Genomic DNA, 56942 nt, shown 5'->3' with positions numbered 1-56942 from the left:
TGGGCCGTCAGTTGGTGCCACATGGCCGCGTAGAAGGCGCTGTCGTGCAGGCCGGAGGCGAGCAGGCGCGGGGTTTGACCGAGGGCCTCGGCTTCGCTGTAGCCGGTGATCTCGCTGAAGGCGCGGTTCACAGCGCTGATATTTTGCCGGGTGTCGGTGATCAGTACGCCTTCAGCCGTGCTCTCGAACACGGTGGCGGCCTGTTGCAGCTTTTCCTGCATCAGTTGGCGTTCGGTGATGTCCCGGGCGATGGTGAGCATGCAGTCGTCGTCGCCGATGGGCAGCGGGCGGCTGGAGACCTCGCAGAGGCGAATCTCGCCGTCGTTGCGGCGGATGTGGCAGACAAAGTCGCGGACAAATCCGTCCCGTTGCAGTAGCTCCAGCATGTGTTTGCGTTCGTTCAGGTCGACCCAGATGCCCAGGTCCAGGGTTGACTGGTCGAGTGACATCACGCTGTTGAAGCCGGTTATGCGGCTGAATCCTTCGTTGACTTCAATCAGCAAACCGTCGCTTTGACGGCTCAATAGCAGGCCGTCAGGAGAAGCGTGGAAGGCCTTGGCGAATTTCTCTTCGGAGGTTTGCAGGCGTTGCTGGGTTTCTTTCAGCTGGGTGATGTCGCGCACCACGACCACCAAGGCTTCGGTGGTATCGAGTTGAAAGGGTTCGGCGGAGATCAGCCCGGTGAAGGCCTGGCCGTTATTGCGCCGGAAGGGCATTTCCAGGTTGCGGATGCTGGTGGTCTGTACCCGTTGCAGCAGGCCGGGGCCTACGCCCTGAATGCCCCAGATATTCAGTTCGGTGGCGGTTTTTCCCACGACGTCTTCGGCGCTCAGCCCGATCTGGTCTTCGAATGCCTTATTGACCTCCATCAGGCAGCCGTCGGACAGACGAGCGATCACCAGGATGTCGGGGCATTGCTGGAACACCGAGGCAAACTTCTGTTCCGAAAGCTGCAATGCTTCCTCGGTGCGCTTGGCTTCGCTGATGTCGATCATCAGGCCACGTAGCACTGGCTCGTGGCCGTGCTCGATCAGGCTGACGATGTCCCGCACCCACAGGCAGCGGCCATCAGCGGTGATCACGCGGTAGTCGACGCTGTGGTCACGGTTGGCTCGGGTTTCTGCGTAGCAATAGGATTCGGTGCGGGTCAGGTCGGCCGGGTGGATGATGTTGCGCCAGAAGCCCGGGATCAGCCAATGGGCGCGGGGGTAACCGAGCAGCTCCTCGGCATGGGGCGACACGTAGCTGTAGGTGAAATCGCTGATGCTGGCTTCCCAGGCAATCGCGGAAAGGCTCTCGACCAGGCCGCGATAGTGGTATTCGCTGCTGCGCAGTTCCTGTTCGAGGGCGACACGGCGGGAGATCTCCGAACTGAGCCGGCGATTGATCCGGATGACCACCGCCAGCACGATGCTCAATAACAATACGGCCGGCAGCCCGTAGAGCAGTACATCCGTCCAGAGGGTGCGGTGGTCGATGACATTGCCGACCCAGCGTTGCTGGATGGCCTCGGTTTCGGCCGGGCTGATATCCGCCAGGACCTTGTCGAGGATGCCCACTAGCATCTTGTCGGCGCTGGGTACGCCCATGGCCAATTGATAGCGATAGGGCGTTTCGCCACTGACGTACAGGCCTTCCAGCTTCAGTTGGCGCAGGCTCCACACGCTGGACGCCAGATCGCCGACCACGGCATCAACCTTGTCGGTGGCCAGGGCCTGCAGCGCCGAACTGACGTTGGGCATGGCCACGAGGTTGAGGTCGGGATGGTGAGTGCGTAGCAGTTCGTGGGGGGCATAGTTCTCTACCACGGCGATCTTCAGCCCATAGAGGTCCTTGAGGTTGCGCGGTTGCGGCCCGCCTTCATGGGCGAGGATGACGATGGGGAAGTCGAGATAGGGTCGGGTGAACGACAGGAAGCCTTGGCGTTCCGGGGTGGACATGATGCCCGGTAGCAGGTCGAGTTGGTTGTTGCGAGCCTGCTCCAGCACCGCATTCCAGTTTGCCGGCTCGATCAGCTTTAGCCGGACCCCAAGGCGATCCTGCATCAGCCGCACGTAATCGGCGGCCAGGCCCTGGTAGCGACCGTCTTCATCGCGGTATTCAAAGGGGGGCCAAGAGGCATCGACGCCCAGGCGCAACTCTTGGTGGTCCGCCAGCCAGCCACGCTCTTCATCGGTGAGAGTCAACGCGCCAGCCGTTGCGGTCCAGGTCAGCAGCGACAGCAGTAACACGGTCGGCAATCTGAGCATAACGGTCTCGTTATGGCACGGGGAATGTTTCGAGTGTAGACGGGCATTGCGGGGGAGGGGAGGCGGCGAGGATTTAATCTGTAGAAGCAAAAACCCCGGCCTGGGCCGGGGTTTTTGTGATCACTCGTCGAGGAAGGAGCGCAAATGCTCGCTTCTCGTCGGGTGGCGCAGCTTGCGCAACGCCTTGGCTTCGATCTGACGAATCCGCTCACGGGTAACGTCGAACTGCTTACCGACTTCCTCAAGGGTGTGGTCGGTATTCATGTCGATGCCGAAGCGCATACGCAGTACCTTGGCTTCACGGGCAGTGAGGCCGGACAGTACGTCGCGAGTCGCTTCTTTCAGGCTCTCAACGGTGGCAACATCGATTGGCGACTGCATGGTCGAGTCTTCGATGAAGTCACCCAGGTGGGAGTCTTCGTCATCACCGATCGGGGTTTCCATGGAGATCGGCTCTTTAGCGATCTTCAATACCTTGCGGATTTTATCCTCAGGCATTTCCATGCGTTCGCCCAGCTCTTCCGGGGTCGGTTCGCGACCCATTTCCTGCAACATCTGCCGGGAAATACGGTTGAGCTTGTTGATCGTCTCGATCATGTGCACCGGAATACGGATGGTGCGGGCCTGGTCGGCGATCGAGCGAGTGATCGCCTGACGGATCCACCAGGTGGCATAAGTCGAGAATTTGTAGCCGCGACGGTATTCGAACTTATCCACCGCTTTCATCAAGCCGATGTTGCCTTCCTGGATCAGATCGAGGAATTGCAGGCCACGGTTGGTGTACTTCTTGGCGATGGAGATCACCAGACGCAAGTTCGCTTCAACCATCTCTTTCTTCGCGCGGCGGGCCTTGGCCTCACCGATCGACATGCGACGGTTGATGTCCTTGATCTCGGCAATCGTCAGACCGGTTTCGGTCTGCAATGCAGTCAGCTTCTGCTGGCAACGAACGATGTCGGCCTGGAAGCGACCAATGGCTTCAGCGTATTTGCTTTTGCCTTTGGCCAGTGCGTCGGTCCAGCTTTCGTCGACTTCGTTGCCCGGGAACTGGCGCAGGAAATCGGCACGCGGCATGCGCGCATCACGGACACAGAGCTGCATGATCGCACGCTCTTGTGCACGCAGACGCTCAAGGGCGCTACGAACCCGCTCAACCAGGCCTTCGAATTGCTTCGGTACCAGTTTGATCGGCATGAAGAGTTCAGCCAGGGCCAACAATTCAGCAGTTGCCTGCTTGCTGCCGCGACCGTGCTTCTTCAGGGCCTTGCGAGCCAGTTCCATCTGATCGGAGACCGCGCCAAAGCGCTGGGCTGCGATGATCGGATCCGGACCGCTTTCGACTTCTTCTTCGTCATCGGTGCTGGCTTCAGCTTCTTCTTCGTCGGTGTCGTCGTCTGCTTTGGCAGCCTTGGCATCGATCGGCGGAGGAACTTCAGCCGCAGGTGGCGCAATGCCGTCGTCCGGGTCGATATAACCGCTCAGGACGTCGGACAGGCGGCCACCTTCGGTGGTGACGCGAGTGTACTCGGAGAGAATGTGGTCAACCGTGCCTGGGAAGTGCGCGATTGCGCCCATCACTTCACGAATGCCCTCTTCGATACGCTTGGCGATTTCGATTTCGCCTTCACGTGTCAGCAGCTCTACCGTTCCCATTTCGCGCATATACATGCGCACAGGGTCAGTCGTGCGACCGATGTCGGTCTCGACCGCTGCCAACGCGGCGGCTGCTTCTTCAGCGGCTGCCTCGTCGGTATCGGCGTCGGCCAACATAAGGGCGTCCGCATCCGGAGCACTCTCGTGTACGGGGATCCCCATGTCATTAATCATGCGGATGATGTCTTCCACCTGCTCTGGATCTGAAATATCCTCAGGCAGGTGGTCGTTGACCTCTGCGTAAGTCAGATACTTCTGCTCACGACCAAGGGTGATCAACTCTTTGATACGAGACTGCTGTTGCGCTTTTCCGGACATAACACCCTATCCACTGAAGGTCTTGGCGGGCAAAAAACAAGCCGAGGATTATACCCGAGCTATGACCTCACACGCCAGCTGAGGTCGGGTTTGATGCGGAAACATTGCGACTTAAAAGGTCGCGCAGTTGATTTTTCTCTTCGGCGGTCAATTCACTCTGACGCGCTTTTCGAAGAAGTTGTTCCAGGTTTCGCTCGCGTTGACGAGCTACCAAGCTAGTAATGGTGTCGAAAAACTGTTGTTCAAGGTTATCGCCATCAATCAGCCATTCCTTTTCTGCCAACGCCTTTAGCAAGCGGCCCTGTTCAGTGCCGTGCCAGCGTGCAATCAGCTGGAATGAGTTTAGCTTAGGATTCTTCTGTACGGCCTCGAGCAGGGCCACCAACAGTTGTGTATTGGTGTGGTCTTCGGCCGCAAAGTGCCCCGCGTCTTCGACTTTTTGTGCCAGCTGCGGGTGATGCAAAAGTGTGCGCAGGGCTGCCATGGTGGGCGGCTCTACTGCTGCTGGGACGCGCGGGCCGCGCGGTTCGTCACGGTCACCGCCACGTTTGCCGTTTTTGTCCCAGGGTTTCTTGTCCCATTTCTTGCCGCCGGCGCCGGGTTTCTTCGGTGTCCACTCCTGCTGGGGCGTGTAGGCCTCCTGCGGTTGGTGGAAGTCGGAATAGTCCGGCATGGCGTCGTAATCCATGCCCGGGTCGTAGGCCGGCGGTGCTTCTTGCGGCGCGCTGCGCGCCAGCTGGCTGACGGCCTCGCCACTCAATCCGGTAATTTCCAGCAGTCGCTGGCGCATCAGGGTCCGCAGGTTGGCGCCCGGAACTTTGTCGATCAGCGGTGCCGCGAGGGTGACCATATGGGCCTTGCCTTCGAGGGAGCGCGGGTCGGACTCTTCGGTCAGTTGCTGGAAAAAATAATCGGCCAGCGGTTGTGCGTGCTGGTTGATGCGTGCGCGGAACGCGTCGGTGCCTTCGGAGCGGACCAGGGTGTCCGGGTCTTCGCCTTCGGGCAGGAACAGGAAGCGTGCGCGACGTCCGTCCTGCAGGCTTGAAAGCGTTGACTCAAGGGCGCGCCAGGCGGCATTGCGGCCGGCCTGGTCGCCGTCGAAGCAGAACAGCACGTTGGGCACCACGCGGAACAGACGCTTCAAGTGCTCTTCGCTGGTCGCGGTGCCCAGGGTGGCCACGGCATTGCGCAAGCCTTGCTGGGCCAGGGCGATCACGTCCATATAGCCTTCAACCACGATGATTTCATCGAGGTTGCGATTGTTTTTGCGCGCTTCAAACAGGCCGTAGAGTTCCTGGCCTTTATGGAACACCGGGGTTTCCGGTGAGTTCAGGTATTTAGGCTTGTCGTCCCCCAGTACCCGGCCGCCGAACGCGATAATGCGGCCGCGACTGTCGCGGATCGGAAACATCACGCGATCGCGGAAACGGTCATAGCGCTTGCCCGTCTCAGCGTTTTCCACCAACAGGCCGGCGTCGATCATGGCTTTTTGCTGCAGGGTGTCGCTGCTCAGGTGCTTGTACAGATTGTCCCAGCCGGGCGGGGCGAAACCGAGGCCGAAGTCGCGGGCGATTTCACCGGTCAGGCCGCGGCCCTTGAGGTAATCGACGGCGGCTTTGCGCTGCGGGTGGCTTTTCAGTGCCTGGCGGTAAAAATCGGCAGCAGCGGTGAGCAGCGGGTACAGCGGCGAATCGGTGGGTTGCCGCGGTTTGTGCGGGCGGCCACTTTCTTCGCGGGGGATTTCCATGCCGGCGGCTTTCGCCAGTTCCTCGACGGCCTGGGGGAAGTCCAGGTTGTCGTGGTCCATGATGAAGCCGAGGGCGTTGCCGCCGGCGCCGCAGCCGAAGCAGTAATAGAACTGCTTGTCGGGGCTGACGCTGAACGACGGCGTCTTTTCTTTGTGGAACGGGCAGCAGGCGGTGTAGTTCTTGCCGGCCTTTTTCATTTGCAGGCGCGAGCTGACAACATCGACGATGTCGGTGCGGTTCAGAAGGTCGTCAATAAAGCTCTGGGGAATTAGCCCGGCCATGGCGTTCTCGTCATCACTGCGTGTAAAAGAGGGCCCGCAAAGTGCTCAAGGCGCGCGTATTGTGCGGCTCGATCAACTGTCGTCTGCTTGGTCTGTCAGGAAGTGTATCTGCCGAACATTCACTGACGTTAGTTCCGATCAGTGCCCGGCGTAGAAATGTTGCCCGGGAGTCCGGTCTTGGCCATGTGCGGGCCTCGGAAGCTCATCGGTGGGCGCAGTCGACCTGTTGATCGCCTGTTAAAAAATAAGTGTGCTCGTCAGTAGCCTTGTTAGGCTCGTCAGAAGAGACGTGCACCGCTGGCAAAAGAGCCAGTCCTGACGTGTGAAGCAGTTCGTTTCAGTCGCGTGTGCGGCCTCAACGGTGAAGCATCAAGCGATATCCGCAAATGCCAACAGCCCGGCTGAGGGCCGGGCTTGGCAGAAGCTTGCTACGAACGTCTGTGTATTAGTACAGACGAACGGCGCGGCGCTGCTCGCGCTGAACTTTCTTGGCGTGACGCTTAACAGCGGCTGCTGCTTTACGCTTACGCTCAGAAGTTGGCTTCTCGTAAAATTCGCGGCTACGAACTTCAGCCAGAACACCGGCTTTTTCGCAGGAGCGCTTGAAACGACGCAGAGCTACGTCGAAGGGTTCGTTCTCTTTTACTTTGACGGCTGGCATCCAGAGCTACCTTCTTTCATTACCGGGAATCAACGTTCTCGTCGCAAAAAATTCGCGGCTGAGGTCGTCGGTTTTTAAGGGTTGCGGATGTTAACCCCTCATTGCCCGGAATGCAAAGCCTCTGATCGAAAACCGCTAGTCGGGAGGGGGAGCGGCGACTATTATGCGCGCCTTCGAATTCAGCCTCTACAAGGCGTAAACCCATGCTAGTTCTGGGATTAGAAACCTCGTGCGACGAAACCGGTGTCGCACTTTACGACAGTGAACGCGGGCTTTTGGCCGACGCACTGTTCAGTCAGATCGACCTGCATCGCGCCTATGGTGGCGTGGTGCCGGAGCTGGCCAGCCGTGATCATGTGAAACGCATGCTGCCATTGATTCGCCAGGTATTGGACGAGGCCGGCTGCGTGCCGACCGAGATCGACGCCATTGCCTATACCGCAGGCCCGGGATTGGTCGGAGCCCTGCTGGTTGGGGCCTCTTGCGCCCAGGCGCTGGCATTTGCCTGGGGCATTCCGGCCCTCGGTGTGCACCACATGGAAGGCCATTTACTGGCACCGATGCTGGAAGAAAATCCGCCAGAGTTCCCGTTCGTCGCTTTGTTGGTTTCAGGTGGCCATACGCAGCTGGTTCAGGTCGACGGAATCGGTCAATACACGCTTCTGGGCGAAAGCCTGGACGACGCTGCCGGCGAAGCTTTCGACAAGACCGCGAAGATGATGGGGCTCAATTATCCCGGCGGTCCGGAAATTGCGCGGCTGGCGGAAAAAGGCGTGGCAGGGCGCTACACCTTCCCGCGTCCGATGTGCGATCGCCCTGGCCTGATGTTCAGCTTCAGCGGCTTGAAAACCTCTGCCCTGAATACCTGGCAGCAGAGCGTCAGCGCCGGAGACGACAGTGAACAAGCCCGTTGCGACATCTCGCTGGCGTTCCAGCAGGCCGTGGTGGAGACTTTGACCATCAAGTGCAAGCGGGCCCTGAAGCAGGCGGGTATGAAGCGCCTGGTGATCGCAGGCGGCGTCAGCGCGAACAAGGCTTTGCGCAGCTCCCTGGAGAAAATGCTCGGCGACATGAAGGGCGACGTGTTTTACGCCCGCCCCGAATTCTGTACCGATAACGGCGCGATGATCGCTTATGCCGGTTGCCAGCGTTTGCAGGCCGGGCAGCATGAAAGCCTGGCAATCAGCGTGCAGGCACGCTGGCCGATGGAGCAACTGCCACCGCTGTAACCGGCGAACGTGAACCCGGTTCACCGGGCGTATTTAAAAATGCCGTTCGCGCCCGGCAAACAGGTCGCGTAAATTGCCCCGGTGGCGCCAGACGATCAGCAGCGTGAGCACACTCATCGGCACCAGCGCCGCCGGTTCCTGCCAGGCAAGCAATGGCAACGTCAGCGGTGTGGCGATCAATGCGGCCAGCGAGCTGGTACGGGTCAGGTAGAACGTCAGCAGCCAGGCCAGGATGGCCAGCAGCGCCGCCGGTGGGTAGATGCCCAGCAGCATGCCGGCCGCCGTAGCGACGCCTTTGCCGCCGCGAAAGCGGAAGTACAGCGGGAACAGGTGGCCGAGCACCGCGCAGACGCCGATCCAGGCTTGCTGTTGCAGCGAAAGCCCGGCGAGATCGGCGATCAGCACCGGCAGCAGGCCCTTGCAGACGTCGCCGAACAACGTCAGTACGGCGAGTTTCTTGCCGGCCAGGCGCAACATATTGGTGGCGCCGGCATTGCCTGAGCCACTCATTCGCGGGTCGGGATTTCCCGTCAGGCGGCTGAGCAAAATGGCGAAGGACAGCGAGCCGAGCAGGTAGGCGAGAGTCGCCAGTAACCAAAACATGCTAACTATTCCGGGCGAGGACGCCCTGATTCTAACGGGGCATCGCGCCCTTGTCGTGCAGCGGAGAAGAGTGCTTGGACAGAGTGTTTATCGAAGGCCTGGAAGTCGACACCGTGATCGGGGCCTACGACTGGGAGCGCGGGATCCGGCAATGCCTGCGCCTGGACCTGAGCTTCGCCTGGGATAACCGCCCGGCCGCTGCCGGTGACGACCTGACCCTGGCGCTGGACTACGCCAGCGTGTCCGCGCGTATCCAGGCCTTTGCCGAACAGGCGCAGTTCCAACTGGTGGAAACCTTTGCCGAGCGCCTGGCCGAAGTTTTGATGAGTGAATTCCAGATTCCCTGGCTGCACCTCAAACTGACCAAGCCCGGCGCCGTTCCGGCAGCCAAGGGCGTGGGCGTGGAGATCGAGCGCGGATGTCGCTAACTCAGGTTTACCTTGGTCTTGGCAGCAATATCGAGCGTGAGGCCCATTTACGCGCTGGCCTCGATGCGCTGGCGGCTTTCCTGACGGACCTGCGCTGTTCGGCGGTGTTTGAAAGCCAGCCGGTGGGCATCAAGAGCGGGCCGTTCTTCAATCTGGTGGTGTCGGCGTATACCGACCTGCCGCTGATGGAACTGGACCGTCGACTGAAGTTTATCGAGGCCGACAATGGCCGCTATGCCCCGGATCGCAAAGGCTTGCCGCTGGATATCGACGTGCTGCTGTACGGCGACTTGGTCGGTAACTTCGATGGCCTGATTCTGCCCCGGGCCGAAATCCTGAAGAATGCGTTTGTGCTGTGGCCGCTGTCGCTGATGGCGCCGGAGCGTGTGCACCCTGAGGCGGCCAAGACATTTGCCGCGCTTTGGCAGGATGCACAAATCGATCAGGTACTGGCGCCGGTCGCTTTCGAGTGGCGGAATCAGCCGTTAACGCCGGATGTGCTCTTGTAGGCTTTCAGCGCCTTGAGCCGTTCGCGTTTCAGTGCTTCACCCAGCTCGGGACCTTTGAATCCTTGTTCCAGTAGCGGTGCGACCGCGACACCCCGAGCGGCGAGCGCCGCGCCGCGCAAATAATCCGCTTGTGGATAACTTCTCTGCTCGAGGCCTTTGCGGCCGCGGGCGTCCATCTCGCACGCCACCACAAACTCCTCAAAGCGCTGCGGGCGACGGTAAACGTCAAAGCTTTGCAGCAACTCCAGCAAAGTTGCAGGCCTCAGCTCCAGTGCGCGATGTCCGTGGGTGTGATATTCGCCCACCAGCAGCGCCAGTTCCTGGCAATCCCTTGGTACCTTGAAGCGCTCATTCACCGCCTTGATCAACTGCAGGCCGCGATGCTCATGAGCAATGTGCCGCGGCAACTTATCCACAGGCGTGAGGCCTTTGCCCAGGTCGTGCAGCAGGCAGGCCCAGCGCACGGTCAGCGGTTGGGCATGGATGGCCGCCTGCTCCAGCACGCTCAGCGTGTGGATGCCGGTATCGATCTCGGGGTGATGGGCTTCTGGTTGTGGCACGCCGAACAGCGCGTCGATTTCAGGCATCAGGGTTTTCAACGCGCCACAATCGCGTAGTACCTGGATAAATACCTGTGGCTGATTTTCCATCAGGGCGCGGGAAATTTCTTTCCAGCTGCGCTCAGGCGTCAGGGCTTCCAGCTCGCCTGAATCGCTGAGTTCGCGCATGAGCTCCAGGGTTTCTGGCGCGACGGTAAAACCCAGGCCTGCGTATCGCGCAGCAAAACGGGCAACGCGCAGGACTCGGAGAGGATCTTCGGCGAATGCGGGGGAAACGTGGCGAAGAATACGCTCTTTCAGATCGCGCTGGCCGTGGTACGGATCAGTCAGGTTGCCGTCGTCATCTTCTGCCATTGCATTGATGGTCAGGTCGCGGCGGATCAGGTCTTCTTCCAGGGTAACTTCGGGGCTCGCGTGAAACACAAAGCCACCATAACCCCGGCCGCTCTTGCGCTCTGTGCGGGCGAGGGCGTACTCGTCGCCGTTTTTCGGGTCAAGGAAGACGGGGAAATCCGCGCCCACGGGCTTGTAGCCCAGGGCGAGCATTTCTTCAGTGGTAGCGCCGACTACGACACGGTCGACATCGGTAACGGGGATGCCGAGCAGACGATCACGCACCGCACCGCCGACTTTGTAGATTTGCATGAAAAAGCCTCCATTAGCGGCACAGGATAACGCCTGCGACCCGCCAATGGAGGCTTTGCCGTTTCACAGATGCACGATGGCCAGGTCCAGGCGGCCGTAATCATTGTCGCTGTGTTCGTTGCGGGGCGGAACATGGTGGGTTTTCATAACCTGATCGCCTTGCAGCGTTTCCAGGTGAATATCGAACCCCCACAGCCGGTGCAGGTGCTTGAGGACCTCTTCAGTGGACTCTCCCAGCGGTTTGCGGTCGTGCTGCTGATGGCGCAGGGTCAGCGAGCGATCGCCGCGTACGTCGATGCTGTAGATCTGCACGTTGGGTTCGCGGTTGCCCAGGTTGTACTGCGCGGCCAGGGTTTCGCGGATGGTGCGGTAACCCGGCTCATCATGGATCGCCGGCACGAGCAGGTCGTCCTTGAGGTCGTCATCCATGATGCTGAACAGCTTGAGGTCACGAATCACCTGAGGTGACAGGTACTGCAGGATGAAGCTTTCATCCTTAAAGCTGCTCATGGCGAACTTGATGGTCGACAACCAATCGCTGCCGGCAATCTCCGGGAACCAGCGGCGGTCTTCTTCGGTGGGGTGTTCGCACATGCGCCGGATGTCGCGGTACATGGCAAAGCCCAGCGCATACGGGTTGATGCCGCTGTAATAAGGGCTGTCGAAGCCCGGTTGATAGACCACGCTGGTATGGGACGTCAGGAACTCCATCATGAAGCCGTCGGTCACCAGGCCTTCGTCGTACAGGTCGTTCATCAAGGTGTAGTGCCAGAACGTGGCCCAGCCTTCGTTCATCACCTGGGTCTGGCGTTGTGGGTAGAAGTACTGGGCAATCTTGCGCACGATCCGCACGATTTCCCGCTGCCAGGGCTCCAGCAACGGCGCGTGCTTTTCGATGAAGTACAGAATGTTTTCCTGAGGTTCGGCGGGGAAGCGCGCATTGTCCTTGTCGCTGTTCTTGCCGGCGCGTTTGGGTATGGTGCGCCACAGGTCGTTGATCTGCTTTTGCAGATGCTCTTCACGGTCCTTCTGGCGCAGCCGTTCTTCTTCGGCGGAAATCGGATAAGGGCGTTTGTAGCGATCGACACCGTAGTTCATCAGCGCATGGCAAGAATCGAGCAAGTCTTCCACTGCATCGATGCCGTGGCGCTCCTCGCACTGCATGATGTACTGCTTGGCGAACACCAGGTAATCGATGATCGAGCTGGCATCAGTCCAGGTGCGGAACAGGTAGTTGCCCTTGAAAAAGCTGTTATGCCCGTAGCACGCATGGGCTACCACCAGTGCCTGCATGCAGATGGTGTTTTCTTCCATCAGGTAGGCAATGCACGGGTCGGAGTTGATGACGATTTCGTAGGCCAGTCCCATCTGGCCGCGGGTGTAGGACTTTTCGGTGCTGAGGAAGTGTTTGCCGTAGGACCAGTGGTGATAACCCAGGGGCATGCCCACGGACGCGTAGGCGTCCATCATCTGTTCGGCGGTGATCACTTCGATCTGGTTGGGGTAGGTGTCCAGGGCATAACCCGCCGCGATGCGGCTGATTTCCTTGTCATAGGCCTGGATCAGCTCGAAGGTCCATTCGGACCCCGTGGATATGGGTTGGCGCTTATGCTCTTTGGCGGTCATGTCACTAACCTGCGCTGGAAGAGTTCACGGAAGACCGGATAGATATCGCCGGCCGAGACCAATTGTTGCTGGGCGAAGGTGTCAGCGAAGGCTTCGCTGATGCGCTCGTATTCGAACCACAGCGCCTGGTGTTCGCGCGGGGTGATTTCGACGTAGGTGTAGTACTGCACGAACGGCATGATCTGGTTGATCAGGATGTCGCGGCAAATGGGTGAGTCGTCGTTCCAGTTGTCGCCGTCGGAGGCCTGGGCGGCGTAGATGTTCCACTCGTTGGCCGGATAGCGTTCAGCCATGATTTCCTGCATCAGCTTCAAGGCGCTGGAAACAATGGTGCCGCCGGTTTCCCGCGAGTAGAAGAACTCCTCTTCGTCGACTTCCCGGGCGCTGGTATGATGGCGGATGAACACCACATCGATCTTGTCGTAGTTACGCTTGAGGAACAGGTACAGCAGGATGAAGAAGCGCTTGGCGATGTCCTTGGTCGCCTGGGTCATGGAGCCGGACACGTCCATCAGGCAGAACATCACCGCCTTGGAACTGGGATTGGGTTGCTTGACCAGGAGGTTGTACTTCAAGTCGAAAGTGTCGAGAAACGGCACGCGGTGAATTCGCGCACTGAGTTTGGCGATTTCGGCTTCAATGTCCTGGATATCGCCGAAGTTGTCCGGCTCTTCGCGTTTCAGGCGCTCCAGTTCCACCTTGGCATCCCGCAGTTTCGCGCGGCTGCTGCCAGACAAGGCGATACGTCGCGCATGAGCCGAGCGCAGGGTGCGGATAATGTTGATCCGCGACGGATTGCCTTCGTTGCTGATCCCGGCGCGCACAGTCTTGAAGGTGTCGGTACCGGTCAGGTTGCGTTTGACCAGGTTGGGCAGTTCCAGATCTTCGAACATGAACTCCAGGAATTCTTCCTGGGTGATCTGGAACACGAACTCATCCATGCCTTCGCCGGAGTTGCCGGCCTTGCCCGGCCCTTTGCCACCCGCGCCGCCTTGAGGCCGCTGGATATGTTCGCCGCTGGTGAATTCCTTGTTGCCGGGATGCACGACAGTCTGTTTGCCGCCCCGGCCGTGATGCAGCACCGGTTCATCGATATCCCGTCCGGGAATGCTGATCTGTTCGCCATGCTCCATGTCAGTGATGGAGCGGCGGCTGACGGCCTCTTCGACGGCCTTTTTGATGTGGTCACGGTAACGCCGCAGGAACCGCTGGCGGTTTACCGTGCTCTTGTTCTTGCCATTGAGACGTCGGTCGATCACATAGCTCATGTAGGAGCCCTCCGGGCAGCTTCAAGTTACAAGCTTCAAGCGGCAAGCTGGAAGCTTAAAGACAAGCGGTCGATTGCCAGGCTGTCCGGCGTACCGGGAGCCTGGCATTGCACGCTTGTCGCTGCCTTACTGCGATTTGCGGACCCGCAAGTACCACTCGGAGAGCAGTCGTACCTGTTTGTCGGTGTAGCCACGCTCGACCATGCGAGTGACGAAGTCGTTGTGTTTTTGCTGATCCTCCTTGCTGGCCTTGGCGTTGAAGCTGATGACCGGCAGCAGATCCTCGGTGTTGGAGAACATTTTCTTCTCGATGACCACCCGCAGCTTCTCGTAGCTGAGCCAGGTAGGGTTCTTGCCATTGTTGTTGGCCCGGGCGCGCAGCACGAAGTTGACGATTTCGTTGCGGAAATCCTTCGGATTGCTGATGCCGGCGGGTTTTTCGATCTTTTCCAGTTCCTCGTTGAGGGCTACGCGGTTGAGGATCTCGCCGGTTTCCGGGTCGCGGTATTCCTGGTCCTGAATCCAGAAGTCTGCGTACAGCACGTAGCGGTCGAAGATGTTCTGGCCGTATTCGCTGTAGGACTCCAGGTACGCGGTCTGGATTTCCTTGCCGATGAACTCGATGTAGCGCGGTGCCAGGTATTCCTTGAGGAAGCGCAGATAGCGCTCGCGGGTTTCAGCCTGGAACTGTTCCTGTTCGATCTGCTGTTCCAGCACGTAGAGCAGGTGTACCGGGTTGGCGGCGATTTCGTGCGGGTCGAAGTTGAAGACCTTGGACAGGATCTTGAACGCAAAGCGTGTCGACAGGCCGTTCATGCCCTCGTCCACACCCGCTGTGTCGCGGTATTCCTGGATCGACTTGGCCTTCGGATCGGTGTCCTTGAGGTTTTCGCCGTCATACACCCGCATCTTCGAGTAGATGTTTGAGTTCTCCGGCTCCTTGAGGCGCGACAGCACGGTGAACTGGGCGAGCATCTTCAGGGTGTCAGGCGCGCAATGGGCCTTGGCCAGGGAGCTGTTGAACAGCAGCTTGTCGTAAATCTTGATTTCATCGCTGACCCGCAGGCAGTACGGCACCTTGACGATGTAGATCCGGTCGATGAAGGCTTCGTTGTTCTTGTTGTTGCGGAAGGTATGCCATTCCGATTCGTTGGAGTGGGCCAGCAGGATGCCGGTAAACGGAATCGCCCCCAGGCCTTCGGTACTGTTGTAGTTACCTTCCTGTGTCGCGGTGAGCAGTGGGTGCAGCACCTTGATCGGTGCCTTGAACATCTCCACGAACTCCATCAGGCCCTGGTTGGCCCGGCACAGTGCGCCCGAGTAGCTATAAGCGTCGGCATCGTTCTGCGGGAATTCTTCGAGTTTGCGGATATCGACCTTACCCACCAGCGCCGAGATGTCTTGGTTGTTCTCGTCACCGGGTTCGGTCTTGGCCACGGCGATCTGGTTGAGGATCGATGGATAGAGCTTCACCACCCGGAACTGGCTGATGTCGCCGCCGAACTCGGCCAGGCGCTTGGTCGCCCAGGGCGACATGATGGTATTGAGGTAGCGCCGTGGAATACCGAAGTCTTCTTCGAGGATCGCGCCATCTTCCGTGGCGTTGAACAGCCCCAGGGGCGACTCGAACACCGGCGAGCCCTTGATGGCGTAGAACGGCACCTTCTCGATCAGTTGTTTGAGCTTCTCGGCCAGGGACGACTTACCGCCGCCGACGGGGCCGAGCAGGTAGAGGATCTGTTTCTTCTCTTCCAGGCCTTGGGCGGCATGGCGGAAATACGAGACGATCTGGTCAATGCATTCTTCCATGCCATGGAAGTCTTCAAAGGCCGGGTAGCGACGGATCACCTTGTTCGAGAAAATTCGCGACAGTCGCGAATTCGCTGCGGTGTCCACCAGCTCCGGCTCGCCAATCGCCAGCAGCAGGCGTTCAGCGGCAGACGCGTAGGCGCTGCGGTCCTTTTTGCACAGTTCGAGATACTCCTGAAGCGAGAGCTCTTCCTGGCGGGTGGACTCGAAGCGTTGTTGGAAGTGGCTAAAAATACTCATGACGTCGTCACCTCGCTCGATACGTGGAGCCGACGCCGGATCAATCAGTCGATGCTGGCAGTCATTGGTGGACACCAATGGCTGTTTCCCCCCAGAACACCCTGAAACGCTACCGATGACCCGTACGCCGGTGTACCGGCTCTCCCCTGATTCGGATGGCCTGCGCTTAAGGATAGTTCGGAATCAGGGAGGTCAAGGCGCGATACGAAATTAGTTTGGCCGCGCCGTTCGTCAGAAACGGCGCGAGGCCAAGCGTCACGCGGGGTAGCGGGGTTTGAAAAAAATTATTGCGCGTCGCCTGCGGCAATTTCTGCAGGATAGGTCGCACGCCATAGCTCAAAGCCACCGTCGAGGCTATACACGTCGGAGAAACCCTGGCTCACCAGATAGGCCGCCGCGCTTTGGCTGGAGTTGCCGTGGTAGCACGCCACAATCACTGGCGCGTCGAGGTCGGCGGCACGGATGAAGTCGGCGATGTTGTGGTTGTCCAGATGCTGGGCGCCACTGATGTGGCCGGCGATGTAGGTGGGCTGGTCGCGGATGTCGACAACCACCGCGCCTTGCTCGCGCAGGGCCTGGGCTTGCTCGGGAGGGATGCGTTTGAATTCAGTCATGGCGGGATCCTTTGGCCTGTATGAAAGCGCGGCTCAGCGCTTTGCCGTGGCCTGCTGTTGTTCGGGAATGGGGGCTTCGCACTGGCAGCTCACGCGCTCGCCGGTGTCGATGTTCATCAGGGTCATGGCGCCGCCCCACACACAGCCGGTGTCGAGGGCGAATACGCCTGGTTCATCACATTTGCCTTCCAGAGCTGCCCAGTGGCCGAAGATGATCTTCGTTTCACGGGTCTTGCGTTCCTTGTGGGCGAACCAGGGCTTGTAGCCGGGCAGCGCGGTGTCGGCGCCTTCCTTGCTCTTGAGGTCCAGTTTGCCTTCGGCGGTGCAGAAGCGCATGCGGGTGAAGTAGTTGGTGATCACCCGCAGGCGGGCGACGCCGGTGAGTTCGTTGTCCCACTTCACCGGATCGTTGCCGTACATGCCATCCAGGTAAGCCGTGTACAGGTTGTCATCGGCCAGGGCGGCTTCGACTTCGCCGGCACACTTGAGGGCTTTCTTCAGCGTCCACTGCGGTGGAATGCCGGCATGCACCAAGGCCATGTCACGGCTCTCGTCGTAGTGCATGATTTTTTGCCGGCGCAGCCAGTCAAGCAGCTCGACGCGATCCGGAGCCTCGAGGATTTCCCGCAGGGTATCGCCCTTTTTCAGGCGCTCGATGTTATTGCCGGCCGCCAGCAGGTGCAGGTCATGGTTGCCCAGCACACACACCAGGGAGTCGCGCATGCCATAAAGGAAGCGCAGGGTTTCCAGGGATTGCGGGCCACGATTGACCAAGTCGCCTACCAGCCACAGGCGATCCTTGGCTGGATCGAAGGCCACGCGGTCGAGCAGGCACTTGAGCGGTTCCAGGCAGCCTTGCAGGTCACCGACGGCATACGTCGCCATCAGTGCAGGGCTCCGGGGACCGCGAGGCGGAATGGGGCGATGACGGCGTCGAAGTGTTTGCCGTCCTCGGCGAGCATCTGGTAGCTGCCTTGCATGTTGCCGACGCGGGAGGTCATGACCGTGCCGCTGCTGTAGGTGTGGCTCTTGCCGGGGGCGATCAGCGGTTGTTGGCCGACCACGCCGGCGCCGCGGACTTCCTCGACCTGGCCGTCACCGTCGGTGATGACCCAATGGCGCGACAGCAGCTTGGCAGGCAGCTCGCCATTGTTTTGCACGGTAATGGTGTAGGCGAACGCAAAGCGGTTCTGCTCGGGTTGCGATTGTTCCGCCAGAAAGCGGGTGACGACGCTGACGTCGATCTGATAACGAGGATCGGACATGCAAGAGGCCTTAAAAGCAAAAGCGGGGGAACAGCGGATGCCGATCAGTCTAGGCCAAGTGGTGGGCACTAGGCCAGACATGCTGTCTGGCCGTGCCCGACTCTACTTTATTCGGCCGCTGGCGCAGGCTGAATGGCGAGTTGGTCAGCCAGGCGCACGAAGGCGGCCAGGTCCAGCTGCTCGGGGCGCAGGCTGCCGTCGACGCCGGCGGCTTCGATTTCAGCGTTGCTGAGCAAAGCCTTCAACGTATTGCGCAAGGTCTTGCGGCGTTGGTTGAACGCTTCGCGCACCACGCGTTCCAGCAATTTATGATCTTTGGCCGGGTGCGGCAGTACCGCGTGAGGCACCAGGCGCACGATGGCGGAGTCGACCTTCGGCGGTGGGTTGAACGCCCCCGGGCCGACGTTGAACAGGTGCTCTACGCGGCAATGGTACTGAACCATGATCGACAGGCGACCCCAATCACCACCGCCAGGACCCGCGGCCAGACGCTCAACCACTTCCTTTTGCAGCATGAAATGCATGTCGCGGATGATGCCGGCGTTGTTCAGCAGGTGAAAAATCAGCGGGGTGGATATGTTGTACGGCAGGTTGCCGACCACCCGCAGGCTGTTGGGCGCCGCATTGAGGCTGGTGAAGTCGAACTTCAGCGCATCGCCTTGGTGCAGGTTGAAATTGGGCATGCCGGCGAACTGCTGGTTGAGGATCGGGATCAGGTCCTTGTCCAACTCAACCACGTCCAACTGGCCGCCGCTCTTCAGCAGGCCTTGGGTCAGGGCGCCCTGGCCCGGGCCGATTTCCAGCAGGCGGTCTTCGGGCTTGGCATGGATGGAGCGCAGGATGCGATCAATCACGCCAGCGTCGTGCAGGAAGTTTTGCCCGAAACGCTTGCGCGCCCGGTGTTGGTAATGCTCAGTCATATACGGGTCTCGGCCATCTGATAGGCGGTTTCCAGGGCCACGTGCAGGCTGCCGGTATCGATCTTGCCGCTGCCGGCGAGGTCCAGGGCGGTGCCATGGTCGACGGAGGTGCGGATGATCGGCAGGCCCAGTGTCACGTTGACGGCGGCGCCGAAGCCTTTGTACTTCAGCACGGGCAGCCCCTGGTCATGGTACATCGCCAGCACTGCGTCGCAGTGCTCCAGATATTTGGGGGTAAACAGAGTGTCGGCAGGCAATGGGCCGCGCAGGTCCATGCCCTCAAGGCGCAGACGCTCCAGGGTTGGTTCGATGATGTCGATTTCTTCATGGCCCAAGTGACCACCTTCACCGGCGTGGGGGTTGAGCCCACAGACCAGGATGCGTGGTTGGGCGATGCCGAATTTCTGTTGCAGGTCGGCGTGCAGGATGCGTGTCACACGCTCCAGTCGCTCGGGGGTAATGGCGTCGGCAATCTCGCGCAGGGGCAGGTGAGTGGTCACCAGCGCCACCCGCAGGTCACCGGTTGCCAGCATCATCACCACTTGTTCGGTATGGGTCAGCTCAGCGAGGAATTCGGTATGGCCCGAAAAGGCGATCCCGGACTCGTTGATCACACCCTTGTGCACCGGGGCGGTGATCATTCCCGCGAAATCCCCGTTGATGCAGCCTTGGCCGGCCCGTGTCAGGGTTTCCAGGACAAAGGCAGCGTTGGCCTTGTTCAGTTGCCCGGCGACGACCTTGGCCTGCAGCGGGGTATCCCATACGTACAGGCTGTTGGCTGGCGCCGGCAGATCAGGCCAGTTGCCCGGGCCGACCGACAGCAGATCGACGGCCACGCCCAACTGCGCGGCCCGCTCAAGGAGCAGGTCGCGGCTGGTAATGGCAATCAGGGGATGTGGCTGGGTGTGCGAGGCGAGCAGCAGGCACAGGTCAGGACCAATGCCGGCCGGCTCGCCGGGTGTCAATGCGAAACGCTTGGGTTTCACTGGGCTGCCTGGTCGGTGCCTGTTTGGTCGGCGCCAGGAAGCTTGTTCTCTACGTAGGCTTCGTCACGGATCTGACGCAACCACGTTTGCAGCTCTTCGTCGTATTTGCGGTTACGCAGTACGGTCAGTGCTTGTTGCTCGCGGGCCTGGGCGGTGTTGTCAGTGGCGCGACGGCCAAGGACTTCCAGCACATGCCAGCCATATTGGGTCTTGAACGGCTTGGACAGTACGCCTTGCGGAGTCTTGGCCATGACGTCCTGGAACTCTGGAACCAGTGCTTTCGGGTCGATCCAGTTCAGGTCGCCGCCGTTAAGCGCCGAACCCGGGTCTTCGGAATAGCTCTTCGCCAGTTCGCCGAAGTCTTCGCCCGCTTCGATGCGGTCATACAGCTTCTGGGCCAGTTCCTTGGTTTGGGCTTCGGTACGGATCTCGCTTGGCTTGACCAGGATGTGACGAACGTGAACTTCGTCCTTCATCTGGGCTTCTTCGCCACCGCGCTTGCCGAGCAACTTGAGGATGATGAAACCGCCTGGCGTACGGGCAGGCTGGGTGAGGCCACCGACTTCCATGGCGCTCAGCTCGCGGTCGAACGGTGGTGGCAGTTGAGCGGCTTTACGCCAGCCCATGTCACCGCCTTCAAGGGCGTTGTCGCTGCCGGACTGGGCAATGGCCATCTGAGCAAAGTCAGCGCCTTGCTTGAGCCGGTCATAGATAGCCTGGGTTTTCGCTGCGGCAGCATTGAGCTGTTCAGCGTTGGCGCTGTCTGGGGTAGGAACCAGGATGTTGGCCAGGTGCAGTTCTTCGGAAAGCTGCATCTTGCCAAGGTCAGAGGCCAGGAAGTTCTTCACTTCCTGCTCGGACACCTGAACCCGCTCGGCCACACGGCGCTGACGCACACGGCTGATGATCATTTCACGGCGAATCTGGTCACGGGCGTCCTCATAGGACAGGCCATCGTGAGCCAGGGCGGCGCGGAACTGATCAACACTCATGTTGTTGCGCTGGGCGATGGTGCCGACAGCCTGGTTCAATTCTTCGTCGCTGATACGGATGCCGGAGCGATCGCCGATCTGCAATTGCAGGTTTTCAACGATCAGGCGCTCAAGCACCTGCTGGTCCAGCACGCTGGTCGGCGGTACGCCGCCGCCACGCTTGGCGATAGTTTGCTGAACTTCCTTGACCCGTTGGTCCAGTTGGCTCTGCATGATCACGTCGTTATCGACGATGGCCACTACCTTATCCAGCGGTTGAACCGCAGCGTGAGCTGCGGCAGTACCCAGGAACAGCGCGCCCAGCATCAGCGGGCGCAGACAATCAGAAAGCTTGGTCTTCACGTTCACGATAACCTTCAATGCCTTTGTCGAGGAAGCTCTCTACCTTGGCGCCGGTCAGGCCGCCGAGTCCTTTGAGGACAACTTGGAAGAAGAGCCCGTGGTCACCCTTTTCGTTCAGCGGGGCGATCTGGCTGTATTCGTCGTTGGAAACCCAGTAACGGTTGATGACGCGCAGTTTCCAGCAGCAGTTGTCGTACTCGAAACCACCGAAGGCTTCCAGGGTACGGTTGCGTGCGTAGTCATACTGCCAGCGGGTGATCAGGTTCCACTGAGGAATGATCGGCCACATCATCGAGAAGTCGTGTTGCTGGATTTTGTAGTAATCCTTCACGAAGTTTTCTGTGCCCGGAGTGCCGTAGTCACCACCAAACTGCCATTTGCCGGTCAACTGGTTGTAGACCACTTGGTCGTTGCGATAGCGATAACCAAGATTGACTACCTTATTTGGGTTGTCTTCCGGTTGGTAATGGAACATTGCACTGCCTGAGCGTGGGCTACGGCTTTCAGTGTCCCAGTTGTAGTTGGCAGTCGCGCGCCAATCACGGTTGAAACGGAACTCGTAGTCCAAAGCGATTGGAGAGACGTTTGAGTGAGCGTCGTCCCGCGTCGCTGGGTCGATGCCCGGCAACTGCACTTCACGGTCCTTGAAATACACAGCCTGGCCAACAGAGATACGCTGACGCTCAAAGCCGTTTTCTTCGATCCAGCGGTTGGTTACGCCGAGGGACAGCTTATTTTCGTCACCAATGCGATCAGACCCGGTGAAGCGGTTTTCACGGAACAGCGAGTCATAGTCAAATGTCGATTCGCTCGTATCGAATACCGGGATATCGGTCTGGTCTTTCTCCGGAACGTAGAGATAGAACAGGCGAGGTTCGAGCGTTTGGCGATAGGTCTTACCGAACCATTGCGTGTCGCGGTCGAAGTAGAGACCGCTGTCGATACTTGCAATCGGAATCGCGCGATCTTGCGAGCTTTTGAATTCTTCACCGAGAGACGATGCGCCAGCCCGGTTTGTCAGCAAGTCATTTTTGCCCGTGCTGTCCAAATCCAAGTCGTACTTGGTGTAGACATATTTAAGCTTTGGCTTGATATAGCCATACGTCCAGTCAAGAGGAAGCGAAACACTGGGTGCAAGGTTCAGACGATTGCCGTTGGCTCGGTTAAGGCCTAGTACATAGCTATCCAGCCGCAGAGACTGGGCGCCATTTTCATCGGTAAATATGCCCTTCTCAAGGTCTCGGTCAAATCTTACAGCTTCGGTATCGTAGGAGAAGTCCAGACCGGCCGGATGGTAAGGCAGCGTACCATTGAAGGTCACCTGTGGAAGGCGATTGTAAGGTGTGATCTGGGAAACTGTCGCCAGCTGGTAAGCCTGCAAATTCAGACGCGCCTGGTAGGTATCCCCACGATAGGTCACCGAACCCTGCTGGTTCACATAGTCTTGGGTCTTGATCCCTTCCTGATAGGACTTCAAATCCTGGAAGTAATAAGGATCGCTGATATTCGTGTAATCAACCTGGGTCAGTACACGCGAATCCAACCCGCCCTTATGCTGCCAGTTGAGCATATAACGAGTTTTTTCGTAGTCGGTCTGCAGCTTGCGCTCGTCGCTATCGTCGTTCAGGTACGCGCCGCCAAACTGCCCTTCGCTGGACTTGGTGAGGTAGCGGAATTCGCCTTCCATCAACATGCCGCGCTTGGTCATGTATTGCGGGTACAACGTGGCATCGTAGTTCGGCGCCAGGTTGAAGTAGTACGGCGTAACCAGCGTGAAGCCAGTCTCGCTGCCGGTGCTGAAGCTCGGCGGCAGGAAGCCGGATTGACGACGGTTGTCGATCGGGAAGTAGATGTACGGGGTGTAAAGGATCGGAATGTCCTTCACTCGCAACGTCACGTTGGTCGCCGTACCGAAACCGGTGGCCGGGTTGAGCGTGATGTTGTTGCCCTTGAGCTGCCAGGCGTTGCTGTTCGGCTCACAGGTGGTGTACGTACCGTCCTTGAGACGGATGATCGCGTTCTCGGCACGCTTGGCGTACAGGGCGTTGCCGCGGATGCGCGATTTGTGCATCACGTATTCGGCGTTGTCGACCTTGGCCGCGCCGGTGTCCAGTTGGACTTCAGCGTGGTCGCCCACCAGCAGGGCACCGTTGTCGCGCAGACGGACGTTGCCGTTCAGCTCGCCACGGTTCTCGGCCTGGTAGAGGTTGGCCTCGTCGGCCTCGACCTGCATGCTGCCCTGGCGCATGACGACGTCACCGGCCAGGGAGGCAACTTGCTGTTCCTGCTCGTAACGAGAGACCTTGGCGCCGATGAAAGTCGGTGCGTCGCTCTTGTTCGTCTTGTCGTTCATGCCAGGACGGATCGGTTCGATGTACGCGCCGGAGCAGTACGGGCCGGTTTCGGCCAGTTGCGCAGCGGTGAGCTTCTCGCGAGGGACCCAGTCCAGATGGCTGTAGTCGGCGCTGCGCGAACGCAGGCCGCGGCCCTTGGCTTCGGTGACCAATGTGGTCTGCGGCACGGCCTCGGCAGTGCCAGCAGACTCGCCTTGCGGCGTGCTGCTGGCAGAGCTGACGGCACTGCCGTCATGCACCGGGCGCGGTGGCAGCGGGGCTGCGGCCGTCTTCGGCGCGCAATCCCAGGCACCCGAAGCAGAGACTGAGCAGTCATACTGTTCTGCGGCGACCACGAATGAGGTGGCGAAAGGTTGCATGGCCAGCAGACTGCCGGTTACCAGCAACGGAAATTTTCTACGAAACGCGGGGGATTTCAATGCCATCTTATTAGTCCGGGCTTCCTGCGTGCCATCTGCCCGCGGTGTGGGCCGCACGCCTCTCGATGGTCTGAAAAAGATGCGTGATAATAAAGCATGACCCGCTTGACGGCTAGCGCCGTCGGAGACCCTTGTAATGCCCGACCAAGATCTACGTTTGCAACAGCTGAAAGTCTGGCTTGATGAGCAATTGCCTCGCCTTTTTACCGCCCAAGGCTGGGGTCTCGTACCCCCGGCCACGTTGACTGCGGCCAGCAGTGACGCGAGTTTCAGGCGTTACTTCCGGTGGGACGGAGGAGGTCGCAGTTTTGTCGTAATGGACGCTCCACCCCCCCAGGAAAACTGCAAACCTTTCGTCGATATCGCGCATTTTCTCGGTCAGTCGGGAATAAATGTTCCGAAAATTTATGCGCAAGATCTGATTCGCGGCTTTCTTTTGCTTAACGACCTGGGGAAAAAAACCTATCTGGACGTGATTGACGAGCAAAATGCCGATCAATTGTTCGCCGATGCCATCGATGCGTTGCTCGCTTTCCAGCAATTGCCGATGGAGACGCCATTGCCAAGCTATGACGTTGCTCTGTTACGTCGGGAGCTGGAATTGTTTCCTGAATGGTACGTTCGCCGGGAGTTGGGCATCGAGTTCGACGCGCGGCAACTTGCCCTGTGGCAGCGCGTCAGCGATCACCTGATCGACAGCGCCCTGGCCCAGCCCAAGGTGCTGGTGCACCGCGACTACATGCCGCGCAACCTGATGATCAGCGAGCCTAACCCCGGCGTGCTGGATTTCCAGGATGCGGTCTACGGCCCGGTGACCTACGACATCACGTGCCTGTTCAAGGATGCGTTCCTCAGTTGGCCGAAAGCCCGCGTACGGGAATGGCAGCGCGGTTATTGGCAGCGCGCCGGCGCGCTGGGCATCCCGGTGCAGTCGGACTTCGAAGAGTTCCTGCGAGCCAGCGACCTGATGGGCGTGCAGCGTCACCTGAAGGTGATCGGCATCTTCGCGCGCATTTGCCATCGCGATGGTAAGCCACGCTACCTGGCGGACGTGCCGCGCTTCTTTGCTTATATAGAGGCGGTGCTCGCAGACCGGCCAGAGTTGAGCGAACTGGGTGAGTTGCTGGCGAGCCTGCGCGTCGAGGCGGCGGTATGAAGGCCATGATCCTGGCCGCCGGCAAAGGTGAGCGGATGCGTCCGCTCACCCTGCACACGCCCAAGCCGCTGATCCAGGCCGGCGGCAAGCGCCTGATCGAGTATCACCTCGAGGCGCTGGCGAAAGCCGGCTTCACCGATATCGTCATCAACCATGCCTGGCTCGGCCAGCAGATCGAAGGTTACCTGGGGGACGGCGCGCAGTACGGCGTACGTATCCAGTACTCGGCCGAAGGCGAGCCGCTGGAAACCGGCGGCGGCATTTTCAAGGCCTTGCCGTTGCTGGGGGACGAACCGTTCCTGGTGGTCAATGGCGACATCTGGACCGATTACGACTTCGCCAGCCTGAACCAGCCGTTGAATGGCCTGGCCCACCTGGTAATGGTCGACAACCCGCCCCATCACCCGTCCGGCGGTGACTTCTACATAAAGGACGGCACACTTCATGATGCTGCTCCCGGTGCCGATAACCTGACCTTCAGTGGCATTTCCGTGCTCGACCCGAAGTTGTTCGCGGGTTGCAGTGCGGGTGCTTTCAAGCTGGCGCCGCTGTTGCGTGACGCCATGGCGAAAGGGTTGGTGACGGGGGAACACATGAACGGACGCTGGATCGATGTCGGGACGCTGGAGCGCCTGGCGCAAGTCGAAACCCTGCTGACAGCGGGGCACTAGGATGTTGTGGCCAGGGACTCTGATCGGAGCCGGGGCGGGCTTTGCCATTGCCAGCATTCCGGGGGCCATGTTGGGCGCGTTGCTGGGCCAGGCGCTGGACCGGCGCCTGGAGCTGCAAAGCTGGGCTCAGTTACGCGAGCGCCTCGGCGGTCGGCCGGCGCTGCGCAATGACGCATTGCTGTTCGTGTTGCTCGGCCGCCTGGCCAAGAGTAATGGCCGGGTAGTGGACGGGCATATCCAGCAGGCGCGCCAGGAAATGCGCTCGCTGGACATGTCCGAGCCGGCCCAGCGCCGTGCGATTGCCGCGTTCAATCGCGGCAAGTCCGGCTCGGACCGGGTGCGCAGTTATTTGGGCGTGCTCAAGGCTCAGCCTCACGCGGCGGAAGGTGTGCTGCGTGCCTGTTGGCGCATGGCCTGGGCGGACGGCAAGGCCAGTAGCGCCGAGCGCGAGTTGATTGAGCAATGGGGCAAATGGCTGGGTTGGACCGTGCAGCAGATCCGGGCATTGGCGGCTGACTACGAGCCAGAGCGCAAACCGTTGGCCAATCGTGGCGGGGCCTATCAGGAGGCGCTGCGGATTCTGGGGGTGACCTCGACCACTGAACCATCGGTGATCAAACGCGCCTACCGGCGCCTGCTCAGCCGGCACCACCCGGACAAGATTGCTGGCAGTGGCGCCAGTCCCGCCCAGGTGCGCGAGGCGACCGAACGTACCCGCGAGCTGCATAACGCCTATGCGCTGATTCGCGAAAGACGAGACTTTCGCTAGCAGAAGCAGGAGCCGCTGTTTTTTATGGTGTAAACCGGATCAATTGTGGGAGCGGCGGTGCGACGATTCGACTTGCTCGCGAATGCGGTGGATCAGTAACAGATACAGTGACTGACTCACCGCATTCGCGAGCAAGCCCGCTCCCACATTTTACTCTCCAGTGTTTTTGAGATTTACGATCAGTCCCCGGGATTTTGCGGGCTCAGCCAGCCGCGAATCCGGCGGTACAGTTGTTCTTGCCCGGCCTGGCTGTTATCGGGGAAGGCCTTCAACGACACCTGCTTGTAGCTGTCATTCTTCAAACGCTTGCTGGCCTGGGAACGTTCCTGGGCCGCTTTGCGTACCAGGGCGTTGTCCTGGTAGAAAAAGTCTGCCGTGGCCACCTTCAGTTTCGGTGCCAGTTGTTGCAGGTCCGGGGCACGGCCCACCGGGGTTTGTCCGGCCACCATCACAAATTTCTGCACCTGCGCCGGTTGTTTTTCACTCAGGTAGCGTGCTGCCCACCAGGCGCCGGTGCCATGGCCCAGCAGCACAATGCTGCGGGCATTCTGGGTCTGGGCGAAGGCGAGGGCGGCGTCGATGCGCGCGAAGATTCGCGTGGCGTCGGTCTTGTCTTGTTCATCGTTGCCCGGAACCACGGCCGGGTCGGTGCCTTCAGCTTCGGCGCTGGCGGCTTGCTCCACGGGTTTGGCGACGGTGCTGGCGTCTTTGCTGCTGGTGTCCACGGCCGCCTTGGGCGATTCGATGACCCGGGGTGGCAGCGTGTCCAGAGTCAGGTCCGGCAGCGACAAGCTCAGGGTGCCCCAGGCAGCGTCCGGCAATTTCTTGCGCAACGGACCGATTGCTTGAGGCCAGTCAGCACTTTCGCCGTTGCCCGGGACGATAATCACCACGCCTTCAGGCTCGCCGGTGTTGGCCGGCTTCCACAGGGCCAGGAAAGAATCGCTTCCCGCCTGCAACTGTTGCTGTTCCTGCTGCGGGATTTGTCGCTCCAGGGCGTTGGCTTCTTCCTGGCTGCGCTCCGGCAAGGGCTGGCGTACCACCGGTTTTTCCGGGGCGGGAGCGGGAGTGTCGGCAGCCTCGACACAAAAGGCGCTGGTAAACAGCAGCGACAGGCACAATGCTGGCAGTGCCGAACGGTGGGAAAGTGGCATCGTTGAATTCCGGCCAGAAGTGATTCCGGCAGCCTAATGGGTTGGTCAGTATTTGTCAGTGATATGAGACGTGGATCATGGGTTTTCGCTACCTGCTGGTTATCGGCTGTTTATGCTTTCCCTTGATTGCGGGCGCCGTGCCTGCGCCTGCCACTCACCAGGCGCAGCTCGATGCCGGCCAGCGTGAATGGCTCGGCCACCATCCGGACCTGCGGGTCGGCCTGGTATTGCAGGCGCCTTATGCCCAATACGATCGGCGCTTGCAGCGGCTGTCCGGAGCCAACGTCGAATTGATGCAGTGGCTGGCCAAGGCGCTGAACATCGAGCTGACCTGGCGCAACTTTCCCAACCAGGAGCAACTGGAGGCGGCGGTGCGTGAAGGTGAGGTCGACCTCGCCCCCGGCCTACTGCAAACCCCGGCCGGTCTGCGTTTATGGTTGTTCTCTGATCCGTATATGCGCGTGCCCCAGCACATCGTCGGGATCCGCGACGGCGGCACATCGGTAGACCTGGAGAAACTCGATGACCAATCCCGCGTCGCCGTGCGCATGCCCAGCGCTGTGGCGGATTACCTGCGCAGCACCTACCCGAGCCTCAACCTGCAAGGCGTGCCCATGGAGCGCCAGGCCCTGCAATTGCTGGTGAGCCAGCAAGCCCGGTATGCAGTAGTGGATGAGGCGCAATTGAGCCGGTTGTCTGGCGAAACCGAGTTCGCCGGTCTTGCCGTGGTGGGCGATATCGGCCTGCCGCAATTGTTGCGGGTGGCAACGCGGCGCGACTGGCCAGAGCTGGCGGAGATCATGCAAAGCGCCCTGCGTGCGATTCCCGCCCGCGATCTGGACCAGTTGCACACACGCTGGCTGCAGCCCAAATACCCGCGGGTGACCGAGTCGCCCGGTTTCTGGCAAAACCTCACTCTGTTGTTGGGGCTCTTATTGCTCGCCAGCCTGGCCGTGGTGTTCTGGCAGCGCCGCCAGCAACGCGGCCTGGAACACAACCTGCTGGCCGCCCGGGAAGAAAGCGCCGCCCGCGCGGCCGGCGCCGAAGCCTTGCGCCTGACTCAGTTCTCCATCGATCAAAGTACCGTCGGCATCCTCTGGGTCAATTGGGACAGCCATGTGCGCTACGCCAACCAAGCAGCAGAAACCATGCTCGGCTACGTTCCCGGCGCCCTGATCGAGCGACCGCTGATCGAATTCGATCCGACTCTGACCATGGACCGCTGGCTCAACCTGTGGAAACGCGCGCGGGCCAGCGAAGACGGGCCGCAGAGTTTTGCGACCAATTGCCTGCGTGCCGATGGCAGCGTATTGCCAGCCGATGTGTCCCTGAGTTTCCTGCGCTTTGCCGATGGCGAGTACCTGGTGGTCTACCTCAACGATGTCACCGAGCGTCGCCGGGCCCTCGCGGCCTTGCAGGAAAGTGAAGCGCGCCTGCAAGGGATTGCCGCCAATGTGCCGGGGCTGGTGTTTCGCCTGGAGCGTTTGCCCCGCAGCGAGGCGATCGAGTTCGCCTACATCAGCCAGGGCAGCGAGGGCTTGGTCGGGTACGCACCGGAAGTGCTCAGCCATCCGGCCATGGGCATTCGCAGTCTGGTGCATCCCGACGACCGCGCCAGTTATCACCGCACCCAGGACCAGGCCATCGAGACCGAGAGCAATTGGGCCTGGCAGGGCCGCATCCTGACCCGCCTGGGCGAGCAGCGCTGGGCCGATATCAAGGCCGTGACCCGGCGCCTGGAAGACGGCGCCGTGGTCTGGGACGGAATTGTCTGGGACATCAGCGAGAGCAAGCGCATCGAGCTGGAGCTGGACGCCTCCCGCGCGCAACTGCGGGAATTGTCGGCGCACCTGGAAACCGTGCGCGAGGAAGAGAAGGCCCGCATCGCCCGAGAAGTGCACGACGAACTGGGGCAGATGCTCACCGTGCTCAAGCTGGAAACCTCGATGTGCGAACTGACCTACGCACAACTGGATCCCGGCCTGCACGAGCGGCTGAACAGCATGAAGCGCCTGATCGCCCAACTGTTCCAACTGGTACGCGATGTGGCCACCGCCTTGCGTCCGCCGATTCTCGATGCCGGGATTGCCTCGGCGATCGAATGGCAGGCCCGGCGTTTCGAAGCCCGGACGCAGATTCCCTGCCTGGTGCAGGTGCCGGATAACCTGCCGTTACTGAGCGACGCCCAGGCTATCGGCCTGTTCCGTATCCTGCAGGAGGCACTGACCAATGTGATGCGCCATGCCCAGGCGCATACTGTCGAGCTGACGCTGGTGGTGGAGGGCACGCACTTGCGGCTGACCATCAGCGACGATGGCACAGGTTTCGTGCAGGCCCCCGGTCGACCGGTATCGTTTGGCCTGGTGGGCATGCGCGAACGGGTGTTGATCATGGGCGGGCAACTGAGCCTGGACAGTGAGTTGGGCGAAGGCACTACCCTGAGCGTGACGGTGCCGCTGGATTGATAACCAAAAGAAGAGGACATCCACAGTGATCCGTGTACTGGTAGCTGAAGACCACACCATCGTTCGCGAAGGCATCAAGCAACTGATCGGCCTGGCCAAGGACCTGCTGGTGGTGGGCGAGGCGAGCAATGGCGAGCAGTTGCTGGAGACCCTGCGCCACGTGCCCTGCGAGGTGGTCTTGCTGGACATCTCGATGCCTGGCGTCAACGGCCTGGAAGCCATCCCGCGGATTCGCGCGTTGAACAATCCTCCGGCGATCCTGGTGCTGTCGATGCACGACGAAGCGCAAATGGCCGCCCGTGCGCTGAAGGTCGGCGCCGCTGGCTACGCCACCAAGGACAGCGATCCGGCGCTGCTGCTGACGGCGATTCGCAAGGTCGCGGCGGGCGGACGGTATATCGACCCGGACCTGGCAGACCGCATGGTCTTCGAAGTCGGCCTGACCGATTCGCGCCCGTTGCATTCATTGCTGTCGGAGCGCGAGTTCTCGGTATTCGAGCGCCTGGCCCAAGGCGCCAACGTCAACGACATCGCCCTGCAATTGGCCTTGAGCAGCAAAACCATCAGCACCCACAAGGCGCGCCTGATGCAAAAGCTCAACATCACCTCCCTGGCGGAACTGGTGAAGTACGCCATGGAGCACAAGCTTCTATAACCGCATATCTATTTGCGACCACTCCCAGGCCTCGGCAGACCCGTTCCCGCCACCTGTAGCTGTCGCACTGTCCTGTGCCCGCCATCCGTGTAGGGCAATCCCTACCCCAAACCTTCCATCCTGCTGATGCCAATCTCTCCGGCCCCCCGATTTCCGCGGGCTTGCGGCTGGACTACGCTTGCTCCATGGCAGTCCAAAACAAAAAGGTGCGGGTATGAGCGAGGTGGATTCAAATGATGTGCTGGTCAGCTTTCGTGGCGTGCAAAAGAGCTACGACGGCGAGAACCTGATCGTCAAAGACCTCAACCTGGAGATTCGCAAGGGCGAATTCCTGACCCTGCTCGGGCCGTCCGGGTCGGGCAAGACCACCAGCCTGATGATGCTCGCCGGCTTCGAAACCCCCACCGCCGGCGAGATCCAACTGGCCGGCCGCTCGATCAACAACGTGCCGCCTCACAAGCGCGACATCGGCATGGTGTTCCAGAACTACGCGCTGTTCCCGCACATGACCGTCTCCGAGAACCTGGCATTTCCGCTCTCTGTACGCGGCCTGAGCAAGACCGACATCAGCGAGAGGGTCAAGCGTGTACTGAGCATGGTCCAGCTCGATGCCTTCGCCGAGCGCTACCCGGCGCAACTCTCCGGCGGCCAGCAACAGCGGGTGGCCCTGGCCCGGGCGCTGGTGTTCGAGCCGCAGCTGGTGCTGATGGACGAACCCCTCGGCGCCCTCGACAAGCAACTGCGCGAACACATGCAGATGGAGATCAAGCACCTGCACCAGCGCCTCGGCGTGACCGTGGTGTACGTGACCCACGACCAGGGCGAAGCGCTGACCATGTCCGACCGGGTGGCGGTATTCCACCAGGGCGAAATCCAGCAGATCGCCGCGCCGCGTACGTTGTACGAAGAGCCGAAAAACACCTTCGTCGCTAACTTCATCGGCGAGAACAATCGCCTCAATGGCCGCCTGCACAGCCATACCGGCGACCGTTGCGTGGTTGAGCTTGCGCGCGGCGAAAAGGTCGAGGCGCTGGCGGTGAACGTCGGCCAGGTCGGCGGTCCGGTGACCCTGTCGGTACGCCCGGAGCGCGTGAGCCTTAACGGTTCCAGCGAAAGCTGCGTCAACCGTTTCTCCGGGCGCGTGGCCGAATTCATCTACCTGGGCGACCACGTGCGGGTGCGCCTGGAAGTCTGCGGCAAGACCGATTTTTTTGTGAAACAACCGATCGCCGAGCTGGACACAGCCCTGGCGGTCGGCGACGTGGTACCGATTGGCTGGCAAGTCGAGCACGTTCGCGCGCTCGACCCACTTCTAGAGGCGAATTGATCGCCCCCTTGCTTCACCAACCTCGCACGTGGAGAGCACAACAATGTTGAGATCCCTGAAATATTCCGCCTTGGCTTTAAGCTTGATGGGCGCGACACAGGCCATGGCGGGCCCTGATTTGACGGTCGTGTCCTTCGGTGGCGCGAACAAGGCGGCGCAGGTCAAGGCCTTCTACGCACCGTGGGAAAGCGCGGGCAACGGCAAGATCGTCGCCGGCGAGTACAACGGTGAAATGGCCAAGGTCAAGGCCATGGTCGACACCAAGAGCGTGTCCTGGGACCTGGTGGAAGTAGAGTCGCCGGAACTGTCCCGTGGTTGTGATGAAGACATGTTCGAACCCCTGGACCCGAAGCTGTTCGGCAACCCGGGCGACTATGTGAAGGGCGCGATCCAGCCGTGCGGCGTGGGCTTCTTTGTGTGGTCCACCGTGCTGGCCTACAACGCCGACAAACTCAAAGCAGCACCAGGCGGCTGGGCAGATTTCTGGGACACCAAGAAATTCCCGGGCAAGCGCGGCCTGCGCAAGGGCGCGAAGTACACCCTGGAATTCGCCTTGATGGCTGACGGTGTGGCGCCGAAGGATGTGTACAAAGTGCTGGCCGGGAAAGATGGCCAGGACCGTGCGTTCAAGAAACTTGATGAACTCAAACCGTATATCCAGTGGTGGGAAGCGGGCGCCCAACCGCCGCAGTACCTCGCTTCTGGCGACGTCGTGATGAGTTCTGCCTACAACGGCCGGATCGCCGCCGTGCAGAAAGAAAGCAACCTGAAAGTGGTGTGGAACGGCGGGATCTACGACTTCGACGCCTGGGCCATTCCGAAAGGCCTGGCCAAGGACCGTGCTGAGGCGGCGAAGAAATTCATCGCCTTCTCGGTGCAGCCGCAGCAGCAGAAGACCTACTCGGAAAACATCGCCTACGGCCCGGCCAACATCCAGGCGGTGCCGTTGCTGGCGAAGGACATCCTGAAGGACATGCCGACTACCCCGGAAAACATCGCCAACCAGGTGCAGATCGACGTGAGCTTCTGGGCGGATAACGGTGAGCAACTGGAGCAGCGCTTCAATTCCTGGGCTGCCAAGTAACCACCGCACCCAGGGTGAATGGGCTTTTTGTGGCGAGGGGGCTTGTCCCCCGTTGGGCTGCGAAGCGGCCCCAAAACCAGCCACCGCGGCCAGTCTGATAAACCACGGTGGCTTTACTGGGGCTGCTGCGCAGCCCAACGGGGGACAAGCCCCCTCGCCACAGGTGTGGGCCCTCACAGGTCTGCATTCTTTTTTACGATCCGGAGTTCGCCATGGCCATCGCCATTCCCAGCCCCACCCTGAAACAGCGCCTGGCGCGGGCCGAGCGGCTCAACCGCTGGAAGGCCCAGGCCTTGATCGCGCCGCTGGTGGTGTTTTTGCTGCTGGTGTTCCTGGTGCCGATTGTGGCGCTGCTCTACAAAAGCGTCGGCAACCCGGAAGTGGTGGGCGGCCTGCCGCGCACGGTGGTAGCGGTAACCGCTTGGGACGGTCGTGGCCTACCGGGCGAGCCGGTGTACCAGGCCATCAGCGAAGACCTGGGCGAAGCCCGGAAAAACTCGACCCTGGGCGACCTCTCAAAACGCTTGAACATGGAACTGGCGGGCTATCGCAGCCTGCTGACGAAAACCGCGCGGGCGCTGCCGTTCACCGAAGCGCCTGCCTCTTATAAAGAAGCGCTGGAAAACCTCGACGAGCGCTGGGGCGACCCGGCGTACTGGCAGGCGATCCGGCGCAACACCAGCAGCCTGACGCCTTACTACCTGCTGGCCGCCGTCGATCATCGCATCGACGACCTCGGCGAAATCGCCCCGGCCACTCCAGACCAGGCGATCTACCTCGATATCTTCGCCCGTACGTTCTGGATGGGCCTGGTCATCACTGTGTGCTGCCTGCTGCTGGCCTATCCGCTGGCTTACCTGCTGGCCAACTTGCCGGCGCGGCAAAGCAACCTGCTGATGATCCTGGTGCTGCTGCCGTTCTGGACCTCGGTGCTGGTGCGCGTGGCAGCCTGGATCGTGCTGCTGCAGTCCGGTGGTTTGATCAATAGCGCGCTGATGGGCATGGGCCTGATCGATAAACCGGTGGAACTGGTGTTCAACCGGCTCGGCGTCTACATCTCCATGGTGCACATCCTGCTGCCGTTCATGATTCTGCCGATCTACAGCGTGATGAAAGGCATCTCGCCCACCTACATGCGGGCGGCGATTTCCCTGGGTTGTCACCCGTTCGCCAGCTTCTGGCGCGTGTACTTCCCGCAGACTTATGCAGGCGTTGGCGCCGGCTGCCTGTTGGTGTTCATTTTGGCGATCGGCTACTACATCACCCCGGCGTTGCTGGGCAGCCCGAACGACCAGATGGTCAGTTACTTCGTGGCCTTCTACACCAACACCAGCATCAACTGGGGCATGGCCACGGCCTTGGGCGGCTTGCTGCTGCTGGCCACCGTGGTGCTGTACCTGATCTACAACTGGCTGGTGGGCGCCAGCCGCCTGCGCCTGAGCTAAGGAGACCGTAGCGATGCTGAGCCCTTATATGTCGCCCGTGGAACGGGTCTGGTTCTACAGTTTGCGGATTCTCTGCGGCATGATCCTGTTGTTCCTGATCTTGCCGGTGCTGGTGATCATCCCGCTGTCCTTCAACAGCGGAAGCTTCCTGGTTTACCCGCTGCAAGGTTTCTCGCTGCACTGGTACCAGGACTTCTTCGGCTCGGCGGAATGGATGCGCGCCTTGAAGAACAGCATCATCGTCGCCCCGGCGGCCACGGTGCTGGCGATGGTATTCGGCACGCTGGCGGCGATTGGCCTGACGCGCGGGAATTTCCCGGGCAAGGCGTTGGTAATGGCCCTGGTGATTTCGCCGATGGTGGTGCCGGTGGTGATTATCGGCGTGGCGAGTTACCTGTTCTTCGCGCCGCTGGGCCTGGGCAACAGCTTCTTTTCGCTGATCGTGGTGCACGCGGTGCTGGGCGTGCCGTTTGTGATCATCACGGTGTCGGCGACCTTGCAAGGGTTCAACCATAACCTAGTGCGGGCGGCGGCCAGTCTGGGGGCGTCGCCGCTGACGGCGTTTCGCCGGGTGACCTTGCCGCTGATTGCGCCGGGGGTGATTTCCGGGGCGCTGTTTGCCTTTGCCACCTCGTTTGATGAAGTGGTGGTGACGCTGTTCCTCGCCGGGCCCGAGCAGGCGACCTTGCCCCGCCAGATGTTCAGCGGCATCCGCGAAAACCTCAGCCCTACCATTGCCGCAGCGGCGACCTTGTTGATCGCCTTCTCGGTGGTGCTGTTGCTGACCCTGGAATGGCTGCGCGGGCGCAGTGAAAAACTGCGCACCGCCCAAGTCTAAAGCCAGATAGAGATCAAAATGTGGGAGCTGTGCCTATTCAGTTGCTGAATGCAAGACAACCAGCCTAAGTCAGCTACTCTTGTGCCAGCCCATAACTGATAAGAGGCCGCGCACATGAGTACTTCCTCATTCAAGATCGCCCACAAACTGCTCACCGGCCCAGGCGCCATCGAGCAACTGGCCGCCGAGCTGACGCGGCTGGATGTCGACAACCCGCTGATTGTCACCGATGCGGCGCTGGTCAAATCCGGCACCGTAGCCCTGGCACTGGCGCACCTGGGCGATCGGGCCTATGAAATTTTCGACCGCGTGCTGCCCGACCCGGAAATCGCCATCGTCGAAGACTGCATGCGCGTCTATCGCGAAGGCGGGCATGACGGCCTGATCGGCGTCGGTGGCGGCAGTGCCATCGACATCGCCAAGAGCGTGGCGGCCTACGCCGGTTACCACGGCGCCCTGGCCGACCTGTTCGGCGTGGACCAGGTGCCCCGCAAAGGCCCGCCGCTGATCGCGATTCCCACCACCGCCGGCACCGGTTCGGAGGTGACCAATGTGGCGATTCTGTCGGACAAGGTCGCGCAACTGAAAAAAGGCATTGTCAGCGATTACCTGCTGCCGGACGTCGCCCTGATCAGCCCGCAAATGACCCTGACCTGCCCCCGCAGCGTCACTGCCGCCAGTGGTGTGGACGCCCTGGTGCACGCCGTCGAGTCCTACTTATCGCTGAATGCCTCGCCGATCACCGATGCGCTGGCACTCGGTGCGATCAAGTTGATCGCCAAGGCGTTGCCCAAGGCCTACGCCAACCCGGCCAACCTCGAGGCCCGCGATGACATGGCCACCGCCAGCCTGATGGCCGGGATGGCGTTCGGGAATGCCGGCGTGGGCGCGGTGCATGCCTTGGCGTATCCGCTGGGCGGGCGTTTCAACATCGCCCATGGCGTGAGCAATGCCCTGCTGCTGCCCTACGTGATGCACTGGAACAAGCTGGCGTGCGTGGAGCGCATGCAGGAGATTGCCCAAGCCATGGGCGTGAATGTCACCGGGCTGAGTACGGTGGATGCGGCGGACCAGGCAGTCGATGCGATGACGCGACTGTGTGCCGCAGTCGAGATCCCGTCCGGCCTGCGCAGCTTCGGTGTGCCTGAAGACGCGATTCCGGCCATGGCGGTCGAAGCCGCGGGGATCGAGCGCCTGATGCGCAACAATCCGCGCAAGCTCAGTGCCGCGGATATCGAGAAAATCTACCGGGCCGCTTACTAATCATTGAGCGAGGTCACGGTGCGCGCGGCAAAGCATGAGGTATACAATGCGCGCCATCGTGATTTAGCTCAAAAAGGTGCGTCATGCAGCCCTTCGTCATTGCTCCATCGATTCTCTCCGCCGACTTCGCCCGCCTGGGTGAGGAAGTGGACAACGTGTTGGCCGCCGGTGCCGACTTCGTTCACTTCGATGTCATGGACAACCACTATGTGCCGAATCTGACCATTGGTCCGATGGTCTGCGCGGCCTTGCGTAAATACGGCGTGACCGCGCCTATCGACGCGCACTTGATGGTCAGCCCGGTGGACCGCATCGTCGGTGACTTCATCGAAGCCGGTGCGACCTACATCACCTTCCACCCGGAAGCCACGCTGCACGTGGACCGCACCCTGCAACTGATCCGCGAGGGCGGTTGCAAGGCAGGCCTGGTGTTCAATCCGGCCACTCCGCTGAGCGTGCTTGAGTACGTGATGGACAAGGTCGACATGGTCCTGTTGATGAGCGTCAACCCGGGCTTCGGCGGGCAGAAGTTCATCCCCGGTACCCTCAACAAGCTGCGCGAAGCGCGGGCGCTGATCGACGCCTCGGGCCGTGATATCCGCCTGGAGATCGACGGTGGCGTCAACGTCAACAACATCCGCGAAATCGCTGCGGCCGGTGCCGACACCTTTGTGGCCGGCTCGGCGATCTTCAATGCCCCGGACTATCAGGAAGTGATCGCCAAGATGCGTGCAGAACTGGCGCTGGCGCGTCCATGAGCGGCTTTGAGCAGCTGTTCCCCGGCAAACTGCCACGGCTGGTGATGTTCGATCTGGACGGTACGTTGATCGATTCGGTGCCGGACCTGGCGGCCGCCGTGGACGACATGCTGCTCAAGCTCGGTCGCAAGCCGGCGGGCATCGAGTCGGTGCGCGAGTGGGTTGGCAACGGCGCGCAGATGCTGGTGCGCCGGGCCTTGGCCAACAACATCGAGGCCGAGGGTGTCGACGATGTGGAAGCCGAGCATGCGCTTGAGTTGTTCAACGTGGCCTATGAAAACGGCCACGAGCTGACCGTGGTTTATCCCGGTGTGCGCGACACCCTGAAATGGCTGCACAAGCAGGGCGTGGAAATGGCCCTGATCACCAACAAGCCGGAGCGCTTCGTCGCGCCGCTGTTGGACCAGATGAAGATCGGCCGGTATTTCCGCTGGATCATCGGCGGCGATACCTTGCCGCAGAAGAAACCCGACCCGGCGGCACTGTTTTTCGTGATGAAAATGGCCAATATCCCGGCCTCTCAATCGCTGTTCGTCGGCGATTCGCGCAGTGATGTGCTGGCGGCGAAAGCGGCGGGGGTCAAGTGCGTGGCCTTGAGTTACGGCTACAACCATGGCCGGCCGATTGCCGAGGAATCCCCGGCGTTGGTGATTGATGACCTGCGCCTGTTAATCCCCGGTTGCTTGGGAGCGGGCGCTGAGATAACGTTGCCCGACGCTGTTCCATCCCCTTCTGGAAATCCCATCGTGGTGGTCACTCGCAAACTCTGGATGAAAGTCATCAAGGCCCTGGCCCGCTGGCGTTGGCGCGCCTGACTGATCCTCGCCGCGCTGCGGCACGTTTGCACACCTGACCGTTAGACCCTCAAGCCACGAGGCACCTCATGATCCGCGAAGAATTCCTGCGTTTGGCCGCTGCCGGCTTCAACCGTATTCCCATGGCCTGCGAAACCCTGGCCGACTTCGACACCCCGCTGTCGATCTACCTGAAACTGGCCGACGAGCCCAACTCCTATCTGCTGGAGTCGGTGCAGGGCGGCGAGAAATGGGGCCGTTACTCGATCATCGGCCTGCCGTGCCGTACGGTGCTGCGTGTACATGACCACCATGTGAGCATCACCCTGGACGGCGTCGAGATCGAAAGCCACGACGTTGAAGACCCGCTGGCCTTCGTCGAAGCATTCAAGGCGCGCTACAACGTGCCAACCATCGCTGGGCTGCCGCGTTTCAACGGCGGCCTGGTGGGTTACTTCGGCTACGACTGTGTGCGCTACGTGGAAAAACGCCTGGGCAAATCCCCGAACCCCGATCCATTGGGCGTGCCGGACATTCTGCTGATGGTTTCCGACGCGGTGGTGGTGTTCGATAACCTCGCGGGCAAGATGCACGCGATTGTGTTGGCCGATCCTTCCCAGGCCGACGCGTTCGAGCAAGGCCAGGCCAGTCTCGAAGCGTTGCTGGAAAAGCTGCGCCAGCCGATCACTCCGCGTCGTGGCCTGGACCTCAGCCGTCCACCGGCGGCTGATCCGGTGTTCCGCTCCAGCTTTACCCAGGATGACTACGAGCGTGCTGTCGATACCATCAAGGAATACATCCTTGCCGGTGACTGCATGCAGGTGGTGCCGTCGCAACGCATGTCCATCGACTTCAAGGCCGCGCCCATCGATTTGTACCGGGCGCTGCGTTGTTTCAACCCGACGCCGTACATGTACTTCTTCAACTTTGGCGACTTCCACGTGGTGGGCAGTTCGCCGGAAGTGCTGGTGCGGGTCGAAGACAACCTGATCACCGTGCGCCCGATTGCCGGCACGCGCCCGCGTGGTGCCACCGAAGAAGCGGACTTGGCTCTTGAGCTGGACCTGCTGAGCGACGACAAGGAAATCGCCGAGCACTTGATGCTGATCGACCTGGGCCGCAACGACACCGGGCGTGTGTCGGAAATCGGTTCGGTGAAGCTCACCGAGAAGATGGTGATCGAGCGTTATTCCAACGTGATGCACATCGTGTCCAACGTCACCGGCGAGCTGAAGGCCGGATTGACCGCGATGGATGCACTGCGGGCGATCCTGCCGGCGGGCACCTTGTCGGGCGCGCCGAAGATTCGTGCGATGGAAATCATCGACGAGCTGGAGCCGGTCAAGCGGGGTGTGTATGGCGGTGCGGTGGGGTATTTCGCCTGGAACGGCAATATGGACACTGCGATCGCGATCCGTACGGCGGTGATCAAGGACGGCGAACTGCATGTGCAGGCAGGCGGCGGGATCGTGGCCGACTCGGTGCCGGCGCTGGAATGGGAAGAGACGCTGAACAAGCGCCGCGCGATGTTCCGTGCGGTGGCGTTGGCTGAGCAGACCCCGCAGGGCTAAATACCGCGAACCTTGTAGGAGCGAGCTTGCTCGCGAAGGACTCATAGGCGCCGCGCGCATTCAGGATGGGCGCGTCATCGTTAACGACCTTCGCGAGCAAGCTCGCTCCTACAGTTATTTTTTGCGTAATCAGAAATCCAGGCTCACCCCGACACTCACCCCTTGCTGGGTAAAGTTGTCATCCTTCCTCACGTTATAGGCCGCATTCAGCGCCAGGTCCTTGGTCACCTTGTGGCTAATCCCCAGGTTCAAGCGATCCGAATTACTGCGTGGCGTGTAGCCGTCCAGTTTGAAATCGATCCCCGGCACGCTGTTGAGTGACATGCCCACCCGCTGCGTATCGTTTTCAAACTCGTGCTCATGGGCCACTTCGCCAAACACCAGGGTTTGCGGAGTGAAGCGGTAGTTGGCTTGTAATCCGATTCCCAGGCGCTTGGAGTCGCGCTGTTGGTCATCAAAGGTCAGCGCGGTGGAACGGGCATCTTTCTCCGAATAACCATTCACCTCGACCCGAGAGTAATCGGCGCTGATGAAGGGCGAGAAGTGCCATTCGCTATTCGGCTCGGCGATGTCATACCCCACGCGCGCGCTCAAGGCCCATAGCCAGCCGTCAGTGTCGCCTTTCTCGGTGCCTTCGCTGATTCCCAGGGCGAACTTGCGCTTGAGGTTGTCGAAGTCCAGTTTGCCGCCGGTCAACGCGGCGTCGGCCCACCAGTGATCTTCCTGATACTGGGCGAACACGGTGCCCAGGTAGCTGTTGAGCTTGTAGTCCGAATCGCTGGCGCCGGCCTCAAGGCTCTGGCGATAGAAGCCTGCTGCCACACCCACGCGCCAGGCCTCGTTGAGTCGGTAGCTGCCGCCTATGTTCAGGTTGTAGCCGCTGCCGTCACCGCTGGCTGAACTGCTTTGATCATCGAAGTCCAGGTGCTGGCCGCCGGCGGCGACGATCGCTCGCCATTGGCCCACGGCCTGCCAGTTACCCGAGTCGGCTTGCCATTGGTTACGCAATTCATCCTGATGGGCGCGCAAGGTGCCCTGGGCCATTTCCGGGAGCAGGGTTATTTCCCAAGGGGCGGCGAGCAGCGAGTAGGCGTAGTCGGCGATCAGTTGCTGGCCGGCCTCGGTCGGGTGGACGGTGTCGTTGTAAATCAGCTTGGTAGGGTCTGGGTTGGTACCGCCGACGCCATACACGGGGTTCCGGCAGGTGGTGCCGCTGAAGCAGGTCTGGTTGAGGTTCTGGTTGGTGGCAAAGCCAAAGCGCCCGGGGTCGGCGAAGGTTTCCTTGAGCAGCAACGGAATGTTCAGCGGGATGATTTGCGCATCGATTTGCGACAGACGCTGCACCAGAGTCTGGTTGAACACGCCGGCCAACGCGCTGACCGTCCCTTGGAGCGGCGTGCCATTGACGGCAGGTGTCAGGCCCAGGTCCGGCTGCATCCACACCATTACATATCGGGCGCCAGCCTGTTGCAGAGCCTCGGCGCTGTTGGCCAGGCGACCGGCTGCGGCCGAGGCTTGACCGGGGCTGAGGACCAGGCCGTCGAGGAAGTCATTGCCTCCGCCGGAGAGAAAGTACAACGCGTTGGGGTCGGCTCGGCCGCCCGTGGATGCCAGGTATCCGGGGCGCGTACGCAACACCTGCCCGGTGTCGCTATCGGTGACGGTGGAGTTGCCGGTGATGGCATCGGAGATCTGCTGGGTGGTGTATCCGCCGACGGCCCAGTTGTTACCGTCTGCCTGGCCTTGCGCGGCGCGCTGCGGCGAGGTGGATGCGTTCAGGTCGCCTGCCGCCACTCCCAGCTTGCCGCCCAATAATGTCGAGGAAATCAGCGAAGTGCTTTCGCCGCTGCCGTCGAAGTACTGCGGGCCGGTGCGGTTGGTGAAGCGATAGGTTGAGCCCGGTGCCCCAGGGTCGGCGAATGTCCCGGCATCGGCCAGGCTGTCGCCGAATACGATCATGGTCGAGTAGGGCGACGGCGCGGCGAACGCTTGGGAGCAAGCCAGGGTTAGCAGGCAGCCGACGAGTGGAGCGAAATAAGGGGTCTTGGTCATGAGTCCGTCCATGCTTTTGTTTTTTTATCAGCACTGTGACTGTAGCGACCTTCCAAGGGTTCTGAAAAAATTGACGCCAATTATCGGTCGGGCACTTACCCCCGTATTTGCGGCGCCATATTGCACCGCTGGCGAGGCTACGTTACTGTGCTTGGACGTATGAATGAGACCCTCCCCGTGTTGATCATCAGCAAACTCTTGATGCGAGTAGTCAAGGCACACGCCCGTTGGCGTTGGCGCGCCTAACTTTTCTCTACCGGCCACGCCGGACCTGTACCGATTTGCCTTCTTCACCCTTTGTTCGACGCCCCTTGCCGGCCAACCCCGGCAACCGGAAAGTGCGTCTGGCAGCGGGTCACTCCCTTGGAAGGCCGTCATTAGAAGTCAGTGAATTCAAGAGGTTTTAACCCACATGTTGCTGATGATTGATAACTACGACTCCTTTACCTACAACGTTGTGCAGTACCTGGGCGAGCTCGGCGCCGAGGTCAAGGTAGTGCGCAACGACGAATTGAGCGTGGCGCAAATAGCCGCGTTGAACCCTGAACGCATCGTCGTTTCCCCAGGCCCGTGCACGCCGACCGAAGCCGGCATCTCCCTCGAAGCCATCAAATATTTCGCCGGCAAGCTACCGATCCTGGGCGTTTGCCTGGGCCATCAGTCCATCGGCCAGGCGTTCGGCGGCGACGTAGTTCGCGCCCGCCAGGTGATGCACGGCAAGACCAGCCCGGTGTTCCACAAGGACCAGGGCGTATTCCACGGTTTGAACCTGCCGGTGACGGTAACCCGCTACCACTCGCTGGTGGTCAAGCGTGAAACCCTGCCCGAATGCCTTGAGCTGACGGCCTGGACCCAACTGGAAGACGGCTCCGTCGACGAGATCATGGGCCTGCGTCACAAAACACTGAACGTCGAAGGGGTGCAATTTCACCCGGAATCGATTTTGACCGAGCAGGGCTACGAGCTGTTCGCTAACTTTCTCAAGCAGAGCGGCGGCACGCGCTAAGGACTTTTCATGGATATCAAGACTGCCCTGAGCCGTATCGTCGGCCATCTGGACCTGAGCACCGCTGAAATGAGCGATGTGATGCGCGAGATCATGACCGGTCAATGCACCGACGCACAGATTGGCGCGTTCATGATGGCAATGCGCATGAAGAGCGAGAGCATCGACGAAATCGTCGGCGCCGTGTCGGTGATGCGTGAGCTGGCCGACAAGGTCGAACTCAAGACCCTCGACGGCGTGGTCGACGTCGTCGGCACCGGCGGCGACGGTGCGAACATTTTCAACGTGTCGACGGCGGCATCCTTTGTAGTGGCAGCTGCTGGCTGCACGGTGGCCAAACACGGTAACCGCGCGGTATCGGGTAAAAGCGGCAGTGCCGATTTGCTGGAGGCCGCAGGTATCTACCTCAACCTGACCCCGGTACAAGTGGCGCGTTGCATCGATAACGTCGGCATCGGCTTCATGTTCGCCCAGTCCCATCACGGCGCAATGAAGCACGCCGCCGGCCCGCGCAAGGACTTGGGCCTGCGTACCCTGTTCAACATGCTCGGCCCGCTTACGAATCCGGCCGGTGTGAAGCACCAGGTGGTGGGCGTGTTCAGCCAGGCGCTGTGCCGGCCATTGGCCGAAGTCTTGCAGCGCCTGGGCAGCAAGCACGTGCTGGTGGTGCACTCCAAGGATGGCCTGGACGAGTTCAGCCTGGCCGCACCGACCTTCGTGGCGGAGCTGAAGGACGACCAGGTCACCGAATATTGGGTCGAACCTGAAGACCTCGGCATGAAAAGCCAGAGCCTGCACGGCCTGGCGGTGGAAAGCCCGGCGGCCTCCCTTGAATTGATTCGCGATGCCCTGGGGCGTCGCAAGACCGAAAACGGCCAGAAAGCCGCAGAAATGATTGTGCTCAATGCCGGTGCGGCGCTGTATGCCGCGGATCACGCCTACAGTCTTAAAGAGGGTGTTGCCCTCGCTCATGATGCATTGCATACCGGGCTGGCGCGCGAAAAGCTCGAAGAACTGGGTGCGTTTACTGCGGTGTTCAAAGTGGAGAATGAAGGATGAGTGTTCCGACCGTTCTGGAGAAAATCCTGGCTCGCAAGGCAGAAGAAGTCGCTGAGCGCCACGCCCGGGTCAGCCTGGCTGAGCTGGAAGGCCTGGCGAAAACCGCTGATGCACCGCGCGGGTTTGCCAATGCGCTGATCAAGCAGGCCAAGGAAAAGCAGCCGGCCGTTATCGCTGAAATTAAGAAGGCTTCGCCGAGCAAGGGCGTGATCCGCGAGATCTTCATCCCTGAAGACATTGCCAAGAGCTACGAGAAGGGCGGCGCGACGTGCCTCTCGGTGTTGACCGATATCGACTTCTTCCAGGGCTCCGACCTGTACCTGCAGCAAGCGCGTGCGGCGTGCTCGCTGCCGGTGATCCGCAAGGACTTCATGGTCGACCCCTACCAGATCGTCGAAGCCCGTGCGTTGGGCGCCGATTGCGTGCTGTTGATCGTCTCCGCACTGGATGACGTCAAGATGGCCGAACTGGCGGCCGTGGCCAAAAGTGTTGGCCTCGACGTGCTGGTGGAAGTGCACGACGGTGATGAACTGGAACGTGCGTTGAAAACCCTCGACACACCGTTGGTGGGCGTCAACAATCGCAACCTGCACACTTTTGAAGTCAGCCTGGAAAACACCCTCGACCTGTTGCCGCGTATCCCGCGTGACCGGTTGGTGATTACCGAAAGTGGCATCGTCAATCGTGCCGATGTCGAACTGATGGAAATCAGCGGCGTGTACTCGTTCCTCGTCGGCGAAACCTTCATGCGTGCCGAGAACCCGGGAGCTGAATTGCAGCGCCTGTTCTTCCCGGAGCGTGGCGTTGCTGTCAGCGGTTCGACCCTGGATTGATGATGACCCAGCCGGTGGCGATGACGGTCGAGGCAGGCCTTAAGGCCGAGCAGGATTTGCTCGCCGCTGTCTGCGCGGGGGAGCAGGCGTTCGGCCTGCTGTTCTGGCAGCCCAGCGATCAAGCGTTGGTGATGCCCCGTCGTCTGAGCCGCCTTCCGGCATTCGAGACCGCCAGCCAGGTATCGGCAGACGCCGGCTGGCCGGTGCTGCTGCGGGAAACCGGTGGTGAGCCGGTTCCACAGTCGGCAGCCACGGTTAATATCGCGCTGGTCTACGCGCCACCGCGCAGTGAAGGTGACCAGGGCCGCATCGAAACCGGCTACCAGCGTTTGTGCCAGCCGATTTGCGACCTGCTTATCGAGCTGGGTGGCAATGCATCGGTGGGCGAGATTGACGGAGCCTTTTGCGACGGTCGCTACAACGTCAACCTGGATGGCCGCAAAATGGTCGGCACTGCCCAGCGCTGGCGCCAGAGTGGCGGGCGCCCGGTGGGGTTGGTGCATGGTGCGTTGTTGCTGGATGATGATCGCGTCGAGTTGATCGCCGCGGTCAATCGCTTCAATGAAGCGTGTGGCCTGGAACAACGGGTGCGCGCCGAAAGCCACATCGCCCTGCATGAAGCCTTTGCTGCGCCAGACGCGATTGCCCGGCTCGATACGTTATACCGCCAGATGCTCGCGAGCTTCCTCCCGGTTTAACGGGTACCGAAGACCACCATGGTCTTGCCTTTGACATGCACCAGGTTGCGTTCTTCCAGGTCCTTCAGCACCCGGCCAACCATTTCCCTCGAGCAACCGACGATACGCCCGATCTCCTGACGGGTGATCTTGATCTGCATCCCGTCGGGATGGGTCATGGCATCCGGCTGCTTGCACAGTTCCAGCAGGCAGCGGGCAACCCGGCCGGTGACGTCGAAAAAAGCCAGGTCGCCGACTTTGCGCGTGGTGTCTCTCAGGCGCTGGGCGATCTGGCCGCTCAAGGCGTACAGGATGTCGGGATCCTGCTGGGCCAGTTCGCGAAACTTCGCATAGCTGATCTCGGCAACTTCGCACTCGACCTTGGCCCGCACCCAGGCGCTGCGCTCCTGTTCCTTGCCCGCTTGCTCGAAAAGTCCGAGCTCGCCGAAGAAATCTCCGGTATTGAGGTAGGCGATGATCATTTCGCGGCCATCGTCATCCTCGATCAGGATGGTGACTGAGCCTTTGATAATGAAGAACAGGGTTTCCGAACGCTCGCCCGCGCAGATGATGTTGTGCTTGGCCGGATGACGCCGGCGCTGACAATGCATCAACAGTTTGTCGAGGTTCTTGATTTTGGGTGTGGGAGTAATAGCAACCATGGTTGTATCCCGAAAAGACTGCACGGTGTTGTTGAGCTTGTTTTTTTGGTCAGCGCGATCAACGGTTGAGTTATGTCACCCAATGGATGGCAATGCGCCATTGATTTGGCGCCAGCTTAACAGACACATTCTGACTCCATTAGGGAATTTACCCCGTAATCGCTGCTGATGATCGCTTTCATGGGAAACGCTGAGGTCCCAAGGCCCTGTGCTAAGCTGGCGACCCTTTTTTAGCAGTGGAGTCTGGGCGATGAAGGCACGCATCCAATGGGCGGGCGAAGCCATGTTCCTCGGTGAGTCGGGCAGTGGCCATGTTGTGGTCATGGACGGCCCGCCGGAGGCCGGTGGCCGCAACCTGGGCGTACGCCCGATGGAAATGCTCCTGCTCGGTGTAGGCGGTTGCAGCAATTTCGACGTGGTCAGCATCCTGAAGAAATCCCGCCAGGCGGTGGAAAGCTGCGAAGCGTTCCTGGAAGCTGAGCGTGCAACTGAAGACCCGAAGGTGTTTACCAAGATCCACATGCACTTTGTCGTCAAGGGCCGGGCGCTGAAAGAAGCCCAGGTCAAGCGTGCCATCGAGCTGTCGGCTGAGAAGTATTGCTCGGCCTCGATCATGTTGGGCGCTGCGGGTGTTGCCATCACTCATGACTACGAGATCATTGAGTTGGGCTGATCGTTGATTGGCAGGCAAAAAGAAAGGGCGCTTAAAAAGCGCCCTTTTTGCGTTATGCGGGACTGTCAGATTCGGTAAGTGCTCTTGGTCATGACCTTGGCCAACAGGCTCATGCCAAACTTCACCGGTGCCGGGAAGCGGAAGCCGCCCGCGTCCAGCGCGCTTTCGGCGTGATGTTCTTCATCAATGCGCATCTGCTCAAGAATCGCCCGGGACTTTTCGTCTTCAGCCGGCAGTTGCTCAAGGTGTTCATTGAGGTGCTTGCACACCTGATGCTCGGTGGCAGCCACAAAACCCAGGCTGACTTTGTCGCTGATCAGCCCGGCTACCGCGCCGATACCAAACGATAAGCCGTAGAACAGCGGATTCAGCACGCTTGGGTGGCTGTTCAACTGGCGGATGCGTTGCTCGCACCAGGCCAGGTGGTCGATTTCTTCTTCGGCGGCGTGTTCCATCGCGGCGCGCACTTGCGGCAGCTTGGCGGTCAGGGCCTGGCCTTGGTACAGCGCCTGGGCACAGACTTCACCGGTATGGTTGATGCGCATCAGGCCAGCGACGTGGCGGGTGTCGGTCTCGCTCATCTGCGCTTCGGGCTGCACGATGGCGGGCGACGGACGGTGCGGTTGACCACTGAATGGCAACAGCGTGCGCATGGCCGTGTCGGCTTGCAGCAACAGGCGATCAATCGGCGAGTAGTGACGTTGGGTAGTCATGCTGACCTCCGGGAAGAATCTCGGCGGCCAGTTTACCGCAAGAGAGGGGGAAGCGTTTGCGCTGGGTCAAATTGCTTGTGTGGCGAGGGAGCTTGCTCCCGCTGGAGCACGCAGCGCTCCCGGTTTTGTGCGGCCGCTACGCGACCGAGCGGGAGCAAGCTCCCTCGCCACAGGTAGTGCTCAGCCCGGCGGCCAGTTCATCTGGCGCTGACCCAGCACGTGCATATGGATGTGATAAACGGTTTGCCCGCCGTCTTCATTGCAGTTCATCACCACACGGAAGCCCTTTTCGCAGCCTTGCTCAACCGCCAGGCGTTGGGCGGTGAACAGGATATGCCCGGCCAGTGCCTTGTCTTCCTCGGTGAGGTCGTTAAGGGTGCGGATCGGCTTTTTCGGGATCACCAGGAAATGCACCGGAGCCATTGGCGCGATGTCGTGGAACGCCAGGACCTGGTCATCCTCGTAGATGATCTTCGCGGGTATTTCTCTGTTGATGATCTTGGTGAACAGAGTATCCACAGCTGTTTCTCCATTGTGAAAGTGCAGGGTGAGTGTACTCAGGCGATCAGCGCGGGCAATAGGCCTTGTTGATCGCGCCGGCGATTTTGCGGGTCAGCCAGCGCGGGCTCAGGCGCGGGCTGAACGCCAGCCAGCGATTACGCCGGCCCGGAATGATGATGGCTTTGTTCTTGGCCAGGGCGCGCACGGTGTAAAGCGCGACTTCTTCCGGGCTCATCAGCTGTTGGCTGCGGTCCAGCTTGGCGGTGTCCATTTGTGCGGTGCCGAAGAACGCGGTACGGGTCGGGCCCGGACAGAGTACGGAAACCTTGATGCCGCAGGTCTTCAGTTCCTCGCGCAAGCCTTCGGAGAAGTGCAGTACGTAGGCCTTGCTGGCGTAGTAGGTGCTCATCCACGGCCCCGGCTGGAAGGCCGCCACCGACGCGACGTTGAGAATCTGCCCGCCGCCGTGCAGGGCCATGGCATTGCCGAGTGCATGGCACATGCGGGTCAGGGCCAGGATGTTGACTTCCATCAGGTCCTGTTCGGTCATCCAGTCCTGTGCCAGGAACGGGCCGCTGGTGCCGATGCCGGCGCAATTCACCAGCAGGTCGATCTGCCGCTCGCCTTCCTCAAGCTCCAGCAGGAACCCCGACAGCCGCAAGGGCTCGCCGAGGTCGCAGGCACGGAACAGCACCTCGACGCCGAAGCGCTGAGTCAATTCGATTGCAATGCTTTCCAACTGATCACGCTGGCGGGCCACCAGAATCAAGCTGCGGCCGCGACGGGCCAGTGCTTCGGCCAAGGCCAGGCCGATGCCGCTGGAGGCACCGGTGATCAGAGCGTAACGGGTCATGCGTTTCTCCATCGCAACGCTACCGGGCCTGTGACAGAGGCGTCACAGGCGTCGGGCGTTTTTCACTGTTGCGTAGAGTCTACAGGTTCGGCTGCGTCGTCAGCACTTTGCACGTCGACTTCATCGACGGTGGTGGCCTGGTCGCTGTCGTCATCGGAGTTGATGGAGCTGCTTTCGTAGCTGCCGCCTACGTCGCTTTCCAGTTGGTCCAGGTAGCCGCTCATGCCCACTAACACTGCGCCGGCAAAGACCAGCGGAATGAATGCCAGCCACAGGGCGGACAGGATTTTGACCGCGGTAGAGTTGCGCGGTGGTGGCGCGCCGTACTGGTTGGCGCCGGTGTTGCCTGGGAGAACCATCAGCAGAATCGGGAAGATGCTGCCTACGAAGGGCACCAAGTGCAGGAACCACAGCCAGCCGGACCAGCCCAGGTCATGCAGGCGCTGCACGGTGATCTGCACGCTGACCCACACAGCGGCCACGAGCAGGGCAATCCCCACCAGGAAGCCAATGACCATGGCAATCGTTGGAGACACCGCGGCGATGCCCAGCCCGACAGTGAAGAACGCGCCTGAGATAAGGAGCATCACCACGCTCAACACCAGCGTCCACGCCAGGAAGCGCAGGCGTCCGATACGCCCGTTGACGGTGAACACTTTAAGGGTGGAAAACTCCGGCAGGTTCTCGCCGACGGCTGCCCGGGGCGGGGCGTAAGGCGAAGCGGCGGGGCGGGTGTAATCAATGGAGCTGCCGGAGTCCGTTTCGTGTGTTTCGGCAAGGCTGAAGGCGACGGGCTGCTCTTCTTCTATGCGCGCATCGACCCCGGCGTTTTTCAGCGCTTGCAGATAGGTCTCTGCATCGGCGCGAGAAAGGTCACGCTTCAGGGCGACCGGGCGGCCGGTAAAGAGTTTTTCGATCGCTTCAACGTCGCTTTTGAACAGTTCGGCGAGATTCAGCTTGGCGGTGGTGCTCTCGACACCCGGGAGCAATGCGCCATCAAACACAATCTTGAAACGGTTGTCGCTCATGCGGGCATCCTTGTCACTTGAATGGGGGAAGCCTGCTTTGATCAGCAGGCGTTACATCGCGGGTCAGCGTGGCCAGCGTGCCGGCAGTTGTGCCGCGTGCTCGAGCGCCTTGCGGTATTCGGCATCCAGGCGGGCCACGAGTTCATCGACGCTGGGCAAATCATCAATCTCACCGACACCCTGGCCGGCGGACCACACGGTCTTCCAGGCTTTGGCTTCGTCGTTGAGTGGCTTGAGCTTGGAGCCGAAATTGACTTCGCCCTTGCCTTGCAGCGCGGCAAGGTCGAAACCGGCGTTTTCCAGGCTTTGGCGCATGAAGCTTGCGGGTACACCGGAGACGGCTGGAGTGTGCACGATGTCGGCGGCGCGCGATGTGAGCAGCATCTCTTTATAAGCATCCGGGGCGTGGCTTTCGGTGGTGCCGATAAAGCGGGTGCCGAAATAGGCCAGGTCGGCACCGAGCAACTGCGCCGCGAGGATCTCGTGGCCGTGGTTGAGGCAGCCAGCGAGTAGCAGGGTCTTGTCGAAGAACTGACGGATTTCTGCAATCAGCGAGAACGGGCTCCAAGTGCCGGCGTGACCACCGGCGCCGGCTGCAACGGCGATCAAACCGTCGACGCCCGCCTCAGCGGCTTTCTCTGCATGGCGCCGGGTGGTGACATCGTGGAATACCAGGCCGCCGTAGCTGTGTACGGCGTCCACCAATTCTTTCACGGCGCCCAGGCTGGTGATGACGATCGGCACTTTGTGCTCGACGCAGATCGCCAGGTCAGCTTCCACGCGCGGATTGCTGTTGTGCACGATCAGGTTGACCGCATAGGGCGCCGGGTTGTCCAGCAGCGCCAAGCCCGCTTCGATCTCTTCCAGCCATGCCTTGAAACCGCTGCTTTCCCGTTGGTTGAGGGCAGGGAAGCTGCCGACGATTCCGTTACGGCAGCAGGCCAGAACCAGTTGCGGGTTGGAAATCAGAAACATCGGCGCAGCCACTACAGGCAGGCGCAGACTGTGTTCGAGCGAAGCGGGCAGCGACATTGGAAGTACCCCGAGTAATAGAGACTAGAACGGTTTAACCACGACCAAAATTACGATAGCCAGCAATATCAGAACTGGCACTTCATTGAACCAGCGATAAAAGACATGGCTGCGGGTGTTTTCGCCACGGGCAAAACGTTTTACCTGCGCGCCGCACATGTGGTGGTAGCCAATCAGCAGTACTACCAGAGTCAACTTGGCGTGAATCCACGCACCGGATTGAAAGATGGCGGGATTGAGGTAGATCAGCCAGCCGCCGAACACCAGGCTGGCAATCATCGCCGGCCCCATGATGCCGCGGTAGAGCTTACGCTCCATTACGCTGAAGCGTTCCTTGCTGACGGTGTCCTCGCTTTGGGCGTGGTAGACGAACAGGCGCGGAAGGTAGAACAGCGCGGCAAACCAGCAAACGATGCTGACGATATGGAAGGCTTTTACCCACAGATAAAGCATTTTTAGTTATTCCCAGGTTCACGGTAACTGAAGATAGTAGTGGCTCAAGCGTATACACGTCACGTTGACGGTTGTCGCAGGACGATACGGACCCTATTATCGACGGCTTTCCAGTGGGTTCGTTGAGGGCAGGTTTATGGTCAAGGTCGGTATCGTCGGCGGCACGGGTTACACCGGTGTCGAATTGCTGCGTCTGTTGGCTCAGCATCCGCAAGCTGAGGTGGTGGTGATCACTTCCCGATCCGAGGCCGGCCTTGCTGTGGCCGACATGTATCCGAACCTGCGAGGCCACTACGACGGCCTGGCGTTCAGCGTGCCGGACATCAAGACCCTGGGTGCCTGTGATGTGGTGTTCTTCGCCACGCCCCACGGTGTTGCCCATGCCCTGGCAGGCGAGTTGCTGGCGGCGGGCACTAAGGTGATCGACTTGTCGGCCGACTTCCGCCTGCAGGACGCCGATGAGTGGGCCAAGTGGTACGGCCAGCCTCACGGTGCGCCGGAGTTGCTGGAAGAAGCGGTGTATGGCTTGCCGGAAGTCAATCGCGAGCAGATCAAGCAAGCGCGCCTGATCGCGGTACCGGGTTGCTATCCGACGGCCACGCAGTTGGGTTTCCTGCCATTGCTGGAAGCCGGGTTGGCGGACGCATCGCGGCTGATTGCTGACTGCAAGTCGGGCGTCAGCGGTGCCGGCCGTGGTGCTGCTGTAGGCTCGCTTTACTCCGAGACGTCGGAAAGCATGAAAGCCTATGCGGTAAAAGGTCATCGTCACTTGCCGGAAATTCGCCAAGGGCTGCGTCGCGCTGCAGGTAAAGATGTCGGCCTGACGTTTGTGCCACACCTGACGCCGATGATCCGCGGGATCCACTCCACGCTGTATGCGACAGTCGTTGATCGTTCGGTGGACCTGCAGGCGCTGTTTGAAAAGCGTTATGCCAATGAGCCGTTCGTCGATGTGATGCCGGCGGGCAGCCATCCGGAAACCCGCAGTGTGCGTGGCGCCAACGTGTGCCGTATCGCGGTGCACCGTCCGCAGGATGGTGACCTGGTAGTGGTGTTGTCGGTGATCGATAACCTGGTCAAGGGCGCCTCGGGCCAGGCTGTGCAGAACATGAACATCCTGTTTGGCCTGGATGAGAAGCTGGGCCTGTCCCACGCGGGCATGCTGCCGTAAGTTTTCTGCTGTCGCGCAAAGGCCCGTTGATCGGGCCTTTCGTGTTTTTAATGGCCGCTGCGGAGATTGATATACCGTAACAATAGTTGACCGCTTTTCTAGGAGAAGCGGATAATGCCCGCCATCACGCATATGGCGGCGCTACGCCGGGAGATTATCAGCATGAGCGTTGAATCCTTCACCCCCACGGCTTTGCAATTCACCCACGGTGCTGCGCACAAGGTGAAGAGCCTGGTCGATGAAGAGGGTAATGATCGCTTGAAGCTGCGCGTATTTGTTACGGGCGGCGGTTGTTCAGGGTTTCAGTACGGTTTCACCTTCGATGAAGACGTGGCCGATGACGACACCATCGTTGAGCGCGAGGGCGTAAGCCTGGTCGTCGATCCGATGAGCTTCCAGTACCTGGCAGGAGCCGAGGTGGACTATCAGGAAGGTCTGGAAGGTTCGCGCTTCGTGATCAAAAACCCGAATGCCACTACTACCTGTGGTTGCGGGTCTTCGTTCTCGATCTGATCGAAAGCGGATGTAAAAACGCCGCTTGGCCTTGATAGGGTCAAGCGGCGTTTTGCTGTGTGGGATTCAGGCCGGGTAGATCGCGCCGAGTACGCGAAGGCCGCGGGCGCCGGTCACGCTGGGGCGATTGGCGGCGATGCCTTCGAGGCAGCAATGGGCCAGCCAAGCGAAGGCCATGGCCTCGACCCAGTCGGGGTCCACGCCGTAAGTGGCGGTGCTGCTGACTTGGGTGGCCGGGAGAAGTGCGCTGAGGCGGCTCATCAAGGTTGCGTTGTGGGCGCCGCCGCCGCAGACCAGCAGGGTTTCGGTCTGTGGTTGTGCGGTTTGCAGGGATTCGACGATGGTCAGGGCGGTCAGTTCAAGCAGCGTGGCTTGCACGTCTTGGGCAGCGAATGGCGGTAACCGTCCCAGGTGATGCTCGAGCCATCCCAGGTTGAAGACTTCGCGGCCGGTGCTTTTTGGCCCTTTGGTCACGAAGAACGGATCGCTGAGTAACGCCTTGAGTAGCTGGGGTTCAACTTTCCCGCTGGCAGCCCAATGGCCATCGCGGTCGAAGTTCTCGCCGCGCTGCTGGTGAATCCAGGCATCAAGCAGGACGTTGCCCGGGCCGCAGTCAAAGCCAGAGACCGGCTTGCCAGCCTCGATCAAGCTGAGATTGCTGAAACCGCCAACGTTCAGCACGGCGCGGTTGCCCGCCCGCTCACCAAACAATGCCTCATGAAAGGCGGGGACCAGCGGCGCGCCTTGGCCACCTGCGGCGACATCACGGCTGCGGAAATCACTGACGACGGTGATTCCGGTCAACTCGGTGAGCAGCGCCGGGTTGCCGATCTGCACGGTAAAGCCACGGGCCGGTTCGTGGCGAATGGTTTGGCCGTGGCTGCCAATCGCTCGAATGTCTTGGGCTTTGAGTTTCTGCTGATCCAGCAGGGCGTGAATGCCTTGGGCGGCAAGTGTCACCCAGTTGTGCTGGGCGATCGCTGAGCGGGCAATCTCGTCCGGGCCGCTGGCGCAAAGGCCGAGCAGCTCGGAACGCAGGGACTCAGGCATGGGGATGTAGTGAGTGGCGATCAGCTTGATCGCCGGCTTCAACTCGATCAGCGCGATGTCCAGGCCGTCAAGGCTGGTCCCGGACATCACGCCTATATAGAGCGACATGGCTTAGCGTTTCGCCGAGGCCAGGAGGGTGGAGCGCTCCTGGTCCATGCGGGCCATGAGTGGCTGGCTCTGCTGCAGGAAGCGGGCGCGCTCGGCCTTGGCGATTGGATCAGCCATCGGCAGCTTTTGACCCAGTGGGTCGACGTGCACACCGTTGACCTGGAACTCGTAGTGCAGGTGCGGGCCGGTGGACAGGCCGGTGGTGCCGATATAGCCAATCACCTGGCCTTGCTTGACGTTGCCGCCAGTCTGGATGCCTTTGGCAAAACCTTGCATGTGGCCATACAGCGTTCGGTAGGTGTTGCCGTGCTGGATGATCACGGTGTTGCCGTAGCCGCCACGGCGACCTGCCAGCAATACCTTGCCGTCACCAGCAGCCTTGATCGGCGTGCCGCGTGGAGCTGCGTAGTCGACGCCTTTGTGAGCGCGAATTTTGTTCAGAATTGGATGCTTGCGACCCATCGAGAAACGCGAGCTAATACGGGCGAAGTCAACCGGAGTACGGATGAAAGCCTTGCGCATGCTGTTGCCGTCGGCGGTGTAGTAGCTGCTGTTGCCTTGTTTGTTGGTGTAGCGCACGGCGGTGTAGGTCTTGCCACGGTTAGTGAACCGCGCAGAAAGGATATTGCCGGTGCCGACGATCTTGCCGTTGGCGACCTTTTGCTCGTAGATCACGTCGAATTCGTCGCCCTGGCGAATGTCCTGAGCGAAGTCGATGTCGTAGCCAAACACGCTGGCCATGTCCATGGTCATGCTGTGGGACAAACCGGCGCGGGCGGCGGATTGCGACAGCGAGCTGTTGATCACACCGTGCACATAGGCGGAGCGCATCACTGGCTTGGTGGTGATGCGATTGAACGCAAAACCCTTGGCGCCCTTGGTCAGCGTGATGCTTTCCAGGTCGCTGACATTGCTGTGCAGGTTGTTCAGCTGGCCGTCGGGCGCCAGTTCAAATTCGAGTTTCTGCCCGTGCTTGAGCTGGGTGAACTGCTTGGCCTGCTTGTCGCTTGCCAGCACATCGTTGACCGTCGCGGCTGGGAGGCCGACCTTTTCGAACAGGGTCGAAAGGGTGTCGCCCTTGGCAACAATGACTTCCCGGTGTAGCGGATTCTTGGGGGCTTCTACCGCAGGCTTAGCCTGTGCGGTCTCTTTAGTGTCTTCAGCGCTGTCTTCGATCTGGGCAAACGGCGATTCTGCTGCGCCATTTGTGGCTTGCAGTGCGTCGGAAGCGTCTTGATCTTGTGTCAGTTGCTCAACCGGACTTTCCAGGTCAAGGCTCAGTGTCGTTCGTTTGGCTTCTACATCGCTGGAAGGAAATACCAGGAGTGCCAGGCTCAGAAGGGCGGCGATCCCACTTGCGGCGAGCAGGTGGGTCTTCGGGTAAAGCGGCGGCGCTTTAGACGGTTCTGTGGTCATAAGTAATTTTGACTTTGAAAAGATGAATTGGAAAAGATGAATGACATGATGAAGATGAAATAACTGTATAAAATATAACCAAATCATCTGTGGTGCAAGCTCGCGAACGCTGGGCTTGCTGAACGGTGTCCGTGCGCAGGGCAAAACTTGTAATTAGTCCCTGATCTTGTATGGTTGGTTCCCTTTTGAATCTGAGCCTTGCGGGTCTGTTATGAAGTCGGTTGAAGAGCAGCTAGCGCTGATCAAACGTGGTGCGGAAGAACTGTTGGTCGAAGCTGAGCTGATCGAAAAGCTCAAGCGTGGCCAGCCCCTGCGTATTAAGGCCGGCTTTGATCCGACAGCGCCGGATCTGCACCTTGGGCATACGGTGCTTATTAATAAGCTGCGCCAGTTCCAGGAGCTGGGGCATCAGGTGATCTTCCTTATAGGTGACTTCACCGGGATGATCGGCGATCCGAGCGGCAAGAGCGCTACGCGTCCGCCGCTGACCCGTGAGCAGGTTCTCGATAATGCCGAGACCTACAAAACCCAAGTCTTCAAGATTCTCGATCCGGCCAAGACCGAGGTGGCATTCAACTCCACCTGGATGGATCAGATGGGGCCGGCGGACTTCATTCGTCTGACATCCCAATACACCGTTGCTCGCATGCTTGAGCGCGATGACTTCGATAAGCGCTACTCCACCAATCAGCCGATCGCGATCCATGAGTTCCTGTACCCGTTGGTTCAAGGGTATGACTCGGTGGCATTGCGTGCCGATGTCGAGTTGGGCGGTACCGATCAGAAGTTCAACCTGCTGATGGGGCGCGAGCTGCAGCGTGCGTATGGGCAAGAGGCTCAGTGCATTCTGACCATGCCTTTGCTGGAGGGGTTGGATGGCGTCAAGAAGATGTCCAAGTCCTTGGGTAACTACGTTGGTATCCAGGAGGCGCCGGGTGTGATGTACGGCAAGCTGGTTTCGATTCCGGATGCGCTGATGTGGCGTTACTTCGAGCTGCTGAGCTTCCGCTCGATGGATGAGATCAACGCATTGCGTGCCGAAGTGGAAGCTGGCGCGAATCCGCGGGACGTGAAGATCAAACTGGCGGAAGAGATTGTTGCGCGCTTCCATGGTGAAGAGGCTGCTGCCAGCGCTCACCGTGCCGCGGGTAACCGCATGAAGGATGGCGAGCTGCCGGATGATCTGCCTGAGGTTGAATTGACTGCTGCCGAGGCGATGCCGATTGCTGCTGTCCTTAATAAGGCAGGCCTGGTGAAGAACTCGGCAGTGGCGCGCGACCTTCTGGGTTCCGGCGGTGTACGTATAGATGGTGAGGTTGTTGATCGCACCTTTATATACGAGCTGGGCGCGACGCACGTATGCCAGGCCGGCAAGAAGGCATTTGCGCGTATTACGCTTAAATCCGAATAAACCTGAAATTAACTGTTGACGGCGATTTATATCTGTCTATAATTCGCCCCACTTCCGGCGCA

51 protein-coding genes (1 of these 51 running past the window's edge) are annotated in these 56942 nt (G+C 60.4%); 24 read left to right on the top strand and 27 right to left on the bottom strand.

All coding sequences use genetic code 11. The features are described from left to right. The 4 genes from SNL23_RS25895 to rpsU form a co-directional block, all read right to left on the bottom strand. A protein-coding gene (locus SNL23_RS25895) for an EAL domain-containing protein (RefSeq protein ID WP_318304041.1) crosses the window boundary here: on the bottom strand, positions 1–2249 show its 5' portion. 1495 nt of this gene lie to the left of the window's left edge; 2249 of the gene's 3744 nt are visible here — the first part of the coding sequence; its start codon is at positions 2247–2249; the stop codon falls past the left edge of the window. A 120-nt stretch (positions 2250–2369) separates the two neighbouring features. Further along, positions 2370–4220, bottom strand: coding sequence for an RNA polymerase sigma factor RpoD (rpoD, locus tag SNL23_RS25890; protein ID WP_076017888.1), 1851 nt, complete (start codon positions 4218–4220; stop codon positions 2370–2372). Positions 4221–4287: 67 nt separating this feature from the next. After that, the gene (gene dnaG / locus SNL23_RS25885; RefSeq protein ID WP_003211012.1) at positions 4288–6249 is read right to left on the bottom strand and encodes a DNA primase; all 1962 of its coding nucleotides are present in this window, start codon (positions 6247–6249) and stop codon (positions 4288–4290) included. A gap of 445 nt (positions 6250–6694) precedes the next feature. Further along, a complete protein-coding gene (gene rpsU, locus SNL23_RS25880; protein ID WP_002551877.1) occupies positions 6695–6910 on the bottom strand; it encodes a 30S ribosomal protein S21 in 216 nt (71 codons plus the stop codon). Between the two features lie 203 nt (positions 6911–7113). Here rpsU and tsaD point away from each other — a divergent pair, with 203 nt between their 5' ends. Further along, the gene (gene tsaD / locus SNL23_RS25875; RefSeq protein ID WP_167664174.1) at positions 7114–8139 is read left to right on the top strand and encodes a tRNA (adenosine(37)-N6)-threonylcarbamoyltransferase complex transferase subunit TsaD; all 1026 of its coding nucleotides are present in this window, start codon (positions 7114–7116) and stop codon (positions 8137–8139) included. A gap of 33 nt (positions 8140–8172) precedes the next feature. On the opposite strand, the gene plsY is transcribed toward tsaD, so the two are convergent. Further along, a complete protein-coding gene (gene plsY, locus SNL23_RS25870) occupies positions 8173–8742 on the bottom strand; it encodes a glycerol-3-phosphate 1-O-acyltransferase PlsY (protein WP_088423353.1) in 570 nt (189 codons plus the stop codon). Between the two features lie 74 nt (positions 8743–8816). On the opposite strand from plsY, the gene folB reads away from it, so the two are divergent. After that, the gene (gene folB / locus SNL23_RS25865) at positions 8817–9170 is read left to right on the top strand and encodes a dihydroneopterin aldolase (RefSeq protein WP_003211007.1); all 354 of its coding nucleotides are present in this window, start codon (positions 8817–8819) and stop codon (positions 9168–9170) included. Beyond that, positions 9161–9679 carry a 2-amino-4-hydroxy-6-hydroxymethyldihydropteridine diphosphokinase gene (gene folK, locus SNL23_RS25860; RefSeq protein WP_318304039.1) on the top strand — a complete coding sequence of 173 codons (519 nt, stop codon included), beginning with the start codon at positions 9161–9163 and terminating at the stop codon, positions 9677–9679. Before folB ends, folK begins: the two co-directional genes overlap by 10 nt. Here folK and SNL23_RS25855 read toward each other — a convergent pair. From SNL23_RS25855 to SNL23_RS25805, 11 genes are all read right to left on the bottom strand, one after another. After that, entirely contained in the window at positions 9649–10884 is a 1236-nt protein-coding gene (locus tag SNL23_RS25855; protein ID WP_318304037.1) for a multifunctional CCA addition/repair protein, read from the bottom strand. The genes folK and SNL23_RS25855 overlap by 31 nt on opposite strands. Before the next feature lie 63 nt (positions 10885–10947). Continuing rightward, on the bottom strand, positions 10948–12510 hold the full coding sequence (locus SNL23_RS25850) for a SpoVR family protein (protein WP_167664177.1): 1563 nt from the start codon (positions 12508–12510) through the stop codon (positions 10948–10950). Then, the gene (locus tag SNL23_RS25845) at positions 12507–13778 is read right to left on the bottom strand and encodes a YeaH/YhbH family protein (RefSeq protein ID WP_318304034.1); all 1272 of its coding nucleotides are present in this window, start codon (positions 13776–13778) and stop codon (positions 12507–12509) included. The genes SNL23_RS25850 and SNL23_RS25845 overlap by 4 nt, the downstream gene beginning before the upstream one ends. Positions 13779–13904: 126 nt before the next feature. After that, complete coding sequence (locus tag SNL23_RS25840) at positions 13905–15827, bottom strand: PrkA family serine protein kinase (protein WP_003210999.1); 1923 nt, start codon at positions 15825–15827, stop codon at positions 13905–13907. A 284-nt stretch (positions 15828–16111) separates the two neighbouring features. Beyond that, positions 16112–16441, bottom strand: a complete 330-nt coding sequence (glpE, locus tag SNL23_RS25835) for a thiosulfate sulfurtransferase GlpE (protein ID WP_003210998.1) — start codon at positions 16439–16441, stop codon at positions 16112–16114. 33 nt (positions 16442–16474) lie between these two features. Then, positions 16475–17326: a symmetrical bis(5'-nucleosyl)-tetraphosphatase gene (locus SNL23_RS25830; protein ID WP_076017894.1), complete on the bottom strand. Its 852-nt coding sequence runs from the start codon at positions 17324–17326 to the stop codon at positions 16475–16477. After that, positions 17326–17706, bottom strand: coding sequence for a Co2+/Mg2+ efflux protein ApaG (apaG, locus tag SNL23_RS25825; RefSeq protein ID WP_076017895.1), 381 nt, complete (start codon positions 17704–17706; stop codon positions 17326–17328). The genes SNL23_RS25830 and apaG overlap by 1 nt, the downstream gene beginning before the upstream one ends. 107 nt (positions 17707–17813) lie before the next feature. Continuing rightward, positions 17814–18626, bottom strand: a complete 813-nt coding sequence (gene rsmA, locus SNL23_RS25820) for a 16S rRNA (adenine(1518)-N(6)/adenine(1519)-N(6))-dimethyltransferase RsmA (RefSeq protein WP_076017896.1) — start codon at positions 18624–18626, stop codon at positions 17814–17816. Next, positions 18623–19612 carry a 4-hydroxythreonine-4-phosphate dehydrogenase PdxA gene (gene pdxA / locus SNL23_RS25815; protein WP_076017897.1) on the bottom strand — a complete coding sequence of 330 codons (990 nt, stop codon included), beginning with the start codon at positions 19610–19612 and terminating at the stop codon, positions 18623–18625. The genes rsmA and pdxA overlap by 4 nt, the downstream gene beginning before the upstream one ends. Continuing rightward, positions 19609–20946 carry a peptidylprolyl isomerase gene (locus tag SNL23_RS25810; protein ID WP_412104273.1) on the bottom strand — a complete coding sequence of 446 codons (1338 nt, stop codon included), beginning with the start codon at positions 20944–20946 and terminating at the stop codon, positions 19609–19611. Before SNL23_RS25810 ends, pdxA begins: the two co-directional genes overlap by 4 nt. Then, positions 20927–23725 (bottom strand): LPS-assembly protein LptD, encoded by a 2799-nt coding sequence (locus SNL23_RS25805; RefSeq protein WP_318304028.1) that lies wholly within the window; start codon positions 23723–23725, stop codon positions 20927–20929. Before SNL23_RS25805 ends, SNL23_RS25810 begins: the two co-directional genes overlap by 20 nt. Before the next feature lie 130 nt (positions 23726–23855). Between SNL23_RS25805 and SNL23_RS25800 the strand changes: the two genes are divergently transcribed. From SNL23_RS25800 to SNL23_RS25790, 3 genes are read left to right on the top strand one after another with little or no spacing between them, the layout of a single operon-like run. Continuing rightward, entirely contained in the window at positions 23856–24875 is a 1020-nt protein-coding gene (locus SNL23_RS25800; RefSeq protein ID WP_318304026.1) for an aminoglycoside phosphotransferase family protein, read from the top strand. Beyond that, complete coding sequence (murU, locus tag SNL23_RS25795; protein WP_318304024.1) at positions 24872–25546, top strand: N-acetylmuramate alpha-1-phosphate uridylyltransferase MurU; 675 nt, start codon at positions 24872–24874, stop codon at positions 25544–25546. The genes SNL23_RS25800 and murU overlap by 4 nt, the downstream gene beginning before the upstream one ends. A gap of 1 nt (position 25547) precedes the next feature. Next, positions 25548–26315, top strand: a complete 768-nt coding sequence (locus SNL23_RS25790) for a TerB family tellurite resistance protein (protein ID WP_318304023.1) — start codon at positions 25548–25550, stop codon at positions 26313–26315. Between the two features lie 179 nt (positions 26316–26494). Here SNL23_RS25790 and SNL23_RS25785 read toward each other — a convergent pair whose 3' ends face one another. Next, entirely contained in the window at positions 26495–27469 is a 975-nt protein-coding gene (locus SNL23_RS25785; RefSeq protein ID WP_076017902.1) for an alpha/beta hydrolase family protein, read from the bottom strand. Positions 27470–27546: 77 nt separating this feature from the next. On the opposite strand from SNL23_RS25785, the gene SNL23_RS25780 reads away from it, so the two are divergent. The 10 genes from SNL23_RS25780 to trpE all read left to right on the top strand — a co-directional run bounded on the left by SNL23_RS25780 (position 27547) and on the right by trpE (position 39669). Next, positions 27547–29934, top strand: coding sequence for a PAS domain-containing sensor histidine kinase (locus SNL23_RS25780; protein ID WP_318304022.1), 2388 nt, complete (start codon positions 27547–27549; stop codon positions 29932–29934). Between the two features lie 25 nt (positions 29935–29959). Continuing rightward, positions 29960–30589 (top strand): response regulator, encoded by a 630-nt coding sequence (locus SNL23_RS25775; protein ID WP_076017904.1) that lies wholly within the window; start codon positions 29960–29962, stop codon positions 30587–30589. A 214-nt stretch (positions 30590–30803) separates the two neighbouring features. Continuing rightward, positions 30804–31916: an ABC transporter ATP-binding protein gene (locus SNL23_RS25770; RefSeq protein WP_318304019.1), complete on the top strand. Its 1113-nt coding sequence runs from the start codon at positions 30804–30806 to the stop codon at positions 31914–31916. Between the two features lie 43 nt (positions 31917–31959). Continuing rightward, positions 31960–33000, top strand: coding sequence for an ABC transporter substrate-binding protein (locus SNL23_RS25765; protein ID WP_076017905.1), 1041 nt, complete (start codon positions 31960–31962; stop codon positions 32998–33000). A gap of 212 nt (positions 33001–33212) precedes the next feature. Further along, entirely contained in the window at positions 33213–34445 is a 1233-nt protein-coding gene (locus tag SNL23_RS25760) for an ABC transporter permease (protein WP_010167250.1), read from the top strand. Between the two features lie 13 nt (positions 34446–34458). Further along, positions 34459–35283 carry an ABC transporter permease gene (locus tag SNL23_RS25755; RefSeq protein ID WP_076017906.1) on the top strand — a complete coding sequence of 275 codons (825 nt, stop codon included), beginning with the start codon at positions 34459–34461 and terminating at the stop codon, positions 35281–35283. Positions 35284–35397: 114 nt separating this feature from the next. After that, positions 35398–36546 carry an iron-containing alcohol dehydrogenase gene (locus SNL23_RS25750; protein ID WP_318304018.1) on the top strand — a complete coding sequence of 383 codons (1149 nt, stop codon included), beginning with the start codon at positions 35398–35400 and terminating at the stop codon, positions 36544–36546. An 83-nt stretch (positions 36547–36629) separates the two neighbouring features. Then, positions 36630–37304, top strand: coding sequence for a ribulose-phosphate 3-epimerase (gene rpe / locus SNL23_RS25745; RefSeq protein ID WP_008434441.1), 675 nt, complete (start codon positions 36630–36632; stop codon positions 37302–37304). Beyond that, the gene (locus SNL23_RS25740; RefSeq protein ID WP_076017908.1) at positions 37301–38119 is read left to right on the top strand and encodes a phosphoglycolate phosphatase; all 819 of its coding nucleotides are present in this window, start codon (positions 37301–37303) and stop codon (positions 38117–38119) included. The genes rpe and SNL23_RS25740 overlap by 4 nt, the downstream gene beginning before the upstream one ends. 68 nt (positions 38120–38187) lie before the next feature. Further along, positions 38188–39669, top strand: coding sequence for an anthranilate synthase component I (gene trpE / locus SNL23_RS25735; protein WP_318304015.1), 1482 nt, complete (start codon positions 38188–38190; stop codon positions 39667–39669). Positions 39670–39798: 129 nt separating this feature from the next. On the opposite strand, the gene estP is transcribed toward trpE, so the two are convergent. Continuing rightward, positions 39799–41721 (bottom strand): esterase EstP, encoded by a 1923-nt coding sequence (gene estP, locus SNL23_RS25725; protein ID WP_318304014.1) that lies wholly within the window; start codon positions 41719–41721, stop codon positions 39799–39801. A 412-nt stretch (positions 41722–42133) separates the two neighbouring features. On the opposite strand from estP, the gene SNL23_RS25720 reads away from it, so the two are divergent. The 4 genes from SNL23_RS25720 to SNL23_RS25705 are packed head-to-tail and all read left to right on the top strand — an operon-like array spanning position 42134 to position 45317. Then, positions 42134–42727, top strand: coding sequence for an aminodeoxychorismate/anthranilate synthase component II (locus SNL23_RS25720; RefSeq protein WP_076017911.1), 594 nt, complete (start codon positions 42134–42136; stop codon positions 42725–42727). Between the two features lie 9 nt (positions 42728–42736). Then, entirely contained in the window at positions 42737–43786 is a 1050-nt protein-coding gene (gene trpD, locus SNL23_RS25715) for an anthranilate phosphoribosyltransferase (RefSeq protein ID WP_076017912.1), read from the top strand. Further along, positions 43783–44619 carry an indole-3-glycerol phosphate synthase TrpC gene (trpC, locus tag SNL23_RS25710; RefSeq protein ID WP_318304012.1) on the top strand — a complete coding sequence of 279 codons (837 nt, stop codon included), beginning with the start codon at positions 43783–43785 and terminating at the stop codon, positions 44617–44619. Before trpD ends, trpC begins: the two co-directional genes overlap by 4 nt. A gap of 2 nt (positions 44620–44621) precedes the next feature. After that, the gene (locus tag SNL23_RS25705; RefSeq protein WP_318304011.1) at positions 44622–45317 is read left to right on the top strand and encodes a lipoate--protein ligase family protein; all 696 of its coding nucleotides are present in this window, start codon (positions 44622–44624) and stop codon (positions 45315–45317) included. Here SNL23_RS25705 and crp read toward each other — a convergent pair. Further along, positions 45314–45958, bottom strand: a complete 645-nt coding sequence (gene crp / locus SNL23_RS25700) for a cAMP-activated global transcriptional regulator CRP (RefSeq protein WP_017476332.1) — start codon at positions 45956–45958, stop codon at positions 45314–45316. The two genes, SNL23_RS25705 and crp, sit on opposite strands and share 4 nt — an antisense overlap. A 250-nt stretch (positions 45959–46208) precedes the next feature. Here crp and SNL23_RS25695 point away from each other — a divergent pair, with 250 nt between their 5' ends. Next, complete coding sequence (locus SNL23_RS25695) at positions 46209–46631, top strand: OsmC family protein (protein ID WP_005792019.1); 423 nt, start codon at positions 46209–46211, stop codon at positions 46629–46631. Positions 46632–46696: 65 nt separating this feature from the next. Here SNL23_RS25695 and coq7 read toward each other — a convergent pair whose 3' ends face one another. The 6 genes from coq7 to hemJ form a co-directional block, all read right to left on the bottom strand. Next, positions 46697–47344, bottom strand: a complete 648-nt coding sequence (gene coq7, locus SNL23_RS25690) for a 2-polyprenyl-3-methyl-6-methoxy-1,4-benzoquinone monooxygenase (protein ID WP_076017915.1) — start codon at positions 47342–47344, stop codon at positions 46697–46699. Between the two features lie 180 nt (positions 47345–47524). Then, on the bottom strand, positions 47525–47863 hold the full coding sequence (locus SNL23_RS25685; RefSeq protein WP_003210943.1) for a histidine triad nucleotide-binding protein: 339 nt from the start codon (positions 47861–47863) through the stop codon (positions 47525–47527). Positions 47864–47909: 46 nt separating this feature from the next. Beyond that, the gene (locus tag SNL23_RS25680) at positions 47910–48698 is read right to left on the bottom strand and encodes an SDR family NAD(P)-dependent oxidoreductase (RefSeq protein ID WP_010167219.1); all 789 of its coding nucleotides are present in this window, start codon (positions 48696–48698) and stop codon (positions 47910–47912) included. A gap of 62 nt (positions 48699–48760) precedes the next feature. After that, positions 48761–49726 (bottom strand): DUF805 domain-containing protein, encoded by a 966-nt coding sequence (locus tag SNL23_RS25675; RefSeq protein WP_318304010.1) that lies wholly within the window; start codon positions 49724–49726, stop codon positions 48761–48763. A 63-nt stretch (positions 49727–49789) separates the two neighbouring features. Beyond that, entirely contained in the window at positions 49790–50758 is a 969-nt protein-coding gene (locus tag SNL23_RS25670) for an NAD(P)H-dependent flavin oxidoreductase (protein ID WP_076017917.1), read from the bottom strand. A gap of 24 nt (positions 50759–50782) precedes the next feature. Further along, positions 50783–51211 (bottom strand): protoporphyrinogen oxidase HemJ, encoded by a 429-nt coding sequence (hemJ, locus tag SNL23_RS25665; RefSeq protein WP_017476328.1) that lies wholly within the window; start codon positions 51209–51211, stop codon positions 50783–50785. 136 nt (positions 51212–51347) lie between these two features. On the opposite strand from hemJ, the gene argC reads away from it, so the two are divergent. Together argC and erpA are read left to right on the top strand one after the other, a co-directional pair. After that, entirely contained in the window at positions 51348–52382 is a 1035-nt protein-coding gene (gene argC, locus SNL23_RS25660; protein WP_010206935.1) for an N-acetyl-gamma-glutamyl-phosphate reductase, read from the top strand. Positions 52383–52544: 162 nt separating this feature from the next. Beyond that, a complete protein-coding gene (erpA, locus tag SNL23_RS25655; RefSeq protein WP_003176443.1) occupies positions 52545–52895 on the top strand; it encodes an iron-sulfur cluster insertion protein ErpA in 351 nt (116 codons plus the stop codon). 66 nt (positions 52896–52961) lie between these two features. Here erpA and SNL23_RS25650 read toward each other — a convergent pair whose 3' ends face one another. Both SNL23_RS25650 and SNL23_RS25645 read right to left on the bottom strand, forming a co-directional pair. After that, positions 52962–54053: an anhydro-N-acetylmuramic acid kinase gene (locus SNL23_RS25650; protein ID WP_318304007.1), complete on the bottom strand. Its 1092-nt coding sequence runs from the start codon at positions 54051–54053 to the stop codon at positions 52962–52964. A gap of 3 nt (positions 54054–54056) precedes the next feature. Continuing rightward, complete coding sequence (locus SNL23_RS25645) at positions 54057–55469, bottom strand: peptidoglycan DD-metalloendopeptidase family protein (protein ID WP_167664196.1); 1413 nt, start codon at positions 55467–55469, stop codon at positions 54057–54059. Between the two features lie 211 nt (positions 55470–55680). Here SNL23_RS25645 and tyrS point away from each other — a divergent pair, with 211 nt between their 5' ends. Further along, positions 55681–56880: a tyrosine--tRNA ligase gene (tyrS, locus tag SNL23_RS25640; RefSeq protein ID WP_063026809.1), complete on the top strand. Its 1200-nt coding sequence runs from the start codon at positions 55681–55683 to the stop codon at positions 56878–56880. The last annotated feature ends 62 nt before the right edge of the window (positions 56881–56942 follow it).

The organism is Pseudomonas sp. SED1 (assembly GCF_034044025.1).
Lineage (GTDB): Bacteria > Pseudomonadota > Gammaproteobacteria > Pseudomonadales > Pseudomonadaceae > Aquipseudomonas.
This window is presented reverse-complemented; position numbering and strand designations above follow the sequence as displayed.

Excerpts from the sequence above, each read along its gene's own strand:
- SNL23_RS25760 (WP_010167250.1), top strand. The coding sequence starts at position 33,213 with ATGGCCATCGCCATTCCCAGCCCCACCCTGAAACAGCGCCTGGCGCGG.
- estP (WP_318304014.1), bottom strand. The coding sequence starts at position 41,721 with ATGACCAAGACCCCTTATTTCGCTCCACTCGTCGGCTGCCTGCTAACC.
- SNL23_RS25755 (WP_076017906.1), top strand. The coding sequence starts at position 34,459 with ATGCTGAGCCCTTATATGTCGCCCGTGGAACGGGTCTGGTTCTACAGT.
- SNL23_RS25705 (WP_318304011.1), top strand. The coding sequence starts at position 44,622 with ATGACCCAGCCGGTGGCGATGACGGTCGAGGCAGGCCTTAAGGCCGAG.
- apaG (WP_076017895.1), bottom strand. The coding sequence starts at position 17,706 with ATGTCCGATCCTCGTTATCAGATCGACGTCAGCGTCGTCACCCGCTTT.
- rpsU (WP_002551877.1), bottom strand. The coding sequence starts at position 6,910 with ATGCCAGCCGTCAAAGTAAAAGAGAACGAACCCTTCGACGTAGCTCTG.
- SNL23_RS25805 (WP_318304028.1), bottom strand. The coding sequence starts at position 23,725 with ATGGCATTGAAATCCCCCGCGTTTCGTAGAAAATTTCCGTTGCTGGTA.
- rpoD (WP_076017888.1), bottom strand. The coding sequence starts at position 4,220 with ATGTCCGGAAAAGCGCAACAGCAGTCTCGTATCAAAGAGTTGATCACC.
- SNL23_RS25680 (WP_010167219.1), bottom strand. The coding sequence starts at position 48,698 with ATGACCCGTTACGCTCTGATCACCGGTGCCTCCAGCGGCATCGGCCTG.
- SNL23_RS25850 (WP_167664177.1), bottom strand. The coding sequence starts at position 12,510 with ATGACCGCCAAAGAGCATAAGCGCCAACCCATATCCACGGGGTCCGAA.
- SNL23_RS25770 (WP_318304019.1), top strand. The coding sequence starts at position 30,804 with ATGAGCGAGGTGGATTCAAATGATGTGCTGGTCAGCTTTCGTGGCGTG.
- SNL23_RS25765 (WP_076017905.1), top strand. The coding sequence starts at position 31,960 with ATGTTGAGATCCCTGAAATATTCCGCCTTGGCTTTAAGCTTGATGGGC.
- hemJ (WP_017476328.1), bottom strand. The coding sequence starts at position 51,211 with ATGCTTTATCTGTGGGTAAAAGCCTTCCATATCGTCAGCATCGTTTGC.
- SNL23_RS25670 (WP_076017917.1), bottom strand. The coding sequence starts at position 50,758 with ATGTCGCTGCCCGCTTCGCTCGAACACAGTCTGCGCCTGCCTGTAGTG.
- SNL23_RS25750 (WP_318304018.1), top strand. The coding sequence starts at position 35,398 with ATGAGTACTTCCTCATTCAAGATCGCCCACAAACTGCTCACCGGCCCA.
- trpE (WP_318304015.1), top strand. The coding sequence starts at position 38,188 with ATGATCCGCGAAGAATTCCTGCGTTTGGCCGCTGCCGGCTTCAACCGT.
- SNL23_RS25800 (WP_318304026.1), top strand. The coding sequence starts at position 23,856 with ATGCCCGACCAAGATCTACGTTTGCAACAGCTGAAAGTCTGGCTTGAT.
- SNL23_RS25780 (WP_318304022.1), top strand. The coding sequence starts at position 27,547 with ATGGGTTTTCGCTACCTGCTGGTTATCGGCTGTTTATGCTTTCCCTTG.
- glpE (WP_003210998.1), bottom strand. The coding sequence starts at position 16,441 with ATGACTGAATTCAAACGCATCCCTCCCGAGCAAGCCCAGGCCCTGCGC.
- murU (WP_318304024.1), top strand. The coding sequence starts at position 24,872 with ATGAAGGCCATGATCCTGGCCGCCGGCAAAGGTGAGCGGATGCGTCCG.
- SNL23_RS25740 (WP_076017908.1), top strand. The coding sequence starts at position 37,301 with ATGAGCGGCTTTGAGCAGCTGTTCCCCGGCAAACTGCCACGGCTGGTG.
- coq7 (WP_076017915.1), bottom strand. The coding sequence starts at position 47,344 with ATGACTACCCAACGTCACTACTCGCCGATTGATCGCCTGTTGCTGCAA.
- folK (WP_318304039.1), top strand. The coding sequence starts at position 9,161 with ATGTCGCTAACTCAGGTTTACCTTGGTCTTGGCAGCAATATCGAGCGT.
- argC (WP_010206935.1), top strand. The coding sequence starts at position 51,348 with ATGGTCAAGGTCGGTATCGTCGGCGGCACGGGTTACACCGGTGTCGAA.
- rpe (WP_008434441.1), top strand. The coding sequence starts at position 36,630 with ATGCAGCCCTTCGTCATTGCTCCATCGATTCTCTCCGCCGACTTCGCC.
- SNL23_RS25790 (WP_318304023.1), top strand. The coding sequence starts at position 25,548 with ATGTTGTGGCCAGGGACTCTGATCGGAGCCGGGGCGGGCTTTGCCATT.
- SNL23_RS25650 (WP_318304007.1), bottom strand. The coding sequence starts at position 54,053 with ATGTCGCTCTATATAGGCGTGATGTCCGGGACCAGCCTTGACGGCCTG.
- tyrS (WP_063026809.1), top strand. The coding sequence starts at position 55,681 with ATGAAGTCGGTTGAAGAGCAGCTAGCGCTGATCAAACGTGGTGCGGAA.
- SNL23_RS25830 (WP_076017894.1), bottom strand. The coding sequence starts at position 17,326 with ATGGCGACGTATGCCGTCGGTGACCTGCAAGGCTGCCTGGAACCGCTC.
- SNL23_RS25720 (WP_076017911.1), top strand. The coding sequence starts at position 42,134 with ATGTTGCTGATGATTGATAACTACGACTCCTTTACCTACAACGTTGTG.
- tsaD (WP_167664174.1), top strand. The coding sequence starts at position 7,114 with ATGCTAGTTCTGGGATTAGAAACCTCGTGCGACGAAACCGGTGTCGCA.
- SNL23_RS25785 (WP_076017902.1), bottom strand. The coding sequence starts at position 27,469 with ATGCCACTTTCCCACCGTTCGGCACTGCCAGCATTGTGCCTGTCGCTG.
- SNL23_RS25845 (WP_318304034.1), bottom strand. The coding sequence starts at position 13,778 with ATGAGCTATGTGATCGACCGACGTCTCAATGGCAAGAACAAGAGCACG.
- dnaG (WP_003211012.1), bottom strand. The coding sequence starts at position 6,249 with ATGGCCGGGCTAATTCCCCAGAGCTTTATTGACGACCTTCTGAACCGC.
- plsY (WP_088423353.1), bottom strand. The coding sequence starts at position 8,742 with ATGTTTTGGTTACTGGCGACTCTCGCCTACCTGCTCGGCTCGCTGTCC.
- SNL23_RS25675 (WP_318304010.1), bottom strand. The coding sequence starts at position 49,726 with ATGAGCGACAACCGTTTCAAGATTGTGTTTGATGGCGCATTGCTCCCG.
- SNL23_RS25855 (WP_318304037.1), bottom strand. The coding sequence starts at position 10,884 with ATGCAAATCTACAAAGTCGGCGGTGCGGTGCGTGATCGTCTGCTCGGC.
- rsmA (WP_076017896.1), bottom strand. The coding sequence starts at position 18,626 with ATGACTGAGCATTACCAACACCGGGCGCGCAAGCGTTTCGGGCAAAAC.
- trpD (WP_076017912.1), top strand. The coding sequence starts at position 42,737 with ATGGATATCAAGACTGCCCTGAGCCGTATCGTCGGCCATCTGGACCTG.
- trpC (WP_318304012.1), top strand. The coding sequence starts at position 43,783 with ATGAGTGTTCCGACCGTTCTGGAGAAAATCCTGGCTCGCAAGGCAGAA.
- erpA (WP_003176443.1), top strand. The coding sequence starts at position 52,545 with ATGAGCGTTGAATCCTTCACCCCCACGGCTTTGCAATTCACCCACGGT.
- SNL23_RS25840 (WP_003210999.1), bottom strand. The coding sequence starts at position 15,827 with ATGAGTATTTTTAGCCACTTCCAACAACGCTTCGAGTCCACCCGCCAG.
- SNL23_RS25645 (WP_167664196.1), bottom strand. The coding sequence starts at position 55,469 with ATGACCACAGAACCGTCTAAAGCGCCGCCGCTTTACCCGAAGACCCAC.
- SNL23_RS25695 (WP_005792019.1), top strand. The coding sequence starts at position 46,209 with ATGAAGGCACGCATCCAATGGGCGGGCGAAGCCATGTTCCTCGGTGAG.
- crp (WP_017476332.1), bottom strand. The coding sequence starts at position 45,958 with ATGGTTGCTATTACTCCCACACCCAAAATCAAGAACCTCGACAAACTG.